The organism is Curtobacterium sp. MCPF17_011, from assembly GCF_003234145.1.
Lineage (GTDB): Bacteria > Actinomycetota > Actinomycetes > Actinomycetales > Microbacteriaceae > Curtobacterium.
Genome location: NZ_QKSK01000003.1, coordinates 111,291 through 168,961, shown reverse-complemented (window position 1 = coordinate 168,961; position 57,671 = coordinate 111,291). Strand labels below are relative to the sequence as shown.

Sequence of the window (57,671 nt, the reverse complement as noted above, 5' to 3'; positions counted from 1 at the left end):
CACGCGCCGTCGGCGCGATGCCCGCGGCTTCGAGGACCTCGGACGCGTGCGCACTGCCGCCCAGGACACCGGAGAGCGCCTGACGGAGCATCTTCCGGCGCTGCTGGAACGCCGCGTCGACCAGGGTGAACACGCGCGAGCGGAGCTGTTCGTCGCCCGGCGGCTCGTGTCGGTCGAACCCGACCAGGACGCTGTCGACGTTCGGTACCGGCCAGAAGACCTGCCGACTGACCTGCCCGGCGATCCGCCACGACCCGTACCAGGCGGCCTTGACGCTCGGTGAGCCGTAGACCTTGCTGCCCGGGCCGGCGGCCAGGCGGTAGCCGACCTCGGCCTGCACCATCACGAGCGAGCGGACGAGGGACGGGAAGGTCGCGAGCAGGTGCAGCAGCACCGGTACGGACACGTTGTACGGCAGGTTCGCGACGAGGTGCGTCGGCAGGACGGGCAGGTCCTCGGCCGAGACCTGCATGGCGTCCTGGTGGACCACCGTCAGGCGGGCGTCGGGCTGCATCGCGGCGACGGTCGTCGGCAGGTGCGCTGCGAGCCGGGCGTCGATCTCGACGGCGGTGACGGGAGCACCGGTCTCGGTGAGGCCGAGCGTCAACGACCCGAGCCCCGGTCCGACCTCGAGCACCTTCGACTGCGGCGTGACACCGGCGATCGACACGATGCGTCGGACCGTGTTGGCGTCGTGCACGAAGTTCTGGCCGAGCTTCTTGGTGGGGGTGACGTCGAGCGTCGCCGCGAGTTCCCGGATCTCCGCCGGACCGAGGAGCGCACCCACTGCTACTGCACCACCGTGACGGGCTCGGCGTCCCAGGATCCGTAGACGAGTTCGGTGTTCGAGGTGATCTGCGCGGCGAGCATCGACACGTCGGTCCCCAGCGTCTCGGCCATCGACCGGAGCGTGTGCGGGATCAGGTACGGCGCGTTCGGCCGGCCGCGGAACGGCGTCGGGGTGAGGAACGGCGCGTCCGTCTCGATCATGATCAGGTGGCGCGGGGCGACGTGCAGTGCGTCCCGCAGGTTCTGCGCGTTCTTGAACGTCACGGTGCCGGCGAACGACATGTACCAGCCGCGCTCAGCGCACAGGCGCGCGAGCTCCGGGCCGCCCGAGAAACAGTGGAAGACGGTGCGCTCGGGTGCGCCGACGCGCTCGAGGACCTCGACCACGGCGTCGTGGGCGTCACGGTCGTGGATCGTCAGCGCGAGGTCGTGGTCCTTCGCGATGCGGATGTGCTCTTCGAAGGAGCGGATCTGTGCCGCCCGGCCGTCGTCAGCGGTGCGGAAGAAGTCGAGCCCGGTCTCCCCGATCGCGCGGACCCGCGGCAGGGCCGCGAGCTCGGCGATGCCGGCGAGGTGCTCGTCGAGCAACCCCTGCTCGTCGAGGACCGGGGCTTCGTTCGGGTGCAGGGCCACCGCTGCGAGGACCCGGGGCTCCCGTGCTGCGATCGAAGCCGACCACCGCGAAGTGTCCAGATCCGTGCCGACCTGCACGACACCGCGGATGCCGACGCTCGACGCGCGGTCGAGGTGCTCCCGGTAGTCGAGCGGACCGTCGCCGCCGTCCCCGACACCGTCGGCGATCTCCATGTGGGTGTGGTTGTCGTACACCGGCACCGTGAGGGCCTGGGGCAGCGGCGGGTACGTCAGGTCCCGCTTCTGCCCACCACCGTCGCCGCCGCGTGCACGGACGTGCGCGTCGGTCACGCGGCGCCCTGCTCCGGCTGCTCGATGCGCGGGAAGAGCCCGGCGGCGAGCGGCGTCACCGTCTCGGACCCCTGCCACTCCCAGGCGCGGTCGATGCGCTGCTCACCGATCGACCCACCGGCGCCGATCGAGGCCCAGAGCTTCTCGGTCGCCTTCGGCATCACCGGGGACACGAGCACGGCCACGGTCCCGAGGCCCCGCAGTGCGGTGACGAGCACGGTCGCGAGGCGCTCACGCTGCGCGTCGTCCTTCGCGAGGGCCCAGGGCTCCTGCTCGGTGATGTAGCCGTTCAGGGCGTCCACGAGCTCCCAGACGGTGCTGATCGCGTCGTGCGGTGCGAACGCGGCGATCGCGGCGTCGGCCCGTTCGGTGACCGCCTGCGCGAGGGCGTCGATCGCTGTGTCGGACTCGGTCAGCTCGCCCCGCTCGGGGACGGCGCCGTCGAAGTAGCGGTTGAGCATCGCGACGATGCGGGAGGCCAGGTTCCCGAACCCGTTGGCGAGCTCCGCCTGGTACCGCGCCGAGATGTCCTCCCAGCTGAAGTTGCCGTCCTGCCCGAAGGTGATCGCCCGGAGGAAGTAGTACCGGAAGGCGTCGGAGCCGAACGTGTCGGTGATCTCGCTCGGGGCGATGCCGGTCAGCTTCGACTTCGACATCTTCTCGCCGCCGACGAGCAGCCAGCCGTGGCCGAAGACACGCTCGGGGACCGGGAGCCCGGCCGCCATCAGCATCGCCGGCCAGATGACGGCGTGGAAGCGGGCGATGTCCTTGCCGACGATGTGCACGCTCGGCCAGAGGCGCTGGAAGGCCTCGTCGTCCTCGGTGCCGTACCCAAGAGCGGTGATGTAGTTCAGCAGCGCGTCGAACCAGACGTACAGGACGTGGTCGGAGTCCCACGGGATCTGGATGCCCCAGTCGAAGCTCGACCGCGAGATCGACAGGTCGCGCAATCCCTGCTTGACGAAGGAGACGATCTCGTTGCGGACGCTCTCCGGCTGGATGAACTGCGGGTTCGACTCGTAGAGGTCGAGCAGACGCTGCTCGAAGTCGGACATGCGGAAGAAGTAGTTGCGTTCGGCCAGGACCTCCACCGGGATGGAGTGGATCGCGCAGACCTGCTGACCCTCGTACGGGCCGGTGCCGGGGACCAGGTCGCTCGGCTGCTTGTACTCCTCGCAGCCGACGCAGTAGAAGCCCTCGAACTCGCCGGCGTAGATGAAGCCGTCGTCGTACAGCTTCTGCAGGAACGCCGTGACGCCACGCTCGTGCCGCTCGTCGGTGGTCCGGATGAAGTCGTCGTTGGCCACGTCCACCGTGTCGAGCAGCGGCTTCCAGGCGTCGGTGACCAGGCGGTCGGCCCACTCCTTCGGCGTGACGTCGTTCGCCGAGGCGGTGCGGAGGATCTTCTGCCCGTGCTCGTCGGTGCCGGTGAGCAGCCAGGTGTCGTCCCCGCGCTGGCGGTGCCAGCGCGCGAGGACGTCCGCGGCGACCTCCGTGTACGCGTGCCCGATGTGGGGCACGTCGTTGACGTAGAAGATCGGCGTGGTGATCGAGAACGAGCTGCCGTCGGCCATGCGGACCATCCTAGAGGCGCGCCCGAGCACCGTGACGCGCTGCCGGCGGCCTGTGGAGAACCGGACGGGAGGCCCGTGGCGGCGTCCCCACGTGCCTCCCGTCCGACAGGTGTCGCGTCCGGTCAGCGTGCGGCGAGCGCCCCTTCGTAGAGGTCGCGCTTGGAGAGTCCGGTCGCGTCGGCGACCGCTGCGGCGGCCTCCTTCATGCGTGCGCCGGCGGCCACGCGTTCGAGGACCAGGCGGACGCCGTCCTCGATCGTGGCGTCGTCACCCGATCCGGTGGACCCCGCGACGACGACGCAGATCTCGCCGCGGACGCCGTCAGCCGCCCACTCGGTCAGCTCCGCGAGGGTGCCCCGACGGATCTCCTCGTGCATCTTGGTGAGCTCGCGGCAGACCGCGGCACGCCGGTCGCTGCCGAACCCGGCGGCCATGTCGCCGAGCGTGTCGGCGATCCGGTGCGGCGACTCGAAGAAGACCATGGTCCGCTGCTCCCCCGCCAGTGCGGCGAACACCCGTCGCCGTTCCCCGGCCTTGCGGGTCGGGAAGCCCTCGAACGTGAAGCGGTCGGTCGGCAGCCCGGAGAGCGCGAGCGCGGTGAGGACGGCGCTCGGGCCGGGGACCGCGGTCACGGTGACGCCCGCGGCGGCGGCGGCCTCGACGAGCGGGAACCCGGGGTCGCTGATGGCGGGCATGCCGGCGTCGGTGAGCACGACGACGTCGTCCTCCCGGGCGAGTTCGACGACCTCGGCCGCGCGCTCCCGCTCGTTGTGCTCGTGCAGCGCGATGAGCCGCGGACGGTTCTCGATGCCCAGTGCACGCATCAGGTGGATCGCGGTCCTGGTGTCCTCGGCGGCCACCACGGAGGCGTTCGACAGCGTCTCCACGAGTCGACGGGAGGCATCACCGAGGTTGCCGATGGGGGTTGCTGCGAGGACGATCACGACCCCATTGTCGTCGCAGGACCCGCGACCTGTGGACGACGCAGCCGACACCTGCGCCGCGTCCGTAGGATGCTGCGGGTGACCACGGACCTGGCCGACCTGCAGAAGACCGTGCCGGACGTCCCGCGTGGCTCGCGGCTCGACGACTGGTGGGGCCGCGTGCTCTCCGCCGGATGGCGGGTCGCCGCCTGGCGATGGGGTGGCCCGATCGCGGTCACCGTGCTCGCTGCCCTGCTCCGGCTGGTCGACCTCGGCCGGCCGCACTCGCTCGTGTTCGACGAGACCTACTACGTCAAGGACAGCTGGTCCCTCGTCCACCTCGGGTACGAGGGCACGTGGCCGGCGAACCCGACGGGCGACGGTGCACCGACGACCGACGACCGGTTCGCCGACGGGCAGACCGACCTCTACTCGCGAGCTGCGGAGTTCATCGCGCATCCGCCGCTCGGGAAGTACCTGATCGGTCTCGGCATGCTGTTGATCGGGCCGGACAACGCCTTCGGCTGGCGGTTCACCGTCGCGGTCCTCGGCATCGCCACCGTGTTCCTCACGGCGGTGATCGCTCGTTCCCTGTTCCGGTCCACGTTCCTCGGCACGCTCGCGGGCGGGTTCCTGGCGGTGGACGGACAGGCGATCGTGATGTCACGGGTGTCGCTGCTCGACGGCATCGTCACGTTCTTCGTCGTGCTCGGCTTCGGCGCACTGCTGCTCGACCGACGGTGGTCCGCCCGGCAACTCGACCGGTGGGTCGACCATCGTGCCGCCGCCGGCCGACCGACGCTCTGGGGTCCGGTCCTCTGGTGGCGCCCCTGGCTCGTCGCGATGGGCCTCGCGCTCGGGCTCGCGACCGCGACGAAGTGGACCGGGCTGTACTTCCTGGCGTTCTTCGCCGTGTACTCCGTGGTCAGCGACATGCTGCTGCGGCGTCGCGCCGGGGTGGCCTTCTGGTCCTCGAGCGCCGCGCTGCAGCAGGCACCGGTGACCTTCTTGCTGACCGTGCCGATCGCCGCCGCGACCTACCTGGCGTCGTGGGCCGGCTGGTTCCTGACCCGGGGCGGCTGGGACCGCGACTGGATCGGGACCGGCGGTCAGCGCTGGACCGGGGTGCTCGCCTGGGTGCCGGACAGCCTGCAGAACTGGTGGCATTACCAGAGCGAGATCTACGCCTTCAACATCGGCCTGCACACGCCGCACTCGTACCAGGCGAACCCGCTGCTCTGGCTCCTCATGCAACGGCCGACGTCGATGTACTACGTCGGCACGAACGTGGGCCAGGACGGCTGCGCGGCCGACCGCTGTGGGGCGGCGATCACCGGGATCGCGAACCCGTTCATCTGGTACGCCTCGGTCATCGCGGCCGTGGTGCTGCTCGTGCTGCTCATCACACGGCCGCGGTGGGAGTACGGCATCGTCCTGATGGGCATCGCCGCGGGCTACCTGCCGTGGCTGATGTACCTGGACCGGACGGTCTTCCAGTTCTACACGATCGCCTTCGAGCCCTTCCTCGTGATGGCGCTGTCGGCCGTGATCGGGCACCTGATCGGCTCGCGGGACGACCCGCGGCCACGGCGGACCCGGGCGCTGGTCTGGCTCGGCGTGTACCTGGTCGTCGTGGTGCTCGCGTCGGCGTACTGGTACCCGCTGTGGTCGGCGATGCAGGCGCCGTGGGACTTCATCCGGTCCCACTACTGGCTGCCCAGCTGGCTGTAGCGGCGGCTCCGGTCAGTTCTGCGTCTGCATCGCGCGCTCGAGGGCGTCGCGGTCCAGTGGCTCTCCGGTCAGCTGGTCCGGCTGGGCCTGCGGGAGCACGCCGTCGACCAACACCTGCGCGTACCGCTTCCAGGCGTCGGGATCGTAATCGCGGGTGGCGTCGGCCACGGCACCGATCATCGTCGTCAGCATCGGCAGGTCGCGGTAGTCGAAGCCGGGACGGATCACGCCGGCGTCCTTCGCACGGCCGATGATGCGGGACACCTGCTGCTCCAGGCGGTCGCGCTCCTGCACGATCGACGGGCGGGCCTTGCCGGCGCGGACGATGACGTCGGCCAGGGCGCGGTCCCGCGCTCGGAAGGCGAACACGCCCATCAGGTAGAGACGGAGGGACTCGCGCGGGTCGATCTCGTCGGCAGCGCGGGCGGCGGCGGCGTTCATCGCCTCGAACTTCGTCGCGAGGAGGGCCTCGATCAGCGAGTCCTTGTCCGCGAAGCGCCGGTAGACGGTGCCGACGCCCACTCCGGCCTCGTGCGCGATGTCGTTGAGGGTGACCGAGATGCCGCGTTCCGCGAAGCACTTCCGTGCCGTCTGCAGGATCAGTTCGCGGTTCCGTGCCGCGTCGGCGCGCAGGGGGCGATCGAGATCGGCGGCGGGTCCGGTGGTGCTCACAGAACGAACATAATCGGACTTTCTGGGAACAAGCGGATGCGGTGACTCCGTTTTGGGCTACAGTTACCGCAAGCGGATGCAGCGCATCCGCTTCACTCTTCTCCGGGACGCCCGACGGCGCGCGCCCCTCCTCTTCCATCCTTCGAGAAGGAGGCTGTCGTGACGGCAGAACAGACCGCGCCCGCTCCCACAGGAGCAACGCCGACGACCGCGGGCCCCACCCCGGCCCGGACCGACCACCGATGGATCGCACTCGCGGTCATCGCCCTCGCCCAGCTCATGGTCGTCCTGGACGCCACCATCGTGAACATCGCGCTGCCCTCGGCGCAGCAGGACCTCGGGTTCGCCACCGACCAGCGTCAGTGGATCGTCACGGCGTACTCTCTGGCCTTCGGCTCACTCCTGCTCCTGGGCGGGCGCCTCGGTGACCTCTTCGGCCGCAAGAACACCTTCATCATCGGCCTGGTCGGCTTCGCCGTCGCGTCCGTGCTCGGCGGCCTCGCCGACTCGTTCGGGCTCCTGGTCGCCGCTCGCGCCCTGCAGGGCGTCTTCGGCGCGCTGCTCGCCCCGTCCGCCCTGGGCATGCTCACCACGACCTTCCGTGACCCCAAGGAGCGCGGTCGTGCGTTCGGCATCTTCGGCTCCATCGCCGGCTCCGGTGCCGCGATCGGTCTGCTGCTCGGTGGCGTGCTCACCGAGTACGCCTCGTGGCGCTGGTGCCTCTACGTGAACGTCGTGTTCGCGATCCTCGGCGTCATCGGCGCGATCGTCTTCATGGCGAAGCCGCCGAAGGTCGAGCGTCCGCGCATCGACATCGCCGGGGTCATCACGATCACCGCCGGCCTGGTCGGTGTGGTCTACGGCTTCTCGAACGCCGAGACCAACGGTTGGGACGCCCCGCTCACGATCGGCATGCTCGCCGGCGGTGTGCTGCTGATCGCGGCCTTCGTCGTGATCGAGACCCGGGTCGCGCACCCGCTGCTCCCCTTGCGCGTCATCCTCGACCGTGACCGCGGTGGTTCGTTCGTCGCCATCGGCCTGGTCGCGATCGGCATGTTCGGCATCTTCCTGTTCCTGACCTACTACCTCGAGCAGACCCTCGGCTTCTCGGCGCTGCAGACCGGCCTGGCGTTCCTGCCGATGCCGCTGTCGATCATGCTGTCAGCCACCCAGATCGGCGGACGCCTGCTGCCCCGCGTCGGCCCGAAGGTCCTGATCTTCGCCGGAGCCCTCGTCGCCGCCATCGGGCTCCTGCTCCTCCTGCGCACCGACCTCGACAGCTCCTACGCGGGCACCGTCCTGCCGGCGCTCATCGTGATCGGTCTCGGCATGGGCACGATCTTCTCGTCGGCGATGAACACCGCGACGACCGGGGTCGCCCGTTCGGACGCCGGTGTGGCATCGGCGACGGTGAACACCATGCAGCAGATCGGTGGCTCGATCGGCACCGCGCTGCTGTCGACGATCTTCGCGAACGTCGTCGAGAACAGCCTCTCCGGCCTGTCCGCGGCGCCGACGAAGCTCCAGCAGGCGCAGGCCGTGCTCGACGGCTACCACGCTGCGTTCGCGATCTCGGCCGGGGTCCTGTTGATCGTGGCGATCGCGAGCGGCCTGCTCATCAACCGGCAGTCGGTCCGTCTCGATCGTCTCGCCCGTGCCGGGTCCGGCGTGACGGGCAGCGTCCCGACCGCCGCGCACTGACCAGCACCAGACGACACGACCACGCCGAACGCCGGACGGCACCGCAGGTCACTGCGGCGCCGTCCGGCGTCCGGCTGTTGCAAGCCACATCACGCTGTGCTCCGACCGATCGTTCCACGGCCTGTGTCGGACTGTTGCTCACCCTCTGTCGTGAGTCAGAGGCGTCGATTACCGTGTGCCACATGGCCCCCGTCCTGACCTCGCCACTCGTGTCCACGCAGTGGCTCGCCGACCACCTCGGCGCGGACGACCTCCTCGTCCTCGACGCCTCGGTGCACACGGACGGCATCGGTTTCGGCATGTCGTGGCACTCGGCGCGGGACGCCCACGAGCGTCGCGGACACGTCCCGGGTGCCGTCTACGCCGACCTCATCGACGAGTTCTCGGCGTCCGGGACGGACCTGCCCTTCACCCGGCCCGGAGTCGACCGCTTCGAGTCCGCGGCCCGCGCGCTGGGCGTGAGCCGCGCCTCCACCGTGGTGGTCTACGACGACGGCATCGGCGAGTGGAGCGCCCGTCTGTGGTGGATCTTCCGGTCCTTCGGCTTCGACGCCGTCGCCGTGCTCGACGGCGGCTTCCCGAAGTGGCGCGACGAAGGACGGCCGGTCCGTGTCGGGGCCCTGTCCCGCGCACCGGAGCCGTCCCGCGACGGCGACGCGTTCGTCGCGGGCGAGGAACGTCCGCTCTGGGCCGACCGGGCACGGGTCCTCCGTGCGGTCGACGGTTCCCAGCCGGCGGCGCTCGTCATGGCTGCCGACCCGGCGGCCCTCGGCGACGACCACCCGCCGATCGTCCCCGGGAGCACCACCATCGGCGTCCGTGAGTTGCTCGACCGATCGAACGCCCTGCTCCGCCAGCCGGAACTCGAGCGCGCACTCGCACCGGTGCTCTCCGCGGACGAGGTCGTCACCTACTGCGGTGTCGGGAGCGCCTCCTGCGTCGACGCGCTGGCCTTGACCGTGCTCGGACACCAGAAGGTCCGCGTGTACGACGGGTCCCTCGCCGAGTGGTGGCGGGAACCGATCGCGTCCTGACCGGGTGGCGCTGCCCGTTGCCCGCGGCGGGCTAGCGTTGCCCGCATGAGCAGCAGACGCGCAGTCGTCCTCGGTGGGACCGGCGGCATCGGAGCCCAGGTCGTCCGCGAACTCCTCGACGTGTCCGGCCGGGGCGGCGACGACTGGGAGGTCGAGGTCGTCTCGCGCTCCGGAGGCCCGGTCGCTGATGAACTCCTCGCCCGTGGCGCCGTCGGCCGACCGGGAGACCGTCGCGACACGACGTTCCTGCGCGAGCTGCTGCGCCCCGGCGCGGACCTGCTCGTCGACACCGTCGGCGTGACCCGCGACGACGCCCTGCAGCTCGCCCCCTTCCTCGACGACGTCGGGTCGACCGTCTTCGTGTCCTCGAAGGCGGTCTACGCCGACGAGCAGGGTCGCCACGCGAACTCGCTCGACAAACCGGTGTTCGGCGGCGCCGTCACCGAGCTGCAGCCGACGGTCACCCCCGCTGACGCCGACCCGGCGAGTCGCGACGGCTACGGCGCCGCGAAGGTCGCCGCCGAACAGGTCCTGCTCGACCACGGGGCGCCCGTCACCGTCCTGCGCCCCTCGAAGGTGTACGGCGTCGGCATCGGCCGACCCCGCGAGTGGTTCGTCGTACGCCGGGTGCTCGACGGCCGCGAGCGCGTCCTGCTCGCCGACGAGGGGCGCGGCGTCGACCACACCACGGCGGCGTCGGGCATCGCGTCCCTGGTCCGGATCGTCGCCGACGCACCCGACCGCCGCATCCTCAACGTCGCGGACGAGACGGCGCCGACGGCGCTGGAGATCGTCCGGATCGTCGCGAGGCACCTCGGTCACACGTTCGACGAGGTCCTGCTCGGCGAGGACGCCCCCGCGTTCGTCGGACTCACGCCCTGGTCGGTGCCGTCGCCGTCCGTGCTCGACACCACCGCTGCGCGTTCGCTCGGGTGGGTGCCGCCGCGGTTCGCGGAGGCGGTCGTGCCGGAGGTCGACTGGTTGGTCGAGACGGCGCACCGCACGCCGGTCGACGGGGACGTGCCGTGGGCGGCCGATCCGTTCTGGGACCGGATGTTCGACTACGGGCCGGAGGACGCGGCGCTGGTGCTGCTGTCGCTCGGGCTGGGCTGACAGGTCGGCTGGGTTGACCCCGCCGGGCTGTGGACAGCGGCAGCTCCTCCACAGATCCGACTGGAGGCCCGCCCACACAGGGCGCGCGGGGCACGCTGGGTGCATGAACGACAACCGGCTCGGGACCGCCGTCAGCCCCTACCTCCGCCAGCACGCCGACAACCCGGTGGACTGGCGCGAGTGGGGCGCCGACGCCTTCACCGAGGCACGGGAGCGTGACGTGCCCGTCCTCGTGTCGATCGGCTACGCCACGTGCCACTGGTGCCACGTGATGGCGCGTGAGAGCTTCTCCGACCCCGAGATCGGTGCGATGCTCCGGCAGGACTTCGTCGCCGTGAAGGTCGACCGCGAAGAGCGCCCGGACGTCGACTCGAGCGCGATGGCCGCGGCGAGCGCCTTCACCGAGAACCTCGGATGGCCGTTGACGGTGTTCATGACGCCTGCCGCGCAGGTGTTCTACGCGGGGACCTACTACCCGCCGCAGCCGGTCGGCGAGCACCCGTCGTTCCGGCAGGTCACGGCCGCGGTGCTCGATGCGTGGCGGGACCGTCGGCACGAGGTCGATGCGAACGCCGCTGCGATCGTGGGGGCGATCCGGCAGGGCGCCGAGGCGGACGCGGCCGCCGCGCAGGCCGGGCAGCCTGACGGGGGTGGGGCGGGCCTCCCGTCCGTCGAGGCGATCCACGGGGTCGTGTCCGACCTCGAGCGTGCCGAGGACGCCACGTACGGCGGGTTCGGAGGGGCGCCGAAGTTCCCGAACGCTCCGCTGTTGGAGTTCCTCGGCGACGTGGCTGCGGACGGCGACGGCGCAGCCGGCGCGCTGCTCACCCGTGCGCTCGACGCCATCGCCGGGTCCGAACTGACCGACGTCGACGGTGGTGTGTTCCGGTACGCGACCCAGCGCGACTGGTCCGTCCCCCACTACGAGCGGATGCTCTACGACAATGCGGGCCTGCTCGCGGTGGCCGAACCGGGGCGAGCCCGCGGCATCGCGGACTTCCTCCGCGACACCCTCCGACGGGCGGACGGTGCCTTCGTCGCGGCGCAGGACAGCGAGTCGACCATCGACGGCCGGCGTGTGGAAGGCGAGTGGTACCGCGTACCGCTCGAAGAGCGGGGCCGGCTCGAGGCGCCGCCGCTCGACGACCAGGTCCTGACCGGGTGGAACGGCCTGGCGATCCGCGGGCTGGTCATCGCGGGCAGTCGCGCCGGGGACGACGAGATGATCAACCTCGCGCGAGCGGCGGCCGACGCCGTCATCGCCGCACACCTCCGGGACGGACACGTCATGGTCCGGTCGAGCACCCCGCGCGGTGGGTCGACCGCAGCGCCGACGATCGAGGACCTCGGCCTGTTCGCGGAGGGGTTGCTCGAGCTCGCCCTCGCGACCGGCGAGCTCGGGTACGCCGTGATCGGGCGCACGCTCGTGGACGACGGACTGTCGGGTGCGCTGGAGGTCGATCCGGTCCTCGCCGCTGCCGGGACCGCGACCGGTGAGCAGCCGCAGACAGCACTCCGATCCGGAACGGTGGCGATGGCCGGGGCTGCCGCGCTCCTCGCTGCCCTCACCGGTGACGACGGCCGGCACTCGGCGGCCGAGCGCCTCATCGCCGAGCGCGCCCGGACCGGGGTGGACCGACCACTCGGGCACGCAGATGCCCTCGGGCTCGCGCTCGCCCTCCAGCGGCCCTCACGAGAGGTCGTGCTCGTCGCTGACGACCGATCGGGCTCCGAGGTGGTCGGCATGCTGACCGCAGTCCGGGCCGCACGACGTCCGGGGACGATCGTCGCCGTGCTCACCCGAGCGCAGGCGGCAGAGTGGGCGGCGGCTGGCTTCTCGCTGTTCGAGGGCAGGGACGCGCTGGACGGCGTGACGTACGTCTGCCACGACCGGGTCTGCGCGTTGCCGGCACGGACCGTCGGCGAGCTCGCCACCCAGCTCGGCTGACTGCGGCACGCCCGGACGGTATCCTGGAATGCTCATGTCGAATCCCCCCGTCATCACGTACCCGCCCGAGCTGCCCGTCTCGCAGCGGCGGGACGACATCGCCGCTGCGATCCGCGACAATCAGGTCGTGATCGTGGCGGGTGCCACCGGGTCGGGCAAGACGACGCAGCTACCGAAGATCTGCCTGGAGCTCGGTCGCGAGAGCATCGGCCACACCCAGCCCCGACGGATCGCCGCGCGCACGATCGCGGAGCGCGTGTCAGAAGAACTCGGCGGCGAGCTCGGCGACCTCGTCGGGTACCAGGTGCGCTTCACCGACAAGGTCAGCGCGGCCACCCGGATCAAGCTGATGACGGACGGCATCCTGCTGAACGAGATCCACTTCGACCGGGACCTCAAGCGGTACGACACGATCATCATCGACGAGGCGCACGAGCGCTCCCTGACGATCGACTTCCTGCTCGGGTACCTGAAGCGACTGCTCCCTCGGCGCCCGGACCTCAAGGTCATCATCACGAGTGCCACGATCGACCCGCAGTCGTTCTCCGAGCACTTCGGTGACGCGCCCATCGTCGAGGTCTCCGGACGGACCTACCCGGTGGAGGTCCGGTACCGACCGCTCGTCGCGGACGAGGACGCCACGGGCGACGAGGACGACGACGAGGACGAGGGCGGCCCGGACAACGGCAGCAGGGACGACCACAGCAGCACCGACGACCGCGACTACCTGCAGGGCATCACGGACGCGCTGGACGAGCTCGCGCGGGAGGACCCGGGCGACGTCCTGGTGTTCCTGTCCGGCGAGAACGAGATCCGCGACGCGCAGGACGCCATCGAGGGCAAGCACTACCCGGGGACCGAGGTCCTGCCGCTCTACGGTCGATTGTCCGCCGCGGACCAGCACCGCGTGTTCCAGCGATCGAACACCCCGGGCCTCCGACGACGTGTCGTGCTCGCGACCAACGTGGCCGAGACCTCGCTGACCGTCCCCGGCATCAAGTACGTCGTCGACACCGGCACCGCCCGCATCTCCCGGTACTCGCCGCGGGCGAAGGTGCAGCGGCTGCCCATCGAGGCGATCTCGCAGGCGTCCGCGAACCAGCGTTCCGGCCGTGCCGGTCGGACGAGTGCGGGCATCGCGATCCGCCTCTACTCCGAGGACGACTTCGACCGCCGTCCCGAGTACACCGACCCGGAGATCCTCCGGACGAACCTGGCCGCCGTCATCCTGCAGATGATCTCGCTCGGGTTCGGCGACATCGAGTCGTTCCCGTTCCTGCAACCGCCGGACTCCCGGGGCGTGAAGGACGGCCTGGACCTCCTCCGCGAACTCCGCGCCGTCGACACCGACGGTGCGATCACGAAGACCGGCAAGCAGCTCACCCGACTGCCCATCGACCCGCGCCTCGGCCGGATGGTCCTCGAGGCGAGCCGCCAGGGCGTGGGCCGTGAGGTCATCGCGATCGTCTCGGCGCTGAGCATCCAGGACCCGCGCGAGCGTCCGCTGGAGAAGCGGGCGCAGGCCGACCAGCAGCACGCGCGCTTCGCCGACCCCACGAGCGACTTCCTCACCCTGCTCGGCCTCTGGAACTACCTGGAGGACAAGCAAGAGGAGCTGTCCTCCAGCGCGTTCCGCCGGATGTGCAAGGCGGAGCTCCTCAACCACCTGCGCATCCGCGAGTGGCAGGACCTGTACCGGCAGCTCTCCCGGGCGGCGAAGCAGGTCGGCATCCACGTCGGCAAGGAGCGCAAGGACGACCCGGACTCGGTGCACCGCGCGCTCCTCGCCGGCCTCCTCAGCCAGATCGGTCTCCGCGACCGCGAGAAGCGGGACTACCTCGGCTCGCGGAACACCCGGTTCGTGGTGTTCCCGGGCAGTGTGCTCGCGAAGAAGCAGCCGGACGCGGTGATGGCCGCCGAACTCGTCGAGACGAGTCGGTTGTTCGCCCGGACGGTCGGCCGCATCGACACCGCGTGGGTGGAGCCGCTGGCCGGCGACCTGCTCAAGCGCACCTACGGCGAACCGCACTGGGAGAAGAAGCAGGGCTCGGTCGTCGCCTACGAGCGGGTGACGCTGTTCGGCGTGCCGATCGTGCAGCGTCGACGGGTGCAGTACAACCGGATCGACCCCGTGCACTCGCGGGAGCTCTTCATCCGGCACGCCCTGGTCGAGGGCGAGTGGGAGTCGCAGCAGGCGTTCGACCGGGCGAACCGGAAGCTCCGCCGCGAACTCGAACAGCTCGAGGAGCGCACCCGGCGCCGCGACATCCTGCTCGACGACGAGACGGTCGTCGAGTTCTACGACGCCCGCATCCCCGCCGAGATCGCGACGACGCGCGACTTCGAGGGGTGGTGGCGCCGGACTCGTCGTGACCAGCCGGACCTGCTCACGATGCGCCGCGAGGACCTGCTCGACGAGTCTGCCGCATCCGCCGCGGAGGACGACGCCGAGTACCCGACCCAGTGGCGGAGCGGCGACCAGCGCCTCGCCGTCCGCTACCGCTTCGAGCCCGGTGCCGAGGACGACGGGGTCAGCGTCCAGGTGCCGCTCGCCGTCCTGCCGCGCATGCGGGAAGAGGGCTTCGACTGGCAGGTCCGCGGGCTCCGGAAGGAACTCGTCACCGCGCTCATCAAGGCGCTGCCGAAGCAGATCCGCAAGAACGTCGTACCGGCCGCCGACTGGGCCGAGAAGATCGTCGCCGAACTCCCCGACGACGCTCCGACGACCCCGACCGAGAGCTTCCGCGCGACACTCGCCAAGACGATCCAGCGCCTCGTGCACGTGCCGGTGTCGGAGTCCGACTTCGACATGTCTCGGGTGCCGTCGCACCTGCTGCCGACCTACGCGGTCGTCGACGAGCGCGGCCGCCGGGTCGAGGCCGGCAAGGACCTCTCGGCCCTGCAGACCAAGCTCAAGGACCGGACCCAGCAGAGCGTCGCTGCGGCGACACAACGCTCCGGAGGCTCGTCCCGCGTCGCCGACGCCGGCTCCGGCCGCCGCATCGAACGGTCCGGCCTCACCACCTGGCCCGACCAGGACCTGCCCGAGGTCCTCGACACGAAGCAGGCCGGCGGCGTCATCCGCGCGTACCCGGCCCTGGTCGAGGAGGGCTCCGGCCCGAAGGCGACCGTCGGCGTCCAGCTCCTCGCGACGCCAGACGACCGGACCGTGCAGATGCCTGCGGGGGTCCGCCGCCTCGTGATGCTCGCCGTTCCGTCCCCCGTGTCGTACATCCAGCAGCACCTCACCGCGCAGGAGAAGCTCGCGCTCGCCGCGAGCCCCTACCCGTCGACCAACGCCCTCTTCGACGACGTCCTGGCCGCCGTGGTCGATGCCGGGATCCGCCGGACCCACCCCGACGGGCTGGTCTTCACCCGGGCCGCGTTCGATCAGGTGCGCGACACCGTCTCGGCGACGGTCGTCGACACGATGTTCACCGCCGTGTCCGAGGTGGCCGCCGTCCTCACCGCCCAGCGGAACGCCGAGCGTGCGATGAAGCAGGCGACGAACATGGCGCTGCTGCCGGCGCTGTCGGACATGCGGCAGCAGATGGAACGGCTGGTGTTCCCCGGGTTCGTCTCGGTGGCCGGGCTCGACCGCCTCCGACGCATCCGGGTGTACCTGCAGGGCATCGACGCCCGCGTGACGAAGCTGCTCCAGAACCCGGGCCGCGATGCGAGCTGGATGCGCGAGGTCACCGGTGCGACCGACCGGTACGTCGAGGCCGGTGGGACGTTCCCGCCGGCGGTCGGCTCGCACCCGGAGCTCGTGCACGCACGCTGGATGCTCGAGGAGTTCCGCCTCAGCCTCTTCGCGCAGGAACTGGGTACAGCGGAGACCGTGTCACTGCAGCGGATCACGAAGGCGCTGACGGCAGCCTCGCGCTGAGCCGCGGGCCGGCCGAGCCGACCAGGACTACGGTGACCGCCATGATCGGCACACTCGACGTCGTCGTCCTGGACTGCCCGGACACGCGCGCCCTCGCCCGCTTCTCCGCCGAAGTCCTCGGCGGGGAGATCGTCGCCTTCGACGAGGACTGGGCCGAGGTGGTCCTGCCCTTCGCCGGACACCGACCGCTGCTCGCCTGCCAGCGGGTCGACGACTACCGTGCGCCGGACTGGCCGGGGCAGAGCGTCCCCTAACAGGTCCACCTCGACGTGAAGGTGGACGACCTCGACGCGGGTGAGCAGGCGGTGGTCGCGATCGGTGCGGCGACGACCGGGCAGGGCACCGACACCTTCCGGGTCTACCTCGACCCGGCCGGGCACCCGTTCTGCCTGGTCGTGCCGCAGGACTGAGTCCGCTCGGTCAAGCGGGCTGGTCGGCCTCCGACGAGGAATCGACCTGTGCCGAATCGACAGCGCCCGCATCAGCGGGGTCGACCGCCAGCCCCTCGACGACCTCGACACGTGGCAGTTCGCCGAGCACGGCACCCGGCAGGAACAGCTTCGCCCCGCGGACACCCGCACCGATGACGACCTCGGGCACCGCGAGCACCCGGGAGTCGACGTACACGGCCCAGTCGGCCGGCAGACCGATCGGGGTGATGCCGCCGTACTCCATCCGGGTGCGCTCGACGGCGTCGTCCATCGGCGCGAAGCTCACCTTCCGTGCCCCGAGCAGGCCCTTCACGGTGCGGTTCACGTCGAGCTTGGTCGAGGCCAGCACCACACAGGCGGCGTAGGTGACGGTGTCGCCGCGCTTCCCCGCGACGACGATGCAGTTCGCGCCGCCGGACACCGGGAAGCCGTAGGCCTCCGAGAACGCAGCCGTGTCCGCCAGGTCCGGGTCGATCGGCGATGCCTCGATCCGCTGGAGCACGGCCGACGGCAGGGCGACCAGGGCCTCGGCGACGGGGATGGCGATGGAGCCGGTGGCGAGCAGGACGGGCATGCGGTTCAAAGTCGGCATCGCTCCAGCCTAGGGATCGACACCGCGCCCGGGTGCCAGCCAGCTCGATCCCGGCGAGCACCAACACCAACACCAGCACCAGCACCAGCACCAGCACCAGCGCCAACACCGATGTCAGCACCGACGCCCACGCGTCGCCGCTCAGCGCGAGCCGACCCCGCGCCTCCCCTCCGCTGCCGACGCCCAGAGCTGCGCTGCCAACCCCACCGCGATGAACCCCGTCATCAGTGCCCCCATCGCGATCGCCGTCCCGCCGAGCGCCCCGGCGAGCGGGGTCGCCATCCCGCCGAGCCCGAACGTCAGCCCACCGGCGAGCGCCGATGCCGTTCCCGGGTGTCGGTGCCCGAGCGCCTGCGTCAACGTGATCGAGCCGGGGATCACCCATCCCCACGCCGCGGTGACGAGTGCGAGCGCCGGCCAGACGAGTGCGGCGCCGAGCCCGCTGACCGCTCCGAGCAGCACGAGTGCGGAGCCGACGGTCCCGACGACGAGCCCGATGGTGAACAGCCGGTCCTCGGAGAACCGTCCGACGAGGTGCCGGAACAGCAGCGTCGACAGGATCGAACAGCCCGCGTTCGTGGCGAAGACGAGCGAGTACCGGCCCTCGCTGAACCCGTACTGCTCCTGGAACACGAACGACGACGTGGCAATGTACGAGAAGAACCCGATGGTCGCCGCGCATCCGGTGACCAGGTACCACCGGAACCGCGGGATGCGCAGGAGCTCCGCCATCCGACCGGCCACGGCGCGGGGTGACGAGCCGCCGGGGCTCGGGGCGACGAGGGTCTCGGGCAGCTGCCGGAGCGCGGCGACGGTGAGCACGATGCCGAAGACCGCGAGCACGACGAACGTCCCCCGCCAGGACGTGACCGTGAGCACGACGCCGCCGACCAGCGGCGCGACGACCGGTCCGACCGAGTTCACGACCGCGAGCGTCGAGAAGAGCTTGCTGCGGCGGAGGCCCGTCGCCGCGTCTCCGACCATCGCGCGTCCGGCGACCGCCGCGGCGGCTCCGCCCACCCCCTCGACGACGCGCGCGAGGACGAGCGTGACGATGTCCGGGGCGATCGCGCACACCACGGTCGAGACGGTGAACAGGGCCATGCCGCCGATCAGGATCCGGCGACGTCCGACCCCGTCGCTGATCGGTCCGACGACGAGCTGCCCGACGGCGAAGGCAACGAGGAACGCGGTGAGGCTGAGCTGCACGGCGGCGGTCGACACGTCGAGGTCGCGGGCGATGGCGGGCAGGCCCGGGATGTACATGTCGGTCGCGAAGGGCGAGATCCCGACGATGAGCGCGAGGCTGAGAAGTGGGCCCGGGCGTCCCGTCCAGTCCGTGCGGGGATCCCGGGCGTCGTCGCTCATCGGCGTCAGCCTAGACCGCGGGCCCGGACCGTGGGCCCGGACAGCACCGACGGTTCGCGCTCAGCGACAGGACTCGCGTCCGCCTCCCCGAGGACTGTCGCTCAGCACGAAACACAGCCGCGCACGCCCATGTCCGCGCCCGCCCCGCGCCCGCGCCCGCCCCGCGGCCAGCCCGGCCACACGACGGACGGGAGGCCCGTGACCAGCTGGTCACGGGCCTCCCGTCCGTCGGCGCTGCGCTCCCCCGCGGCGGCCGTCATCGGCCGGTTCCCCGTCAGCCGACGACCTCCCACGTGACGAGTCGCGCGTCCCGTGTGGTGACCTCGTGCACGGGTCCCTCGACCGCGAGGACCGCGCGCGGCGTCGCGGTACCCGGCAGGACCCGGACCGCGGTGGCGCGCTCGTTGACGATCACGCCGCCGGTCGCGGTGTCGGCGTCCGCGACCGAGGCCGAGGCGGCCGCGTGCGAGCCGACCCAGACCTCCACGTCGCCGGGTTCCACGATCCGGACCATCCGCCGGTCGCTGAAGGCCAGGCGGGTGGTGGGGACGGTGAAGGCGAGCCGCACGGACTCCCCTGCGTCGAGTTCGACGCGGGCGTACCCGAGCAACTGCACGACGGGTCGGGTGACCGATCCGGCGACGTCGTGCCCGAACAGCTGCACCACGTGGGCGCCGGCGACCGTCCCGGTGTTCGTGACGGTGACGCCCGCGGTGAAGGCCGAACCGGCCTGCACGGAGTCGTCGACGACCAGGTCCGAGTACCCGAACGACGCGTACGACAGACCGAACCCGAACGGCCGGACCGGGGTGGAGTCGGTGGCCGTGACGTCCGAGGGGCCCCCGAGCGCCGGGTGCAGGTACGAGTACGGCTGCGCGCCCGCGGACCGCGGCAGTGACACGGGCAGCCGACCCGAGGGGTTCACTGCACCGGTGACGACGTCGGCGATCGCGAGTCCGCCGCCCTCGCCCGGGAAGAACGCCTGCAGGACGGCAGCCGGCCGCGGGCCTTCGCCGTCGAGCGCCCAGCTGATGGCGTACGGACGGCCGGTGAGGAGCACCAGGACGACGGGTGTGCCGGTGGCGACCACGGCCTCCACCAGTTCGCGCTGCACGCCGGGCAGGTCGAGCGACTCGGAGTCGTTGCCCTCGCCGACGGTGCCGCGGCCGAACAGGCCGGCCTGGTCCCCGACGACGACGACGGCGAGCTCGGCGTCGGTGGCGGCGGAGACGGCAGCGGCGATGCCGGTCCGGTCTTCCCCCTCGACCGCGCAGCCCTCGACGACCTGGACCGATGCTCCGGCGAACGCGTCGGTCAGTGCCTCGGCGACCGTCGGGATCGAGAACCCGAGCGGCAGCCCGGGGTGAGCGGCCAGGACGTGGTTCGCGAACGAGTAGCAGCCCTGCAGCGCCTCGGCGCGGTCCGCGTTCGGGCCGATGACCGCGACGGTGCCGGGGGTCTGTCGGACCGGCAGGACGCCGTCGTTGCCGAGCAGCACGATCGACTCCTCCGCGAGGCGACGGGCGAGCGCCTGGTGTCGGGGCGAGTCGAGGTCGACGCCGGTGGGCGGTTCGTCCTCGTACGCGTCGGGGTCGAGCAGACCCAGGGCCTCCTTCTGCGCGAGCGCCCGGAGGACGGCCCGGTCGACGTACGCCTCGTCCAGCTGCCCCGAGCGCACCCGCTCCACCAGGGGGCGCAGGTACGCGTCACCGGTGGGCAGTTCGACGTCGATGCCGGCCTCGAGCGCGAGTGCAGCGGCCTCGCCGCGGTCGGCGGCGACGGCGTGCATCACCTCGAGGAACGCGATCGCGAAGTAGTCGGCCACGACGACGCCGTCGAACCCGAGCTGCTCGCGGAGCACCCCGGTCAGGTACTCGGGGCTGGCGGCCATCGGGACGCCGTCGGTCTCGGTGTAGGAGTTCATGACCGAGCGGGCGTTGCCGTCGAGCAGCGCCATCTCGAACGGCGGCAGGAACACGTCGCGGATCTCGCGCGGCCCGGCGGAGACGGGCGCGTGGTTGCGTCCGGCGCGGGAGGCCGAGTAGCCGAGGAAGTGCTTCAGCGTGGCGTGCACGCCGGCGTCCTGCAGACCCCGCACGTAGGCGGTGCCGACGGTGCCGACCAGGTACGGGTCCTCACCGATGCACTCGTCGACCCGGCCCCAACGGGGGTCGCGGACGACGTCGAGCACCGGCGCGAGCCCCTGGTGGATCCCGAGCTCACGCATCGAGTCGCCGATCGCGCGGCCGACCTGTTCGACGAGCTCCGGGTCGAACGAGGCGCCCCACGCGAGCGGGGTCGGGAAGGTCGCGGCCTTCCAGGCGGCCAGTCCGGTGAGGCACTCCTCGTGCACGAGCGCGGGGATGCCCAGTCGGGTCTCCCGCTTGAGGCGACGCTGCTCCTGCCAGAGCCAGGCGGCCCGCTCCTCGGCGTTGACCGGGCGGGTGCCGTAGACGCGGGTGTAGTGCCCGATGCCGTCGCGGGTCACCTCCGGCAGGGTCGCCTGGGCGTCCTGCCCGGCTGCCATCTCGCCCTGCATGGGTGCCACGACGCCGTTCTGGTCGAGCCAGTAGCCGACGATCTGCGCCGCCTTCTCCTCGAGCGTCATCCGGGCGAGCAGGTCGCGGACGCGGTCGCTCACCTCGGGGACGGCCGGGAGGTTCGGGGCCGGGTCCGACAGGTCGGTGCGGACGGTGTCCACTGCCTGCCTCGGTTCGTTGGTGATCGTCATCCCTTGACCGCCCCGGTGAGGCCGCCGACGATCCGGCGCTGGAAGATCGTGAAGAAGATCAGCGCGGGGATCATCGACATCGACGTGAAGGCGAGCACCTTGGCGGTGTCGACGGAGTACTGCGACGAGAACGCCTGCACGCCGAGCGGCAGCGTGTAGCTGCCCTCGTTGTTGAGGATGAACAGCGGCAGGATGTAGCTGTTCCAGCTGGCGATGAACGCCAGGATCCCGACGGTGACGACGCCCGGCAGGGACAGCGGCACGATCATCCGGAAGAAGAACCCGAGGCGGCTGGCACCGTCGATGGACGCTGCCTCCTCGAGCTCGTCGGGGATGGCCCGGAGGAACGGCACCAGGATGATGACCGTCGTGGGCAGGGCGAAGGCGATCTGCGGCAGGATCACGCCGGCCAGGCTGTTCGTCAGACCGAGGTCCTTGATGAGCAGGTACAGCGGCGTGATCGCGACGGTGATCGGGAACATCAGGCCTGCGGCGAACAGGGCGTACAGGGCGCCGCGGCCGGCGAACCGGTAGCGGGCCAGGATGTAGCTGACCATCAGGCCGAGCACGACGACACCGACGGTCGTCGCGATCGCACTGATCGCCGAGTTGCCGAGCTCCTGCCAGAAGATCGAACTGCCGAGGACCGAGCCGTAGTTGCCGAGCTCGAACGGGGCCGGCAGGCCGGCGGGGCTCGTGGTGATCTGCGAGTTCGTCCGGAAGCCGCCCAGCACGATGTACAGCACCGGGGCGAGGTTCGCGGCGACGAACAGGATCGCCACGACGTAGGTGAGCGGGTTGGCGCGACCGATGGCCGCGCTCGACCGGCGCTCCCGTGTCGCACGACGCCCGGGGGCGACGATGCTCGTGGTGGCCATCACTTCTTCCCTTCGGTGATCGCGCCCGCGGTGTCCCGGCGGAGCACGAATCGTTGGTAGATGAGCGCGACGGCCAGGGAGATGACGAACATCACGACGGCGACGGCGCTGCCGAAGCCGTAGTTCCCGGAGTTGCGGCCGTTGCCCACCATGTAGGTCGCCATGGTCGAGGTACCTGCGGTGGAGGCGATGTACTGCCCCCAGATGATGTAGACGAGGTCGAACAGCTGCAGCGACCCGATGATCGACAGGAACGCCCAGATGCGGATGGTCGGGCCGAGCAGCGGCAGCGTGATGCGCCGCTGGATCTGCCAGTAGCCGGCACCGTCGATCGCGGCGGCCTCGAAGAGCTCCTCGGGGATGCTCTGCAGGCCGGCGAGGAACAGGATCACCGCGAAGCCGATGTACTTCCACGAGATGATCAGCAGCAGCGTCCAGATCGCGATGTCCGGGTTGGACAGCCAGTCGGCACGCAGACCGCCGAGTCCGATGGACTGGAGCATGTCGTTGACAGCGCCGTTCGACTGCAGCAGCAGGCTCCACCCGGTGCCGACGATGACCTCGGAGATCACGTACGGCACGAAGACCAGGACGCGGATGAGTCCGCGGCCGTGCATCTTCTGGTTGAGGAGCAGCGCGAGGACGATCGCGATCGGGCCCTGCAGCACCAGCGACAGGACGACGATGAAGCCGTTGTGCATGAGGACCGACCGGAAGGCCTGGTCCTGGAAGATGATGACGTAGTTCTGCAGCCCGACGAAGTCGGTGGGCGGGCCGTAGCCCTGCCACTTGAAGAACCCGTAGTACGCGGCCATGCCGACGGGCAGGATCACGAACGTGACGAAGACGATGACGGCGGGTCCGGCGAGGACGGCGATCTCGGCGCGCTTCCGCCAGTCCGCGAGCCGCTTGGCGGGCCGACGCCCGGCGGGGCGCGGTGCGCTGGACGCACCGCTCCCCGCCGTCGTTGACCCCGAGGCGCGGTCCGACCCGGTGGTCGGGTTCGTGCCGAGCGAGGTGTCGAGGGTCATGGTCAGCCCTTGGCCGCAGCCTGGTTGGTGGTGGTGACGATGTCCTTGGCGGTGCCCTTGTCGGCGAGGACGTCGACGACGCTGGTGTTCAGCGCGTTGCCGACGTTCTGGCCGTAGAGGGTGTCGAGGTACTGCGACACGAACGGGGCGTCCTTGTACGCGGCGAGAGCGGACTTCAGGTACGACTCCGACACGACGGACTGGGCGTCCTGGTTGACGGGGATCGCCTGGAAGGCCTTGTAGTAGCCCTCCTGGTTGTCCTTCTCCACGATGAAGTTGAGGAAGTCGGTGCACGCCTTCTTCGGGGCCTGCGCGGTGCAGGAGTAGCCGTCGACGCCGCCCATCATCGACTTCGGGTCACCCTTGCCACCCTCGACCGCGGGGAACGGGAACCAGCCGAGGTCCGGCAGCGGCTTGGCGTCCGGGGTCAGCGAGGAGATCACACCCGGGTCCCACGCGCCCATGAGTTCCATGGCCGCCTTGTGGTTGGCGAGGAGACCGGCGGAGCTGCCGGCGCCCTGCTGTGCGGCGGTGGTGAGGAAGCCCTTGTTGAACGGCTTGGTGTCGTTGAAGGCCTCGAGGTCCTTGCCGGCCTTGGTCCAGCAGGCGTTGTCGAACTCCAGCGACTCCGCAGCGCCGGTCAGGGTCTTCTCGCTGCAGGCGCGGAGGGCGAAGTTGTAGTACCAGTGCGCGGCCGGCCAGGCGTCCTTCGCGCCGACGGCGACCGGGTCGACCCCGGAGTCCTTGAGCTTGGCGATGTCGTCGTTCAGCTCGTCCATCGTGGTGGGCGTGCCGTCGATGCCGGCCTTCTCGAACAGGTCCTTCGAGTACCAGATGCCCTCGGGCAGCACGGCGACGGGCATGGCGTAGGTGCCGTCCTTCGCGTCGTAGCCCGAGAAGGTGCCGGCGCTGATGGACTTCTTGGCGTCCGCGCTGATCGAGTCCTTGATGTCGAGCAGCTGCCCGGCGTTGATCATCGCGTTGAGCTTGCCGCCACCGCGCTGCAGGAACACGTCGGGGCCGTCGCCGGAGTTGAGCGCGGTCTGGAGCTTGCCGTCCAGGTCCTCGTTCTGGATGGCCTGGATCTTGATCGTGACGTTCGGGTTCTTCGCCTCGAACGCCTTGACGGTGTCCGCCCAGTAGGCCTTGCCCGGCCCGGTGGTGGAGTTGTGCCAGAAGGTCATCGTGACCTTGCCGTTGCCGTTGCCGTCGTCTGCGGCTCCGCCGCTCGAGCAGCCCGTGGCGAGCAGTGCGGTGCCGGCTGCGATGGCGATGGCCGCCGCGAACCTGTTCTTCCTCGTCATTGTGGAGTCCCTCGGTAGTCGTCGTTGACATGCGACCGCGAGGCCGCACGGAGAGCATGCCCGGGGCTCGATCGGCTTGTCAATCGATTTCGATAACGATTTCTGTCGGGTGCGCCACGCGGCACGAAGTTGGTTCACCGGGACGGAACGGGGCCCGGGGACGAGTACGGTGTCGTCGTGGATGCCATCGCCCGTCCTGCTCCCCTCCCGGGGCGGACCACCATCAGCGATGTCGCGCGAGCCGCCGGTGTCTCCGTCCCGACCGTGTCGAAGGTGATCAACGGACGCGATGGTGTCGCCGCCGCCACGTCGCAGCGGGTGATGGCCGTGATCGAGTCCCTCGGGTACGAGAGTTCCCTGGTCGCACGCAGCCTGCGCCGCAGCCGTACCGACGTGATCGGCATCCTGGTCACCGAGTTCGAGCCGTTCTCCACCGAGTTGCTCAAGGGCATCTCGTCCGCTGCCGACGGCACCGGGTACGAGCTCCTCGCCTACGCCGGACTCGTCAGCGGAGAGGCCCGACCCGGCTGGGAGCGCCGGTCCCTGTCCCGCCTGGCCGGCACACTGATCGACGGTGCGATCGTCGTCACCCCCACGACCCTGATGGCGAGCACCCCCATCCCCGTCGTCTCGATCGACCCGCACACCGGGCCCGAGGGCCACGCCGCGATCGACTCGGACAACGTCGGCGGCGCCCGGGCCGCCACGGAGCACCTCATCGCGTTGGGTCACCGCCGGATCGCCCACATCCGCGGGCGTGCCGACCTGGCGTCGGCCGAACTCCGCGAGATCGGGTACCGCCAGTCGCTCGAGGCCGCGGGCATCCCCTTCGACCCCGACCTGGTGCGGGTCGGCGACTACCAGACCGCTGCCACCGCCGAGGTCGCCCGCGGACTGCTCGCACGCCACGACCGGCCGACCGCGGTCTTCGCGGCGAACGACAGCTCGGCCATCGGGGTGCTGCAGGTCGCCGGGGAACTCGGGCTCCGGGTGCCGCAGGACCTGTCCGTCGTGGGCTTCGACGACGTCCCCCAGGCTGCGAACGCCACTCCCCCGCTGACCACGGTCGCGCAGCCGCTGCACGACCTCGGCGCCGAGGCGCTCCGGATGCTGCTCGAGCTCCTCGGCGGCCGCGACGTCCCGGCGCACGTGCAGCTGCCGGCGTCGCTCGTGGTCCGGGCGAGCACGGCTGCGCCCCCACCCGGTTCCTGAGGCGCGAGGCGCTGCCGTCTCCGCGAGACGCCGCGACTCGTTCGAGACGCCGCCGAACTCCGCGGCGTCTCGGCAACTCGGCGGCGTCTCGAGGACTCGGAGGCGTCGGACGGGAGGCACAGTGCCAGCCCGCCCCGCGCCTCCCGTCCGCCCCGCGCGACTCCGGCGTCTGCGCGAGACGCCGCCAACCGTCGGAGACGCCGCCGAACTCCGCGGCGTCTCGCGCACTCGGCGGCGTCTCGCGCAGACGGGGGCGTCTCGCGCACTCGGCCACCCGGTCTCGCGTACCCGGCCACGCAGCCACCCTCGCGCGCGGCTGGCGGACCTGATAAGTTCCCGCTCACAACAAATACGGGAGGCCGTCGATGGCGACGCACCAGGACACAGCACACCGGACCGGCGAGGCCCTCGTCACCGTGCTCGACGCAGACGGCACACCCCGGACGGGAACCGAGGTCGTCGTGGAACAGCAGCGGCACGCGTTCGGGTTCGGCAACATCGGGTTCGACTTCGTCGGCCTCGCGAACGGTGACGCGCCCGACGAACACGACCCGGACGACGACCCCGGTACGCCCGAGCTCGCCGACCTCTGGCTCGACGTGTTCAACACCGCGACGCTGCCCTTCTACTGGGGCCGCTTCGAGCCGGAGCGCGGCCGCCCCGACACCGAGCGACTGCAGCGGACCGCCGCTTGGTTCCGAGACCGCGGTGTCGCGACGAAGGGACACCCGCTGGTCTGGCACACCGTGCAGCCGGACTGGTTGCTCGGGTTGGACACGGACGAGGTCGAGCGCCTCCAGCGGGAGCGGATCCGCCGCGAGGTGCGCGACTTCACCGGCCTGGTCGACACCTGGGACGCGATCAACGAGGTCGTGATCATGCCGCACTTCGCGAACGGCGACAACGGCATCACACCCCTCGCCCTGGCCCGTGGCCGGCTCGCGATGATCCGGATGGCCGTCGACGAGGCCCGCGCCACCAACCCCACCGTCACCCTGCTGCTCAACGACTTCGACCTGTCGGACGCGTACGAGTGCCTGATCGAGGGCGTCCTCGAGGCCGGCATCCGCATCGACGCCATCGGGCTGCAGACCCACATGCACCAGGGGTACTGGGGCGAGGACACCATGCTCGCGATGGTCGACCGCTTCGCCCGGTACGGTCTGCCGCTGCACCTGACCGAGACCTCGCTCGTGTCCGGCGACCTGATGCCCGCGCACATCGTCGACCTCAACGACCACCGCGTGGACTCGTGGCCGTCGACGCCCGAGGGGGAAGCACGCCAGGCCGACGAACTCGAACGGCACTACCGCAGTCTGGTCGGGCACCCCGCCGTCGAGGCGATCACCTACTGGGGCATCACCGACCAGGGCGCCTGGCTCAACGCGCCGATCGGGCTCGTGCGGGCGGACGGCACGCCGAAGCCCGCCTACGACGCACTCCGTCGGCTGGTGAAGGACGAGTGGTGGACCGACCCGACGACCCTCCGCACCGACGACTCCGGACGGGCGACGTTCCGCGGGTTCCGCGGCGACTACGCGGTCCGTGCCGGCAGCGCGGAGTCGACGCTGACGATCGGTCGGGACACGCCGACGGAGCTCCGGCTGACGAGGGGTTGACCGTCCCGCCGTGCGGGCGCGACCGCCGTCGACGGGAGGCGCGTGAACGGTCGGGACGCGCCTCCCGTCCGGCAGATGGCCGGGTCTGACGCGCGACGACCCGCCGACTGCATGCGCCCCGCGCGCTACGGTGCTGTCATGCGCGCCACCGTGCGGGACGTGGCCGCCCTCGCCGGGGTGTCCCCCAAGACCGTCTCCAACGTCGTCAACGGCGGTGTCGTCGTGCGCCCGGAGACCCGCGCCCGGGTCGAAGCCGCGGTCGTCGAACTCAGCTACGTGCCGAACCTGTCCGCCCGGGGCCTGCGGAACGGCCGGACCGGGGCGATCGCTGTGACGCTGCCGGAGCTCGCGAGTGCCTACTCGGCGGACCTCGCGCGGTGGTTCGTGGTCCTGGCGCACGACCGCGGCCTGGTCGTGCAGCTCGAACAGACCGCGACCGACCCGGAACGGGAACGCGACCTGGTCTCGCGGGCGCGGGCGCACCTGGTCGACGGTCTCGTCCTCAACCCGGTGTCGCTCGACGCCAGCACCCTCGCGAACACCGACGGCCTGCCGCCGACCGTCGTGATCGGCGAGGTCGAACCGGAGCACGTCGACCAGGTGCACGTCGACAGCCGGGCGGCTGCGCGCGAGGTCACGACGATGCTCCTCGACCGTGGGCACCGGCGGATCGCGATCGTCGGCGCCGAGCGTGGCGACGTCGTCACCGCCACCGCACGAACGCGGCAGCTCGGGCACGAGGACGCGCTGGCGGCACGGCGTGTCCCAGTCGACCCGGCGCTCCGGGTCCCGCTGCCGGAGTGGACGACGCCGGCCGCGGCACGGACGTTCGGCGAGTGGCTGGACCGGAACCCGCTGCCCGACGCGGTGTTCGCGTTCACGGACTCGATCGCGTTCGGGGTGCTGCACGTCCTGGCCAGCCGGGGCGTCCGGGTGCCGGAGCAGGTGAGCGTCGTCGGGTTCGACGACGTCGACCAGGCCGCGTTCGCGGTCCCCGCGCTGACGACGGTGTCGTTCGACAGGCGGGCGTTCGCGGGCGCCGCGCTCGACCTGCTCGAACGACGGATCGAGGACCGGGAGGCACCGGTCCGGACCGTCGTCGTGCCACACCGGATCGTCGAGCGCGCGAGCGTCGCGACGCGGTGAAGGCGCGGTCGGGGCCGCAGGTCCGAGACCCGGCCGCTAGCGTCGTCGACGTGACCGATGAGCCCGGACTTCCCGCCCCCCTCGACCCGCTCGACCCGCTCGACGCCGTCGCGGTCGGAGCGGTGACGATCGTCCCGGACACGAACAGGCCGGTGGCCGCCGTGGTGCGGGGTGACGAGTTCCGACGGTGGCTGACCTGGCCGACGGCACCCCTGCCGGTGGTCGCCGTCGAACGGACCGACATCTGGGCGATCCCGTCCGGCGTGTGGGTCGTCTACGAGGCGGAGAACCTGGAGCAGTCGTCCCGGACGGCCGTGTTCCTGTCACCCGAGCAGCCGCCGCGGTCCGTGGAACTCGGCGACCGGCGACCGATCGGGGTCGACGCCGAGGGGCTGTGGGTCGGCGATCCCCGCGACGCCTCGTTCTGGACGTCGGGGACGGGCGGCACGGACGAGGACGACGACATGTCCCGGATCGACCCGGAGACGCTCGAGTGGGCCGAGGTGGCACCGTTCTGGCCCGACCGTGACGCGTGGACCGAGCCGGACGACGAAGACGAAGACCGTGCCGGGACCGACGACGGTGACGGTGACGACGACGACCAGACGATGGTCGGCACTGCCAGCCAGTGGACGGTCCGGTTCGGCCACCCGCTGGGCGGCGACGACGACCAGGACGACGACGCGGACGGCGACGGTCCGGTCAGCACTCCCCTGCCGACCCCACCGACCGAGATCGTCCGCGTCACCCCGGCTGACGAACGCACCACGGTGCAGGTCGACCACCTGGTCGACGCCGTCTCGATCGAGGACGGCCGGATGACCCTGCGCTTCCACCCCGCCGGTCCCCGACAGGTCGAGGTGCCGTTCGGCGAACGCGGGCCCTGGCGCAGCTGGGACACCGTGTACGACGCGCGCGAGGTGGTCATCGACGTCGCAGCGGGCATCCCGTCGGTCGTCGTCACCGAGGACCACGCCTCCGAGCCGGCTGCGGACGAGGACGCCGGAGCGGACCTCGAGGAACTCGAGGCCGTGTGGTCGGCTGAGGACGCCGCGCTCCAGGCCCGACGCGCGCCCTGGATCGGGCGACTCGACCTGACGGGGGTGAGCGGAGCCTCCTGGCAGACGCCGGAACCGGACCCGGAGACGGTCGAGCGCAGTGTCGCGGCGGTCCGCGAGCAGCTCGCGGGGCTCAGCGAACCGAGCATCATGTGGTCGGCCGACACCGACACCGTCACCCGGGTGCGGAGCGACTACCGCTCGGTGCAGGTGGGCGTCGAGAGGTCGTGGCCGGACACCGAGGTGGTCGTGTCGTTCGAACACACGGCGGTGCCGTTCCTGCGGCTCCGCAGGCGTCACCGGATCTTCGACGACGCCGGGTACCCGATCGACCGGCAGTACGTCACGGTCCACCTGGAGGAGGACATCGCGACCGGCCACATCGCGTCCCGGCGCGCGGCGGTCGACGGCGTCCTCGACATCTGAGCACGCTCCGGCTGGCGCCTACGTCCGCGCCTCGGTCCGCCGCGGCTTCAACCGCTCGGGAGCGTCCGTTGCGGCACCCACTCGCAGGTGAACGACCCGCGGTACCCGAAGAGGAACCCGAACAGCCGGTTGTGCACCTCGAGGTCGATGTGGAAGGACCGGTCCTCGTCCGACCACCACTCGTGCAGGGTCGCCCGGCCGCTGAACAGCATCGGGAACCGGAACGAGAACGGCCCCTCGTGGAACCGTTGCGCATCGGAGGTCAGGACCAGCCCACCACGCTCGTCGACGGCCAGGTCGAGGTCCACCGCCAGGTGCTGGTGCGACCCCAGGTAGTCGAGCACCCGGCCGTCGACGAGCACCATCGTCGCGTCGAACCGTGCGGTGCGCCCGGACCGCACGGTGTAGGTCCGGACGAACGTGACGGTCTCACGGCCGAGGACGTCGCGGTAGGGGGGAGTTCTCGATGGTGAACGGGACGTCGTTCCCGACGTCGGGCACCAGGATGTTCCGGAGCCGGCCGATCTGCAGGAACGGCAGCGTCCACCACGGACCTCGGCGGATCGACTGCATCACGCCGCGATCGACGCACGCCTCAGCAGCGTCGAGTCCGACACCGAACCGTCGCTGCATCATCGGGTGGAGCCGGTCGAAGTCGGCTCCGAGCGCTTCCTGGAACACCGAGGTCATGACGTTCCTCCGGGTCGGGCCAGCGTCACCAGGGTCTCCGGGGCGTCCCGCAGGGGGTCGGCTCGACGGGTCCCGCCGACCGGTGTGCGGCGCGTCCGGGAGGCCCGTGGCCGGTCCCTGCGCCACATCTGGAGGACGCTGGTGAGCGGCCGGGCCTCCGGTTCGGCCCGCCCTCGAGCCAGACGCGGAGCCGGTCGGAACTCCACGCGGTCGCCCACCCGAGGAGCGGTCGGACGACGAGGTCGAGCTGTCCCCACCCGGAGTCGTGGTCGTACCCGGTGATGAACCGCGTCCGGCCGTCGTCGGTCGGCACGTACCGCCAGTAGCCCCGCCCGGTGCGGATCGGGGAGAGTCGGTCGCCGGTGGCGAAGCGGAGCGCCGAGGTGCCCGTGCCGTCGTCACGCAGTCGCTCGCCGATGGAGATGCCCGTGCCGTGCACGTCGTGGAGGGCCGAGCGTCGAACGTAGGTGAAGCGAGCGGCTCCGTCCGTGTCGGCCGGCTCTGGCACGATCTCGGAGAACCGGACGTCCCAGCGGACGTGCTGCCGGGGGTCCTGCGTGGCGGCCCAGACTGCCTCGACGTCGGCGTCGATCAGCGTCTCGACGGAGATGCGCCGGCTGGCCACGGGGCTGAGCGTAGTGCCGGCCCGAGCGCGACCACCAGCGGCAGCGACGCCGTCAGTCGCCGTCCGCCGCACGCAGCACGGCGGCCGCGGTGCGCCGGTCGGCGAGGATCCGGAAGTGGCCGCCGAGGTCCAGCCGCACGTTCTCCGCCCCTGCGAGCTCACTGCCGCCGGGGATGAGCGTGTCGAAGACCGCGTAGACCGAGGTGATCCGGGCGTTCGCGTCGAGCTCCCGCGCCAGGCCCGCGAGCACCGGGTCGGCGGCGCGGAACACCCGGAGGTGTCGGACAGGTGCCAGGACGGCGTACTTCGACCCGGCGAACGGCGTCGACACCGCCACCATCCGGTCGATGCGGCCGTGCGGGTCCAGTCGGGTCATGGCGTACTTGCCGATCAGGCCGCCCTTGCTGTGCGCGAGGACGAGCACCCGGTGCAGGTCGTGCTCGTCGAGGTAGGCCATCACCTCCTCCGCCGAGACGGGGACCGGCTTGAGGTTGTGCCGGAGGACGGTGAGCACGTGCACCGGGTGGCCGCGGTCGTGGAGCACGTCCATCAGGGGGCGCATGAAGTGCCACGTCTCGTAGACGCCGGGGATCACGACGACGGCCTGCCGGTCGCCGGAGCGGTAGTCGTCGGCGGTGGTGGGCCCGAGACTCCTGACCTGCCACACCGCGGCGTACGCCCAGTCGAGGAGCGCCCATCGCGCACGACGCACCAGTCCGACCCGGGCCGGGCTGGTCCCGGCGGTCGCGCCGGTCACAGCGGGACGCCGTCCCGGGTAGCTTCCAGGGTCTGGACGCGACGGAACTCGTCGACGAGACGGGCCACGGCGACGGGCTGGTGTTCCTGCACGTGGTGCGGCCCGGGGAGCTCGACGAGCGCGCCCGCGTCCGCGGCGGCCACGAGCCGCTCCACCCAGTCGTGCTTGGCGATGGGGTCCTGCTCGCCGCGGATCACGAGCACCGGCACGGTCAGGGCCCGGACGCTGTCGAGCATCCGGAAGTCGCGCATGGGCAGGAGTTCCCGGGCGTACTGCGGGATGCTCCGGACGTAGTCACCGAAGACGATGACGTTCATCCTGAGGCCCTCGATCGCGCAGTCGAGCAGGAGCTGCGCACCCAGACGCGGCAGCGAGCGCCGCCGGTCGTCGACGACCGGCCCGACCAGGACCACGGAGTTGACGACGTCGGGGTGGCGGAGCGCGGCGGCGACGGCGATCTGCGTGCCCATCGACTGTCCCATCACGACCAGGTCGCTGATGCCACGAGCGGTGACGGCCCGGACGACGAGGTCGGCGTACTCGTTCACCTGGAACCTGCGCCCGGCACGGGACAGTCCACCGAACCCGGGCAGGTCGACCGAGACGGTCCGGTGCGTCTGCGAGAGCAGTGCCTGCACCCGGAGGAACGACCGGTGGGACATGCCGATGCCGTGCACCATGACGATGGTCGGAGCGAGGGCGTCCCGGACACGTCCTGCCGGGGCGAGGGTGCGCAGACGCACGGGGTGTCCGTCGATCCGGACGGTCTCGACGAGAGCGTGCATCCCCTGAGACTAGGCGGCTCACCACCCGCTGCCTGTGAACGATCCGCAGCGGGGAGTCAGCACCGTCTTCGACTCCTGCAAGGTCGACGCGGTGCACTGCTCCCATGACCGACACGAACCCCTCCGGACGGCGCACCGACGACTGGTCGGCTGCCCCGGCACCCGCCCCCACCGGCACTTCCGCGGGCACCGCCACCGCCGCCCCGCAGTCCGGCCCCGGCAGCGCTCGTCCCGCTCCCGCCGGGACGGAGCCCGCTCCCCCGGCCTGGTCCGGCACCCCCGCTCCGGTGCCGACCGGACGGACCGCACCGCGACCGCCGTGGTTCTGGCCGATCATGGCGGTGGCCGTCGGTCTCGCAGCACTGCTCGTCGGCGGCGGCGTCGGCTTCGCGGTCGGCCACGCGGTCGGCGGAGCGCACGGCGGCGCATCGTTCTCCGGCCCCGGCTTCGGCCCCCGCGGCCAGGACGGCCGCAACAGCCAGGACGACGGCGGCAGCCAGAGCAACGGCAGCGGCCAAAGCAACGGCAGCGGCCAGACCAACGGCGACGACAGTGGGACGGACGGCAGCGGCAACTGACTCGGGCGCGGGCGCAGGCCCTGGTGCTCCGACTCCGGCCAGCGCGACGCTCGCGCCCATGCGCCTGCAGCTGATGACCCACCCGGCCGTGGCCGGCCATGGTCGGAGGCTGTTCGAGCCGACCGCCCCGCCCACGCGCCTCCGGCTGGTCGCGAACTCCGTGACGAGCAAGGGCAACGTCCTGAGCACCGACGGGCGGTACGCCGAGTCGGCGGACCGAGCCGCGCCTCCCGGCCGTCAGCCGCAGGGGTGGACGGCAGGTGCGCGCGATCGGCGTACCCTTCTGGGTGGCCCAGACCGCACGAAACCGGAGCTCACCATGCCGCAGGACACCCGCCCGCACGTCGTCATCGTCGGCGGTGGATTCGCCGGGATCGCCGCCATGCGTGAGCTGAAGGACGCTCCGGTCCGGGTCACGCTCGTCGACCGCCACGTCTACAACATGTTCCAGCCACTCATGTACCAGGTGGCGACCGGCGGCCTGAACGCGGGCGACGTGACGTACTTCCTCCGCAGCCTGCGTGCCCGGCAGTCGAACGCCGACTTCCGCCACGGCCTGCTCACCGGGATCCGGCACGACGAGCGCATCGCCGAGATGTCCGACGGCGAGCACCTGCACTACGACTACCTGATCCTGGCCAACGGCGTGAACACGAGCTACTTCGGGACGCCCGGCGCCTACGAGTACGCGTACTCGATGTACTCCCGCTCGCAGGCACTCCGCATCCGCGACGAGCTGTTCACGCGCCTGGAGCAGGCCGCAGCGAAGCAGGGTCCGGACGAGATCCGCGTCGTCATCGTCGGGGGCGGTGCGACCGGTGTCGAGATGGCGGGGGCACTCGCGGAACTCCGCGACCAGGCGCTGGTCGGTGCGTACCCGGAGATCGAGCGCGGCAACATCTCGATCACGCTCGTGCACCGCAGTGGCGAGCTCCTCAAGCCGTTCGCCCCGCGACTGCGTCGGTACGCGGCGAAGATCCTGCTGAAGCGCGGCGTCGTCCTGCGGCTGAACTCCGGCGTCGAGGAGGTCATGCCCGACGGCGTCCGCCTGGCCGGCGGCGAGGTCATCCCCGCCTCGCAGGTGATCTGGGCGACGGGTGTGTCGGCACACAAGGAGGTCGGCAACTGGGGGCTGCCGCAGACCCACGGCGGCCGCATCCAGGTGAACGACGACCTCAGCGTCAAGGGCGTGGACCGTGTCTTCTCTGCCGGCGACATCGCCGCGCAGGACGACGCGCTCGCGCAGCTCGCGCAGCCGGCGCTGCAGGGCGGCAAGCACGTCGCCGAGCAGATCAAGCGCCGCCTGGCCGGCAAGCCGACCGAACGGTTCAAGTACTTCGACAAGGGCACGATGGCGACGATCGGCACGAACGCCGCGGTCGCCCAGCTGCGTGGCGGCATCACGATGGTCGGGCCCGTCGCCTGGGCGGCGTGGGTGTTCGTCCACATCACCAGCCTGCTCGGCAACGGCAACCGCATGTCGACGCTGACCCACTTCTTCGTCCGCTACGTGTGGTTCATGCGGAAGCGCTCGATCCCGATCGTCGGCGACGTCCGCCCGGTCCGGCCGAACGGCGACCGCGAGCCGGAGCCCTGGCAACTGCAGAAGGCCGAGTAGCCGCCACGAGGTGACAGACGTCACCACTGACAGACGGGAGGCTCCCCACCGGTCCGGTGGGGAGCCTCCCGTCTGTCGCGTGGTCCGGACGAGCCGCCTGACCCGTCAGGCCCCCGCTGCCGTGTACGCGCCCGCGGCGATGTCCTCGAGCAGCGTCGGCCCGGTCGGCTGCCAGCCGAGACGCTCCCGCGTGACGGCCGACGTCGCGGCCAGCTGCATGCCCAAGAAGGTGCCGACGAAGCCGAGACGGGCCGCTGCCTCGTCGGGAAGGATCGAGGTCACCGGCACGCCGAGGACGTCCCCGATGGCCTGCGCGATGTCGCGTGTCGGCACGGCATCCTCCGCGGTCACGTGCATCCGGGTGCCGGCGGGCGCGCTCTCCAGACCCAGCCGGACCAAGCGGGCCGCGTCGGTCCGGTGCACCGCCGCCCAGCCGTTCGAGCCGTCGCCGACCATGGCGGCGACACCGTGTCGGCGGGCCGCCTCGGCGAGCATCGCGATGAACCCGCGATCGCCGTCGCCGTGCACGGTCGGGGCGAAGCGGGCGATGACGGTGCGGACGCCCTGGTCGACGAAGTCGAGGGCGCGGTTCTCGCTGCCACCGCGCATCGACTTCGGACCGACGGCTGGGTTGGGGTCGGCCTCGGTCGCGGCCCGGTCACCGGCGAGTCGAGCGACGCCGGATGCGACGACGAGGGGCCGGTCGCTACCCACGAGGGCTCCGCCGAGGGTCTCGACAGCGGCTCGCTCCGCCGCGTCGGTCTCTTCGGGGTGCGCCCAGTCGTGCTTGTTGGCGAGGTGGACGACCCCGTCGGCGGCCTCGGCTCCGCGCCGGAGGGCCGCGAGGTCGTCGAGGTCGCCGCGCAGGACCTCGGCGCCCTTCGCCGCGACGGATGCGGCAGCAGCGTCGGACCGGACGAGCCCGGTGACGCGGTGACCGGCGGTGAGGAGCTCGTCGACGGTGGCGGAGCCGATCCATCCGGAGGCTCCAGTGACGAACACGTGCATGGTGATGCCCTTCTTGTTGATGTCAGTTGCTGACATCGGAAACGGTACACCCGATGTCAGCGGCTGTCATCACCGTCATTGCTCGGTAGACTCCCGGCATGGCGAGATGGCAACCGGGGACGCGGGAGCGACTGCAGGCGACGGCGTTGCAGCTGTTCCTCGATCGCGGCTTCGAGACCACCACGGTCGCCGACATCGCCCGTGCCGCCGCGGTCACCGAGCGCACCTTCTTCCGGCACTTCGCCGACAAGCGCGAGGTCCTGTTCGCCGGACAGGACGACTTCCTGCAGATGTTCGTCGGCCCGATCCAGGAGGCCTCGGCCGACACTCCCCTGCTCGAACTCGTGGCGCGGGCGCTGGCGGGTGCCGGAGCGTTCTTCCCCGAGGACCGCCGCGAGTGGTCCCGCACACGCCAGCGGGTGATCGACGCCGAACCAGCGCTCGGCGAACGGGAGCTCGCGAAGCTGTCCGGCCTCGGCACCCGGCTCGCCGAGCTCCTCCGCGACCGCGGCGTCCCGGAGCCCGCCGCGACCCTCGTGGCCCAGTCCGGCGTGACCGTGTTCCACCTGGCGTTCGCGCAGTGGATCTCCCCGGACGAGACGCGGACGATGCCCGATCTGGCGACCGAACGGCTCGAGGCCCTGGCGAGCGCGTTGGGTCGACAGCACGCCTGAGCGCTGGGTGACCGGAGCGCACTGAGCCCGTTCTTGGACTCCCGGAGGACACTGGCGGGATGACCCGGACCGCAGCCCCGGCTCCGACCCAGACGACCGTCACCGAGGCGGGGACCCCGGCCGTCCCGACCCGGACGGCCCCACCCGCGCCGGTCGCCCACCGCGCCCTGGCCCTCGACGGCCTGCGCACGGTCGCGATCGTCATCGTGGTCCTCTACCACCTGCACGTGCCGCAGTTCGAGGGCGGGTGGATCGGCGTGACCGTCTTCTTCGTGCTCTCCGGCTACCTGATCACCACGCTGCTCCTCCGTGAACGTCGGAAGACCGGCACGGTGCGGCTCGGTGTGTTCTGGTGGAAGCGGCTGCTCCGGCTCTACCCGGCGCTCCTCGCACTCGTGGTCGCCGGGCTGCTGCTCTGGAACTGGGTCGGGGACTACAAGGGTGCTTCGTTCTCGGCGGGCGAGGCCGCGTTCATCGCCCTGACCTACACCGGCAACCTCTACCGGTCGTTCTGGGACACCACGCAGGGCGTCTTCGCGCACACGTGGAGCCTGTCGATGGAGGAGCAGTTCTACCTGGTCTGGCCGCCGGTGCTCGTGCTCCTGCTCGCCCTGGGACGACGCCGGCGCACGCTGCTCACCGGGCTGTCCGCCGTGGTCGTCGGCGCCTCGGCAGCGGCCTGGCTGAGCTACCGCACGCCCTCCGGTGGGTCCACCCCGGACGTGTACTTCTCGCCCGTGCTCGGCGTCGTCCCGCTCGCCACGGGGTGCCTGCTCGCACTGCTGCTCGACGACGAGCGCTTCCGTTCGTTCGCCTCGGGCCTCGCCGGACACGTCGGCACCTGGGCCGGTGCGACCATGGTCCTCGGCGTGCAGTTCTGGATCGACGACGACTGGACCGAGCACGCCTGGACCTTCGGGCTGCTCATGCCGGTCACCGGGCTCTTCGCCGCGGTGCTCATCGGCGGACTGGTCTCGGTCCGCACCCCGGTGTCCGCGGTGCTCTCCTGGACCCCGGTCGCCTGGTTCGGCCGCCGGGTCTCGTACTCCGCGTACCTCTGGCACCCGCTCGTCATCGCGCTGCTCGGCACCTTCGCGATCGGCTGGTTCGGCGACGTCTGGCTCTTCGCCGCGGCGGTCGTGGTGTCGATCGGCGCGGCCTACGCGGTCGAGGTCCCGGTCGAGAAGCTCCGCGCCCGCACCCGGGAGGCCCGACGCCTGGTCACCGAGGACCGGGCCGCGCGGAGCGCCACCACGAGCTAACGCCGGCGACCGGCCTGGCGTCGGGTGTGGTCGTGCTCGATCGCCCGACGGACGAGCGCCTGCAACGCCGGGACGTCGACGGCGTCACCGGCGAAGTACTTGATCGCGCGGCGCTGGTTGCCGCCGAGCTCGTCGTTGAAGAGACCATCCGGGTCGTCCAGGGACGCGCCGTACATGAAGCCGAGCTTCACGGCCTCCTTGAAGACGTTGCCGACGACGAGGATGCCGTCGAGCTCCCACACCGGGGCACCGCGCCACTTCCACGTCTCCTTGATCGCCGGGTCGACGGCCAGCACCGCGGCACGGGCGTCGGCGAGGACCGCGCCGCGCCAGTCCGGGTGCGCCGCGATCATCGCGTCGATGTGCTGCGCGGGCGTCGAGCCGCCCGCGGGCGGCTCATCGGTCTGGGGCTCATCCGTGTCGGCCATGCGCACACGGTAGTGCCCCGGACGGATCGGTGACCGCGTCGTGCGTCCCGGTGGAACCACGGACGGGAGGCTCCCCACCGGACACGGCCGTCCCGCCGGGGACGCGGCGGGACGAACCGCCCCGCCGGGGACGCGGCGGGACGGCACTGCCCGGAGGGGGCCCAGGTGCCGACCGGCACCGGGCCTCCCGTCCGGTCGTGGTCCGGACCACAGCGGTCCGGACGGTTCAGCGGCGGGTGTCGCCGTCCTGGTCGAGCTCGATCTCCTCGTGCGCGACGTCCTCGGACACCTGCTGCTGCTCGGTGACCGTCTCGGTGCCGAGGCGGACGCGCTCGACCGGGACGGTCTCCTTGTCGACGACGACGCGCTCCTCGCTGAGCGTCACCTCGTGCTCCTCCTCGGACAGGTCCGGGCCGTCGGTCGCAGCACCGACGTTGCCGTCGGTGATCGGCTCGGTCTCGACGCGCAGTTCCTCGTGCTGCACCGGCACGGTGACGTTCTGCTGCTCCGTCACGATGTGCTTGCGGAGACGGGCGCGGCCGGTCTGGACGCGCTGCGTGCCGACGTCGAGGCGCTGCTCCGAGCGGGTCATCGCGTCGTCCGTGTCCGGCCCCGACGTGTCGTGCCCCGCGGACGCGGTCGTGTCGTGTCCGGCGGACGCGGTCGTGTCGTTTCCGGCGGACGCGGTCGTGTCGGTCACGCCACGGTCGGTGTCCACGGTGTCGCGGCCGGTGACCGTGTCGCTGTCGGCGACGCCCGCCGCGTCCGCGGTGGTGTCGTACCCGGCCGCTCCGGCCACACGGTCATCGGTGGCGGGGAGGTCGCGACCGGCGGTGTCACCGGTGTGGTGCCCGCCAGCTGCGGCCGGGTCGGTCGGGGTCAGATCGGGGTCGACGCCGATCGTGCCGTCGTCCGCGCCGGTGCCGGTGCCGGTGCCGGTCGTGCCCGCGGCACCGCTGCCGAGGCCGTAGTGGTCGAAGATCCGGTCCTGCTCGCCGTCGCTCAGGTCGCCGTCGGCGTCGATGCGCGGGGCGTCCTTGATGCGGTCCTTGTCGTAGGCGACACGGAGTTCGTCGCCGGTCAGGTCGGCGCCCTCGAGGGGGACGAAGGACTCGGACGTGCCGAACAGCCCCGTCGAGACGCTGGCGAAGAGCGGGTGCCCGTCCTCGTTGTCGACGTAGACCTGCTTGACAGTGCCGACCTTCTGGCCGTCCGGGTCGATGACCTTGGCGCCGAAGACGCTGTTGATGGTGTTCGTGTCGATCATGGTCGTTCCTTCCGTTCGTGCTGTGGGGTTGCGGGCGTGTGAGTTCGTGGGGTGGTCGGAGCCGGACGTCAGCGACCGAGGCCGACGCGGTCCACCTTGCGGTGGTACCGCATGCCGGCCAGGCCACCGAGGACGGCGCCGACCAGGCTGATCACCGCGACCAGGACGACCGTGATGATGCCCGTGACGGTCAGGGTGCCCTCGTCGACGGGGATGCGCGGGAAGCTGTTGAGGTTCCCGAGCACGTTGAACTGGCTGCCGGCGACGGCGGTGACGATCGCCACCACGATCGCGATGACGACCGCCCAGATCCACACCGCGACACCCTGCTTGGCGCCGGAGAACCGTGCCATCCGGCCGGCGACGTATCCGCCTGCGACGTAGGCGACGAAGAGGATCACGGCGAGGGCGATGGCGGCGACGATGCCGACGACGTCGCCGTTCTTCGTGACGTCCTTCGCGGCACTGTCGACGTCACCGGCGTTCTGGCCGAGGCCGACGCCGGCGCCGACCGCGGTGAGGACCGCCGTGAGGATGACGGCGGTACCGGTGGCGGTGAGCCAGCCGAAGAACGCCGAGCCCCACTTGAAGCCGGCGAACTCGTCCTTCTCGCGCTCCAGGACGCTCTCTCGCTGGGTCGGTCCGCGGTCGGCGCGGGCGGCGCCGCCGACGGCCGTCGCCGCTGCCCCGTCGCGGGTCCCGTGGTTCCGGGCCCCGTCCGGTCCGTCCTGGTCGTGTGCCGGGACGGCGTGCGAGGCCTCGCCATCGCGGTGCGCTCCCTCCGGGCCGGTGCCGTCGCTCGCTCCGGCGTGACGGACGGGCCGGGTGTCGTCGTCGGGTGTGCTCATGGCTGCCTCCTGGCGTGGTGCTCGTGCTGGTGTTCGATCCGCCCGGTACGGAACACCGGTGCGGGTGGGAGCGCGGGCAGACGACGACGGCCGTGCGGTTCGCGGACAGTCCCGCGGATCAGGCCGGAGGAGCCTCCTGGACCGTGACGCCGCGGACGCTCGGGGTGACGGCCGCGACCACGGTGGCGACGACGATGAGCACCGCGCAGCCGAGCAGGGTCGGTGTGGTCCCGACGGTGTGCGCGACTGGTCCGACGAGCGCCTCGCCGAACGGCACGGCGACGACCGACCCGACGGCGTCGTACGAGTAGACCCGGGCCAGGACGTCCCGCGGCACGTTCGTCTGCAGGGACTGGTCCCAGGCGATCGAGAAGACCTCGATGGCGGCCCCGGCGACGGCGAACGACACGATCAACGCCGGGACGGAGGGGCGGAGCGCCAGGGCGAGGACCGGTACCGCCGCGACGACCATCAGCGCCACACCGATGCCGAGCGCGTGTCGGGGGTGCCACCGGAGGGCGATCACCGCGCCGACCGCCAGTCCGACCGACAGCGCGGCGACGACGAGCCCCCAGGCCGCCCGGCCGAACGAGGCGTCCGCGACGACGGGTCCGAGCACCGCGGTCGCCCCGACGAAGGCGGCGTTGAGCACGGCGAACTGCAGGACGACGATCCAGACCCAGCGGCGGCCGACGAACTCACGCCATCCTTCGCGGAGGTCCGCGACGACCGAGGTGCGCTCGGGCCGGTCGGCCACGGCACGCTCGCGCGGCAGTCGCATGCGCGCGAAGAGGACCCCGGCGACGGCGAAGCCCGCTGCGTCGACGGCGAGCCCCCACCCCGGTCCGACCACCGCGACGAGTCCGGCACCGGCCGAAGCTCCGAGGATGCTCCCGCCGTTGAGCCCGAGCCGGAGCAGGGCGTTCGCCGGCCGGAGCTGCGCTTCGGGCACCGTGTCCGGCACGAGCGCGCCCGCGGCGGGCAGGCTGACGGCCGCGACCGCCCCGTTCAGGACGCTCAGCACCACGAGCGACGGGATGCTCGCCGACCCGGTGATGACGAGCACGGCCACCGCGGCCTGCGTGACGGCGGCCGCGGACGACGTTCCGACCAGGACCATTTCGCGGGGCAACCGGTCCGCGATCACCCCGCCGAAGAGCAGGACCGCGACGTTCGCGACCGACCGCGCCGCCACGACGAGGCCCAGGTCCGCGGCGGACCCGGTGAGGTCGAGCACCGCGAACGCCAGGGCGATCGGGGCGACCGCGTTGCCGAGGATGCTCGTCGTCCGCGCTGCCAGGAGCCACCGGAAGGGCGCGGAACGCAGCGGACCGAACTTGTCGACCGTGGTGCTCACGAGCGGCGGAGGGGGAACAGGGCGGCCGTGACCGACACCGGACGCGTGCCGGGTGTCCGCGGCGGACGGGCAGCGGCGTGCAGGATCGCGGACGCCTGGCCGATGTGCTGCACCACACGACGCCAGGTCTCCGGGTCGACCCACAGTTCGGCGTCGGTCGAGACGCCGGGACCGTCGACCTGGTCGCGGGCGCGTCGGCGGAGCTCCTCGGCCACGGCGTCGAGGTACACCAGCCGGTCCTCGGCCGCCTCGGGGTCGAGCGGATGCACCTCGTGGGCGTCGAACGGCACCGAGGAGGCCTCGTGTCGGTAGCGCTTCGCCTCGCCACCCCGCAGTCGGACGACCTCGACGACCCGGGCGAGCCCGGCCCGCTCCAGGACCCGGAGGTGGTAGCTCGCGGTCGCCTGGGACAGCCCGAGCTCCCGTCCGGCCTCGGCGGCGCTCATCGCGACGCCCGTCAGCAGGGACAGCAGTCGCAGGCGGATGGGGTGCGCGGTCGCGCGGAGTTCGTCGATCGTGGACACGGAGGCATCGTGGCAGTCGGGGGTCGGCACCGTCAAAGGGCCCTTTGGGGGTCGGGATCCGCACTCCTGCCGGCGGCGGTCACGGTCGTGCGTAGGCTCACCCCGTGACCACGGACACCACGGACGTCCTCGTCGTCGGCGGCGGACCGGTCGGCCTGTTCCTCGGCGCGCTCCTCGCAGCACGCGGCACCGCGGTCCAGGTCTGGGAACGCCGGACCACCGACCCCGTCGGCTCCCGCGCCATCGGGATCCACCCGCCGTCCCTCGACACGTTCGCCGCGGTCGGCCTGGCCGGCCCCGTGCTCGAGGAGGCCGTCCTCGTCCGCACCGGTGTCGCCCGCAGTCGCGGTCGGGTCCTCGGCGCGCTGCCGTTCGCCCGCGTCTCGGACACGCACCCCTACGTGGCGACGCTCGACCAGCACCGCACCGAGACCCTGCTGCGCGGACGTCTCGACGCCAGCGCACCCGAGGCCCTCCGCACCGGCACCACGCTCGTCGACCTCGCCCGGCACGCCGACCACGTGGACGCGACCGGGACCGACCAGGACGGCCGCACCGTCACCGTCCGGGCCTCGTTCGTGGTCGGTGCCGACGGCGCCCGGAGCGTCGTCCGCGACCTGCTCGGCATCGGCACGACCGGTCGGGACTACCCGGATCGGTACGTGATGGGCGACTTCGCCGACCCCGAGGACCCGGACGCCCGCGCCACGGCGCTCGTCGACGTCGGGCCGGCCGGGGTCGTCGAGTCCTTCCCCCTGCCCCACGGTCGCCGGCGCTACGTCGCCCTGCTGCACGCCGACGACCCGCTCGTCGACCCGGCCGCCCGGGCAGCCGCAGCGGACGCACCGGAGGCGGGACAGGCCTCCCGGCTGGCGGCGATCGTCCGCGAACGGACCGGCGTCGCACCGGACCCGACCACCTGCTCGATGCTCAGCGCGTTCCGTGTGCGGCGCCGTACCGCGGAGCGTGTCGGCGTCGGCCGAGTGGTCCTGGTCGGCGACGCGGCCCACGAGATCAGCCCGATCGGCGGGCAGGGCATGAACCTCGGCTGGCTGGACGCCGCGGAACTCGCACCGTTGCTCGCCGACGCGGTGCGGACCGGCGAGGCCGGCCCGTGGCCGTCATACGCGCGCCGCCGCCAGGCCGCCGCCCGTCGAGCGGGTCGGCAGGCCGAGGCGAACATGGCCCTCGGACGTGCCGTCCCGGACGCGATCGGCATCGGCCGGGAGGCGCTGCTCCGGTCCGTCCTGGCCCTCCCGACCTCCGGTGCTCTCGCCCGGTTGTACGCGATGGCGTGGGCGTAGCCGGTCGGGTCGCCCGTGCCGTCGCTCAGCGGGCGGTGCGGTGCCGTCCGTACCGCTGGAACAGGGCCGCCCACCGAGGCAGGGCGCGCTGCTGGCCGGACACCACTGCCACCGCGGTGGGAGAGGGCGCGAACGCGAACCAGGGGCACACGGGGCACACGTGCAGCCACTCGTGGACGGCGAGACCGACGCCGTAGTACTGGTTCCGCGCGACGCGCAGCGGGCGGGAACACCGGGGACAGGACAGCTGCGCGCCGTCCCGTCCGAGCGCGGGGGTGGTCGTTCGTGTCACGTCGACAACTGGCATGGCCGGTCCTCTTCGATGTCCCGTCACGCACCGTTGCGTGACCGTGCGGTGAGCATACGACCGGACCCGCGGCGGTGCACGCCGGGGCGCGGTCCTGTCCGCAGAACGCGAGCGCCGGGCGCGCGCCGAGTCGGCCGCCCGGTCCGACCAGGGACGGACCGGGCTGGGCGCGACCGGGGTCAGGCGGTCACGGCGTGCGGGTACTCGGCCGCACGACCCTGGAACGCCAGGATCGCGTCGTTGCGGACCCGCCCGTCCTCGATCTCCACTGCACGACGGATGGTGTCGGACTCCGCCCAGGCCGACGGACCGGACATCACGGTCCGGAGGAACGGCATCAGCGCCTCGCTGATCTCCCACGTCGACGAGTTCCAGAGCAGCGACGGGCTGTGGTCCACGGCGTAGTAGTTCGTCGAGTCACCCACCGTGATCATCGGCTCGGCGAAGGAAGTGGAGCGAGCCCAGCTGAAGCCCATGCCCTCGTCGATCGACACGTCGACGATGAGACTCCCCGGCCGGAAGGCGTCGAGGTCCTCGGTGCGCAGGTACGTGAGCGGGGCGTTGGGGTCCTGGAGCGTGCAGTTCACGACGATGTCGTTCTCCGCCAGGTACGGCGCCAGCGGCACCGGGCCGTCGGGCGTCCGCACCGTGCTCGCGAAGGGCGTGTGGTCGTCGTGCTCGAACTGCAGGATGTCGACCGACGGGATCGGCGACCCGACCGCCGCGATGTCCCGGTTGGTCAGGACGCGGACGTCGTGGACGCCGTGCGCGTTCAGCGCGGTGACGGCTCCCCGCGCGGTGGCCCCGAACCCGATCACGACGGCGGTGAGACGTCGGCCGTAGTCCCCCGTGGAGCCGCAGAGCTGCAGGGCGTGGAGCACCGAGCAGTACCCGGCGAGCTCGTTGTTCTTGTGGAAGACGTGCAGGCCGAAGCCGCCGTCCTCCCGCCAGTGGTTCATCGCCTCCCAGGCGATCAGGGTCAGACGCTTGTCGATCGCGAGCTGCGTCAGGGCCTGGTCCTGCACACAGTGCGGCCAGCCCCAGAGCACCTGGCCGTCGCGGAGGTCGGCGAGGTCGGCGGCCAGGGGCTTCGGCAGGAGCACCACGTCGGACGTGGCGATGATCTCGTCACGGGTGGCCATCCCGGCGACGAGTGGCTCGAGGTCACGGTCGGGGACGCCGAACCGGTCCCCGTACCCCCGCTCCAGCACCATCCGTGCGCGCAGGTCCGGGTCGATGCGGCCGAGGTGGGCAGGGTGGATCGGCAGGCGACGTTCGTCGGCCTTCCGGGAGACAGCCAGCACCCCGAGCCGGAGCAGGTGGGGGGTCGGCGTGGTTTCGGTCATGGTGCACTGTACGGCGCGCCCGGCCTGCGACTCACGCGACGAGTGCGGCGCCCGCGATCCCGAGTTCGACCACGAGCACGAGTGACGACGCGATGACGAGCCGGAACAGGGCGCGGGTCGGCGGACCGGTGAGCACGAGCCGCACCCCGACCGCCGCGAGCACGACCACGACGACGGCACCGATGACCGCGAGCAACGCACCGGCTCCGCGGACCGGGTCGTCCCCGCCGAGCTGCCCGAGCAGCACCAGGACGGCAGCGACGACGAGCGAACCGAACGCCACGATCCCGGACGCGTGCAGCCCCAGGCGGTGCGGGAACCCGCGGACACCGGTGGCCGCGTCGTCGACCAGGTCGGGCAGGACGTTCGTGCAGTGGATCGCGACGCCGAACACCGCCCCGGTGGCGATCGCCCACGTCGCCGGCCACCCACCGTCGGGTCCGGCAGCGACCGCGACGACCGGCAGCAGCCCGAACGCGACGACGAACGGCGCGACCGAGGCCGCCGTCCGCTTCAGCCCCGCGTCGTAGGCCCACCCGGCCGCGACGAGGACCACGTGAGCGACGGCGGCGACCGGACCGAGGAACAGCGAGAGCACGACGGCGACACCGGCGGTCGCGAACGCGGCGGTCCGGACCGTGGTGACGGCGACGAGCCCGCGGGCGACGGGTTTGTCGCTCCGCCCGACGGCCCGGTCGCGGTCGGCGTCGATCCAGTCGTTGGCGAGCCCGATCGACAGCTGCCCGGCGACCACGGCGAGCGCCACCAGGACGACGACCCGGAACGGGTGCCCGACCGCGGTGGCGATGACCGCCGCCAGGACGGTGACGGTGACGGTGGGACCCGGGTGCGAGGACGCGAACAGCAGGCGGATGGTGGAGGGCCTGCGCGGAGAGGTCACCCGGCCAGCGTACGGAAGCGGTGGACGGCCGGTCCCGCTCCGTGGACATCCTGGATGGTGTCCGGCCCGACGCGGCCTAGGTTCCGAGCAGCGTCGACCCCGGCGCGGGAGGAACGACCATGACCACCACCACGAACACCCCGCCCGGCCGCACGGGCTTCCTGCGTCGGATGACGTTCGCCTGCGCCTGGGGTGAGGGCCTGGACGGCTTCGACCTGGGTGTCATCAGCGTCGCGCTCCCCGCGATCACCGTCGCGCTCGGGCTGGACCCCGTGCTCGCCGGGCTGATCGGGGCCAGTTCGCTGATCGGGATCTTCATCGGGGCGCCCCTCGCCGGGTGGCTGACCGACCGGTTCGGGCGGAGGCGGGTCTTCACGATCGACGTGCTCGCGTTCATCGTGCTCGGACTCGCGCAGGCGTTCGTCGCCGACGGGTGGCAACTGTTCGTCGTCCGGGTGCTGCTCGGGGTCGCGATCGGTGCCGAGTACGCGATCGGGGCCGCGATGCTCGCCGAGTTCGCGCCGGCGGCGGACCGCGGGCGACGTCTCTCCGGGCTGCTCGTCTGCTGGTACGGCGGGTACCTGATCGCCGTCGTCACCGCGTACGTGATGATCGACGCGTTCGACCTCAGCTGGCGGTGGGTGCTCGTCACGAGCGCCCTGCCCGCGGTGGTCACCGCGATCGCCCGGATCGGGTTCCCGGAGTCGCCGCGGTGGCTGCTGTCCCGCGGCCGGGTGGACGAGGCACGCGCGATCGTCACGGCGCACCTGGGCGGTGAGGCGTACTTCCGCGAGGAGCAGTACGCGGCCGAGGAGCAGCGCGCGGGCGGCTACCGGGTGCTGTTCTCGAAGGACAACCGGCAGCGGCTGGCGTTCATCTCGCTGTTCTGGGCGTGCAACGTCGCCCCGTACTTCGCGATCTTCACGTTCGCGCCGACGGTGCTCGACGCCCTGCGCCTGCAGAACGAGGCCGCGGGCACCATCACGGTCAACGCGATGGCTGCGGTCGGTGCGTTCGTCGGCATGCTCACGATCGAACGGCTCGGCCGTCGTCGCCAGCTCATCCCGCCGTTCTGGATCATGGCGGTCGCCCTGGCCGTGGTCGGGGTCTGGGGGTCGGCACCGGCCGTCGTGGTGGTGCTCTGCTTCGCGGTGTTCTCCTTCATGAACGCCGCCCAGGGCAACCTGACGGCGGTCTACCCGATCGAGGTGCTGCCGACCGAGGTCCGCTCCACCGGGGTCGGTTTCGCCGCCGCCTGCAGTCGGATCGGTGCTGCTGCCGGCACGTTCCTGCTGCCGGTCGGGATCTCGTCGATCGGCATCGGCGCGTGCATGCTCATCGCGGCGGCGGTGTGCGTCGCCGGCGGGATCCTGTCGCAGCTCATGGCACCGGAGACGACGGGTCGCGGTCTGCACGAGACGAGTACGCAGCCGCTGCGCCAGCAGGTGCCGACGGGTCGGTGACGGTCGGCTCGGTGACGGACGGCTCGGCGGCCGCGACCGGGGCTGCGACCGCCCCGGTGCGGCGGCGACGCCGTGCCCCGAGCAGACCGGAGGCCAGCGCGATCCCGGCGAGCACGACGAGCCCGCCGACCGGTTCGTTCCACCGCAGCGGCTCGCCGAGCACCAGGACGCCGAGCGCGACGCCGACGACCGGTGTCAGGTAGGTCACGGTGGAGGCGCGCCCCGCGCCCCATGCGCCGACCAACCGGGTGTTCCATGCGTAGGCCAGCCCGGTGCCGACGGCACCGAGCGCGACCATGGCGCCCACGACCCTCCAGTCCAGTTGCACCGGACCCGTGGCGACGACGGGCGCGACGACGAGCATCAGCCCGGCGGCCAGGGTGAGCTGCACCGTCGCGACAGTGGTCGGGTCGTACCCGCCGCCGACGCCGAAGCGGCGGAGCCACGCCAGGCCGACGCCGTAGGAGGCGGTCATGCCGAGCAACGCGACCTGCCCGGGGACACTCGCCAGCACCTGCGGATCGCCGAGGACGTCCCACGGTCCGACCAGGACCAGCACCCCGACGATGCCCAGGAGGATCCCGCCGACCTGCCGGCGGGTGAGCCGCTCGGTGGGGACCAGCACGGCCAACGCCAGCAGCGTCATGATCGGCGTCGTCGCGTTGTAGATGCTCGCGAGTCCCGATGGCACGGTCTGCTCCGCCCACGCCATCAGCGACGACGGCACCGCGTTGAGGAACACCGCGACGACGAGCAGGTGCCCCCAGACGCGCTTCTCGCGCGGCCAACGACGGCGTGTGACCAGGAGCACCACGACGAGCGTCAACGCACCGAGCACGGTGCGGACGGTGGCCACCTGTTGCGGTGCCAGACCGTCGAGCCCGATCTTCGCGAAGAAGAAGCTCGAGCCCCAGGTCAGGGCGACGAGCACGTAGAGGAGGGCGTTCATGTGGACTAGTCTCGGCACAGCACGCACATGCGGCAAACGCATGGACCTCATGTCGACATGAAGGACACGCATGACCGTCTCGCTCTCGCAGCTCCGCGCCTTCGTCGCCACCGTGGACGCCGGCTCGTTCACCACGGCGGCCGTGGTGCTCGGGGTCGGCCAGTCCGCCGTCTCCCACGCCGTGGCCGGGTTGGAACGCGAGGTCGGCGGTCCCGTGGTCCGCCGCGGCACGGCCGCCGTCCCGACCCCGCTGGGCGACCGTCTGCTGGCCCACGCCCGCAGCGTGCTCGCCTCCGTCGACGCCCTGGAGGCAGTGGTCCGGCCCGCCACGGCCCGCGGCACCGTGCGCCTGGCCGCCGTGCCGACCGTGTGCCAGGGACTGCTCCCCCGCCTGCGCGAACTCTGGTCGGTGACGCTGCCGGACGTCGACGTGCAGGTCTACGAGGGCGACGACGACGAGATGCCGGAGTGGCTCGAGGCCGGCACCGTCGACGCTGCCGTGCTCGTCGACCCGGTCACCGTCCCCGATGGCGGGGTCGTCGTGGCGACGGACGAGATGGCCGCCGTGGTCCGGCGCGACCACCCGCTCGCCGGAGCCGAGGCGCTGACGCTCGACGACCTCCACGACGACGGCCTGGTCGCCGGCGGCGGGGGTTGCGAGCACCAGATCCAGCGGATGCACGAGATCGCCGGGCAGCCTTTCCGGTACGCCCACCGCGTCCGGGAGATGAGCACCATGTTCGGGATGATCGAGCGCGGCGAAGGGGTGTCGATCGTGCCGACGCTCGGCCGCGTGATGCTGCCCGCCGGGCTCGTGATGCTGCCGGTGGCACCGCGGTACGAGCGGACCCTGGTGCTGTCCGGACCGTCGTCCCGGCCGTGGCACCCCTTGGCGCGGGCGCTCGTCGACGCGGTGTGAGCGGCATCCACGTCGACCCCGTCACCAGGCGCGCTCGGCAGGATGGGGTGATGTCGGAGACCTACGTCAAGACCTTCACCAGCCCGGACGAGGCCGCTGCCGAGGCGGCCGGACTGGAGTGGCTCGCCGAGGCGGAGGACGCCGGCGGCACCCGCGTCGCCCGGGTCCTGGCTCGTCCGCGCCCGACGGTGCTCGAACTCGAGTTCGTCTCCGACACGGCACCGTCGACCGCCCAGGCGGAGCGCTTCGGCCGCTCACTCGCCCACACCCACGCTGCCGGCGCGTCACACTGGGGAGCACCGTCACCCGGGTTCCCGGCGAACGGGCCGCTGCGGATGGGCCGCTCGCGGACACCGTTCGTCCCCGCGTCCGAGGCACCGGAGCGCTGGGGCGAGTTCTTCGCCGAGTACCGGATCCGTGACTACGTGCAGCGCATCGTCGACGCGGGCGGCTACGACCGGTCCGAGGCCGCGGTGTTCGAGCGCGTGTGCGACCGCCTGGAGGACGGCACGCTCGGCTCGCCGCAGCCCGCGCTGGTCGGGGACGGGCCCGCCCGGCTGCACGGTGACCTGTGGGCCGGGAACGTGCTGTGGCCGCGGGATGCGTCCGAGCCGACGGGCGCGGTGCTCATCGACGCGAACCCGCACGGCGGGCACGCCGAGACGGACCTGGCGTTGCTCGCACTGTTCGGGTTGCCCCGGCTGCAGACCGTCCTGGCCGCGTACGACGCCGAGTCGCGCCTGGCGCCCGGGTGGCAGGAGCGCGTCGAGCTGCACCAGCTCGCACCCCTGCTGTTGCACGTCCTGCTGTTCGGCGGCTCCTACACGGACGCGGCGCTCCGGGCAGCTCGCCGCTACGCCTGACACCGCGGTCGTCGGGCTCGCCGTCGTCGGGCTCGCCGTCGATCTCGCCTACGCTGGTCGGCGGTACCTCGCTGCAGGAGTCCTCGCGGCGACCGAACGGCCCCCTCGCGCTCACCAGCGACGCGAACGGCGGAGCCGCCCATGACCCGCGTGTTCCGCTGCGCGACCGAGCCACACCGATGAAAGGCACATCGCCGCCATGCCCGCTCCCCAGCACGCCCTCGACCTCAAGCAACCCGCACCGCTCAAGCGCGGAGCCCTGCGCGTCACTCCGCTCGGCGGACTCGGTGACGTCGGTCGGAACATGACGCTCTTCGAACACCGCGGCAAGTTGCTCGTCGTGGACTGCGGTGTGCTGTTCCCGGAAGAGACGCAGCCGGGCATCGACGTGATCCTCCCGGACTTCACCGCCGTGCGGGACCGCCTCGACCAGGTGGACGGCATCGTCCTCACGCACGGGCACGAGGACCACATCGGTGGGGTGCCGTACCTGCTGAAGGAACGCCCGGACATCCCGGTGATCGGCTCCAAGCTCACCCTCGCGTTCATCACCGCGAAGCTGCAGGAGCACGGCATCACCCCGGTGACGCACGAGGTCGCGGCGGGCGACCGGCACGCCGCCGGACCGTTCGACCTGGAGTTCGTCGCCGTCAACCACTCCATCCCGGACGGCCTGGCGGTCGCCATCCGCACCAGTGCCGGCACGGTGCTGCACACGGGTGACTTCAAGATGGACCAGTTCCCGCTGGACCACCGTCTGACCGACCTCAACGCCTTCGCCCGCCTCGGGGACGAAGGGGTCGACCTGTTCATGACGGACTCGACCAACGCCGAGGTCCCCGGCTTCACGACGGCCGAGCAGGAGATCGGTCCGGCGATCGACCGCGTGTTCCGCGAAGCACCGAAGCGCATCGTCGTGTCGAGCTTCGCCAGCCACGTGCACCGGATCCAGCAGGTCCTCGACGCCGCGAAGCGCCACGGCCGGAAGGTCGCCTTCGTCGGCCGGTCCATGGTCCGGAACATGGGCATCGCCGCCGACCTCGGCTACCTGCACATCCCGGACGGCCTGGTGGTCGACCTCAAGCAGCTCGGGAAGCTCCCCGACCACAAGAGCGTCCTGATCTGCACCGGTTCCCAGGGCGAGCCGATGGCCGCGCTGTCGCGGATGGCACGTCGCGAGCACATCATCAAGGTCGGCGAGGGCGACACGATCCTGCTGGCGAGCTCCCTGATCCCGGGCAACGAGAACGCGATCTACGGCGTCATCAACGGCCTCATCCGCTGGGGTGCCACGGTCGTGCACAAGGGCAACGCGAAGGTGCACGTGTCCGGTCACGCCAGCGCCGGCGAGCTGGTGTACTGCTACAACCTCGTCAAGCCGAAGAACGTCCTGCCCGTGCACGGCGAGTGGCGTCACCTCGTGGCGAACGCCGAGCTGGCGGTGCGGACCGGTGTCCCGGAGGACCGTGTCCTCGTCGTCGAGGACGGCGTCGTGGTCGACCTCGATCGTGGCAAGGCCCGCATCGCGGGGCGCATCCCGGCCCCGTACGTCTTCGTCGACGGATCGACCATCGGCGTGGCGACCGAGGCGGCGCTGAAGGACCGCCTGTCGCTCGCGGAAGAGGGCCACATCACGGTGCTCGGCATCTTCGACGAGGGCACGCAGCGGCTCGTCGACCCGGTCGAGTTCCTGCCGAAGGGCTTCGTCGAGGAAGCCGGCTGGATGACCCACGCCGAGCAGGTCGCGTCGAAGGCGATCGCCGAAGCCACCAGGCGGGGACACATCGACGGCGCCGCGGCGGAACACGCCATCGCCGAGGGGCTCGAGCGGTGGTTCCTCCGTCGACACCGCCGCACTCCGGTCATCACGGCGGTCGTCGTCGACGCCGACTGAGGTCGCTGGCCGGACGGCCCACGGCTGACAACACCGGACCCCGTCGAGCGGTTGCGCCGCCGGGGTCCGGTGCCGACCCGACTCCGCTCACCGGGGCTCTCACCGGTGGCGGGTCGGGTCGTTGACTTTCGGTTTACAGCGCTGTAAACATGGGCTGGCGCAATGGAGCGCGAGAGGGAGTGACCATGGTCATGAGCAGCACAACGGCACGGACGGCGCTGAGCCGCCGCGGGTTCCTGGCGGGCGCGGTCGGCGGACTCGGCCTCGGGACACTGGCGCTCGCCGGGTGTTCGGCCCCTTCCGCCGCCGGCACCGCTGCGGGTGGGACGACCCTGCGCTTCTACGAGCAGAAGCAGGAGGTCATCGCCTACTTCGACGACCTGCTCCGCCGCTTCGAGCGGGAGAACTCCGGCGTGCGCGTCGTGCACGACAGCACCGGCGCCATCGCCCCACAGTTCGTCCGCGGGGAGCCGGCAGACGTCGGATGCTTCAACGACAACCTCGAACTCGCGCGCTACATCGAGCGTGGCGTGCTCCGTGACCTGAGCGACCTGCCGTCGGCGGGCCGGGTCCGGGAGAGCATCGACGGCCTGACGAACCAGTACGCGAAGTACGAGGACCGCACGAGCGTGCTGCCGTTCTCGCTCGCGGCGGCCGGGGTCATCTACAACAAGCGGATCTTCGCCGAGCAGGGCCTGCCCGTGCCGACCACCTGGGACGAGTTCGTGGACGTCTGCACGGCGCTGCAGAAGGCCGACATCACCCCGGTGTACGCGACCGACCGGGACACCTGGACCCTCTGGCAGGGCCTGTTCGACTACTCGGTCGGGAGCCTCGTCGACACCGGCTCGTTCTTCCGGAAGATGAAGGCTCTCGGGACCGACGTCGGGCCGGATGCCGAGGTGTCGTTCGAGAAGGACTTCGCCCTGCCCATGGAGCGCGCGAAGACGATCTCGTCGTTCTTCAACCCCGACCACGCCACCCGCTCCTACGCGGACGGCAACCTCGCCTTCGGGCAGGGCAAGGCCGCGATGTACCTGCAGGGACCGTGGGCCCTCGGTCAGATCGCCCTGGTGGACGAGGAACTGCCGGTCGGCACGTTCGCCCTGCCCGTCTCGAACGACCCGGGCGACCGCAAGGCCCGGGTCAACATCGACCTCGGATTGTGGATCCCCACCACGACCCCGCACCTCGACCAGGCGCAGGAGCTCGTCGAGTTCCTCATGCAGCCGGACGTCATCAACGCCTACAACCGCGACAACCTGGCGTTCTCGACCACCGAGAACGCTCCCCCGCAGACCGACGAGCGACTCGAGGGGCTCCAGCAGTACGTCGACGACGGCGCCTTCTACCAGGGTGCCGGCACCTTCATCCCCACCTCCATCCCGCTCGGCAACTACCTGCAGACGGCCATCCGCGGCGGGGACTTCGACTCGATGCTGCGGCGGCTCGACACCGACTGGCGACGCCTCGCCGGACGCTCGGCGACGGTCTGACCGGCGCGACCAGCACCCGTCGGACCGAACCCGGAACCCAGGAGCGATCATGACCATGCAGACCCCACTGACCCCCGAGACGCAGGACCCGCGTCCCGGTCCCGCCACGGCAGCGACCCGGGTGCACCGACGCGTCGGCTCGCTGCACCGCACCGAGGGCATGTACTACCTGTTCCTCGTCCCCGCGCTCGTGCTGTTCACGGCGTTCGTCGTCGCCCCGGCGTGCGTGGGCATCTTCTACAGCTTCACCGACTACCTCGGGTTCGGGCAGTGGCACTTCCTGGGTCTGGCGAACTACCGCGCACTCGTGTCCGACCCGGCGATCCTCGGGTCCTACGGGTTCACGCTCGGCTTCGCGGTCGTGACGGTCATCGTCACCCAGGTGATCGCACTGACGCTCGCCGTCGCCCTGTCGAAGCGCGTCCGCTTCGCCGCCGGCCTGCGGTCGGTGTTCGTCATCCCGATGGTGGTGTCCGGGATCGTCGTCGCCTACGTCTTCAACTACATGTTCTCGAACACGCTGCCGGCGTTCGCCACCTCCGTCGGCTTCGGCCCGCTCGAGCAGAGCATCCTCGGTGACCCGAACCTGGCGTGGCTCGCCATCGTCGTGGTCTCCGCCTGGCAGACGATCCCCGGCGCCCTGCTCATCTACACGGCGGGACTGACCTCGATCCCGTCGGACGTCTACGAGGCCAGCTCGCTCGACGGCGCCGGCACGTGGACGCAGCTGCGGTCGATCACCCTGCCGCTCATCAGCGGGTTCATCGTGATCAACACGGTGCTCGGCGTGAAGGGCTACCTCGGCGCCTACGACGTCATCGTCGGCCTGACCAACGGCGGACCCGGTTCCGCGACGAGCAGTGTCGCGATGACGATCTTCACCGGCTTCACCAGCGGCGACTACGCCTACCAGATGGCCAACGCGACCGTCTTCTTCATCATCACCGTCCTCATCTCGGTCCTGCAGCTCGCAGTGACGCGCGGAAGGAACCTCCGACTCGCATGAGCGCCATCGACACCCGGTCCCCCGCGACCGCAGCCGCCCGCACCACCCCCGGTCAACCGCGTCGCCGCCGGCTCGACCGGGTGAACTGGCCGCTGACGGTCATCCTGGCGATCGCCTCGCTGAGCGTCCTCATCCCGCTGTACGTCACCGTCGCGATGGCGTTCAAGACGAGCGCGCAGGCCGTGGACGGGAACGCCCTGTCCCTGCCGCTGCCGTTCAACCCGGCGAGCTTCGCCGAGGCGTGGCAGCTCACGCGCTTCCCGATCTCGTTCTCGGTGTCGCTCGGCGTCGCCGCGCTCACCGTCGTCGCGACCCTGCTGCTCAGCTCGTTCGCGTCGTACGCGATCGTGCGGAACTGGCACCGCCGGTTCTTCCGCTGGTCGTTCGTCTACCTGCTCGCCGCGATGTTCCTGCCGTTCCCGGTGGTCGCCCTGCCGCAGATCAAGCTCACCGCGATGATCTCGCTGGACAACCCCGTCGGCGTCGCGATCCTGCACGCCATGTTCCAACTGTCGTTCAGTGTGCTGCTGTACTCGGCGTTCCTCCGGTCCATCCCCGTCGAGCTGGAGGAGAGCGCCCGCATCGACGGCGCCTCCACGTGGCAGATCTTCTGGCGCGTCATCCTGCCGCTGCTCGGGCCGATGAACGCCACCGTCGGCATCTTCGCGTTCCTCGCCAGCTGGAACGACTTCATGATGCCGTCGCTCATCACCGCCGACCCCGGACTGCAGACGTTGCCCGTCGTGCAGAACATCTTCCAGAGCCAGTTCGGCACGAACTACAACGTCGCCTTCGCCTCGTACCTGATGGCGATGGCACCGACGATCGTCGTCTACCTGTTCGCGCAGCGCTGGGTGATCAGCGGCGTGACGCAGGGCGCCATCAAGAGCTGAGCCGAGCCTCCAGACCGACCCCGGCCCGACCGGCCGAGACAGGACCACCACCCGTGACCACGTCGCCACTGCCCACCATCCGCCCGTTCCCCGGTTCCGACCCGGTCGCGTCCCCGGACGCGACCGTCACCGGCGACCACTGGCGGGTCACCGTCCTCCGCGACGGGCTGTTCCGGGTCGAGTGGAGCGAGGACGGCGGGTTCGAGGACCGCGCCTCGACCTTCGCGATCCGGCGACGGCTGGACGTCCCCGAGTACACCGTCATCCGCCGCGGCGAGGGGGTCGAGGTGACGACCGACCGCGCCACCCTGCGCTACGACGGTCGGCCCTTCTCCTCGGCCGGCCTGGTCGTCGAGACCTCCGGCCCCGACGCCAACCGGTGGCGGTACGGACAGGAGGCCCGTGACCTGGGTGGCACCGGACGCACCCTCGACGACGTGGACGGGCGGATGCCGCTCGAGTCCGGCATCCTGGCGCGCGACGGCATCGTCATGCTCGACGACAGCGAGTCGTTCCTGTTCGAGGACGACGGCTGGGTCGGCAGCCGGATCCCCGGCCGCCGGGACGTCAGCGTGTTCGCGTACGGGCGCGACTACGGCGAGGCACTGCGTGCCTTCCACGCCGTCTCCGGTGCGCCGACGCTGATGCCACGCTGGGCGCTCGGCAACTGGTGGAGCCGGTACCACCCGTACTCGGACAGCTCCTACCTGGCGCTGCTCGACCGGTTCGACGAGGAACGCCTGCCGTTCTCCGTCGCGGTCATCGACATGGACTGGCACCGGGTCGACTCCGTGCCGGCGCGCTTCGGCAACGGCTGGACCGGGTACTCGTGGGAGCCGTCGCTGTTCCCCGATCCGCAGGGCTTCCTCGCCGAACTCCACCGGCGTGGGATGCGCACCACGCTGAACCTGCACCCCGCCGACGGGGTCCGGGCCTTCGAGGACGCCTACCCCGCGATGGCCGAGGCGCTCGGCGTCGACCCCGACACCGAGCAGACGATCGGCTTCGACCCCACCGACCCGGACTTCCTCCGGGCGTACTTCGAGGTCCTGCACCGTCCGCTCGAGGAGCAGGGCGTCGACTTCTGGTGGATCGACTGGCAGCAGGGCCGGACGTCCTCCGTCCCGGGGGTGGACCCGCTCTGGGTGCTCAACCACTTCCACCTGTTGGACTCGGCCCGCGACGGTGGCGTCGGCATGACGTTCTCCCGCTACGCCGGACCGGGCAGCCACCGGTACGCCGTCGGCTTCTCCGGGGACGCCGTCGTCTCGTGGGCGTCGCTGGCGTTCCAACCGGAGTTCACCGCGACCGCCGCGAACATCGGGTACCCCTGGTGGAGCCACGACATCGGCGGCCACACCCGCGGGGTCCGGGACGACGAGCTCGCCACCCGGTGGGTGCAGTTCGGGGTGTTCTCCCCCGTCATGCGGCTGCACTCGGCGAACAACCCGTTCATCCGCAAGGAGCCCTGGGTGTTCCCCGCCGAGCCGCGGGCCGCGATGGGCGACGCGCTGCGTTTCCGGCACCGCCTCGTGCCGTACCTGCACACGATGAACCACCTCGCCGCTGCCGGCACACCGCTGGTCCGACCGATGTACCACCTGGAACCGCACCGGGACGAGGCCTACCGCGTCCCGAACGAGTACGCCTTCGGCACCGAGCTCGTCGTCGCGCCGATCGTCGAACCGCGCGACCCCGTGACCCTGCGCGGTCACGCCCGGGCCTGGCTGCCGGCGGGGACCTGGACGGACGTCTTCACGGGCACCACCTACGCCGGCGACCGGTTCGTGGACCTGCACCGGAGCCTCGAGACCA

Annotated in this window: 49 protein-coding genes and 1 pseudogene (2 of these 50 cut by a window edge); 24 read left to right on the top strand and 26 right to left on the bottom strand. The window is 71.5% G+C overall.

Annotated elements, in window-relative coordinates; all coding sequences use genetic code 11:
- The 4 genes from rsmA to rsmI all read right to left on the bottom strand — a co-directional run.
- Positions 1-787 carry the 5' portion of a 16S rRNA (adenine(1518)-N(6)/adenine(1519)-N(6))-dimethyltransferase RsmA gene (gene rsmA / locus DEJ25_RS05235; protein ID WP_111043995.1) on the bottom strand. Its footprint begins 89 nt before the window's first position, so the window shows 787 of its 876 coding nt (coding positions 1-787); it begins with the start codon at positions 785-787; the stop codon falls past the left edge of the window.
- 2 nt (positions 788-789) lie between these two features.
- Complete coding sequence (locus tag DEJ25_RS05230) at positions 790-1,713, bottom strand: TatD family hydrolase (protein WP_111043994.1); 924 nt, start codon at positions 1,711-1,713, stop codon at positions 790-792.
- Positions 1,710-3,287 (bottom strand): methionine--tRNA ligase, encoded by a 1,578-nt coding sequence (metG, locus tag DEJ25_RS05225; protein ID WP_111043993.1) that lies wholly within the window; start codon positions 3,285-3,287, stop codon positions 1,710-1,712. The genes DEJ25_RS05230 and metG overlap by 4 nt, the downstream gene beginning before the upstream one ends.
- A 122-nt stretch (positions 3,288-3,409) precedes the next feature.
- Positions 3,410-4,231: a 16S rRNA (cytidine(1402)-2'-O)-methyltransferase gene (gene rsmI / locus DEJ25_RS05220; RefSeq protein ID WP_110904665.1), complete on the bottom strand. Its 822-nt coding sequence runs from the start codon at positions 4,229-4,231 to the stop codon at positions 3,410-3,412.
- Positions 4,232-4,309: 78 nt separating this feature from the next.
- On the opposite strand from rsmI, the gene DEJ25_RS05215 reads away from it, so the two are divergent.
- Positions 4,310-5,941 carry a dolichyl-phosphate-mannose--protein mannosyltransferase gene (locus DEJ25_RS05215; protein ID WP_181427350.1) on the top strand — a complete coding sequence of 544 codons (1,632 nt, stop codon included), beginning with the start codon at positions 4,310-4,312 and terminating at the stop codon, positions 5,939-5,941.
- A 12-nt stretch (positions 5,942-5,953) separates the two neighbouring features.
- Here the strand turns inward: DEJ25_RS05215 and DEJ25_RS05210 are convergent, their stop codons facing one another.
- On the bottom strand, positions 5,954-6,613 hold the full coding sequence (locus tag DEJ25_RS05210) for a TetR/AcrR family transcriptional regulator (RefSeq protein ID WP_110904667.1): 660 nt from the start codon (positions 6,611-6,613) through the stop codon (positions 5,954-5,956).
- Positions 6,614-6,772: 159 nt separating this feature from the next.
- Between DEJ25_RS05210 and DEJ25_RS05205 the strand changes: the two genes are divergently transcribed.
- From DEJ25_RS05205 to DEJ25_RS17205, 6 genes and pseudogenes are all read left to right on the top strand, one after another.
- Positions 6,773-8,314, top strand: coding sequence for an MFS transporter (locus tag DEJ25_RS05205; protein WP_110904668.1), 1,542 nt, complete (start codon positions 6,773-6,775; stop codon positions 8,312-8,314).
- Between the two features lie 182 nt (positions 8,315-8,496).
- Positions 8,497-9,348 carry a sulfurtransferase gene (locus DEJ25_RS05200; protein ID WP_110904669.1) on the top strand — a complete coding sequence of 284 codons (852 nt, stop codon included), beginning with the start codon at positions 8,497-8,499 and terminating at the stop codon, positions 9,346-9,348.
- A gap of 45 nt (positions 9,349-9,393) precedes the next feature.
- Positions 9,394-10,461, top strand: a complete 1,068-nt coding sequence (locus DEJ25_RS05195; RefSeq protein ID WP_111043991.1) for an NAD(P)-dependent oxidoreductase — start codon at positions 9,394-9,396, stop codon at positions 10,459-10,461.
- Positions 10,462-10,564: 103 nt separating this feature from the next.
- Complete coding sequence (locus DEJ25_RS05190; RefSeq protein WP_111043990.1) at positions 10,565-12,409, top strand: thioredoxin domain-containing protein; 1,845 nt, start codon at positions 10,565-10,567, stop codon at positions 12,407-12,409.
- A 34-nt stretch (positions 12,410-12,443) separates the two neighbouring features.
- Positions 12,444-16,298 carry an ATP-dependent RNA helicase HrpA gene (hrpA, locus tag DEJ25_RS05185; RefSeq protein WP_111044100.1) on the top strand — a complete coding sequence of 1,285 codons (3,855 nt, stop codon included), beginning with the start codon at positions 12,444-12,446 and terminating at the stop codon, positions 16,296-16,298.
- A 41-nt stretch (positions 16,299-16,339) separates the two neighbouring features.
- Positions 16,340-16,708, top strand: a pseudogene (locus tag DEJ25_RS17205) (VOC family protein).
- Positions 16,709-16,718: 10 nt separating this feature from the next.
- On the opposite strand, the gene DEJ25_RS05175 reads toward DEJ25_RS17205, so the two are convergent.
- From DEJ25_RS05175 to DEJ25_RS05150, 6 genes are all read right to left on the bottom strand, one after another.
- Positions 16,719-17,321, bottom strand: coding sequence for a YbaK/EbsC family protein (locus tag DEJ25_RS05175; protein ID WP_110904672.1), 603 nt, complete (start codon positions 17,319-17,321; stop codon positions 16,719-16,721).
- Positions 17,322-17,462: 141 nt separating this feature from the next.
- Positions 17,463-18,689, bottom strand: a complete 1,227-nt coding sequence (locus DEJ25_RS05170) for a multidrug effflux MFS transporter (protein WP_111043989.1) — start codon at positions 18,687-18,689, stop codon at positions 17,463-17,465.
- A 274-nt stretch (positions 18,690-18,963) separates the two neighbouring features.
- Positions 18,964-21,420: a glycoside hydrolase family 3 N-terminal domain-containing protein gene (locus tag DEJ25_RS05165; RefSeq protein ID WP_220033168.1), complete on the bottom strand. Its 2,457-nt coding sequence runs from the start codon at positions 21,418-21,420 to the stop codon at positions 18,964-18,966.
- Positions 21,417-22,298, bottom strand: a complete 882-nt coding sequence (locus DEJ25_RS05160) for a carbohydrate ABC transporter permease (RefSeq protein WP_110904899.1) — start codon at positions 22,296-22,298, stop codon at positions 21,417-21,419. Before DEJ25_RS05160 ends, DEJ25_RS05165 begins: the two co-directional genes overlap by 4 nt.
- A complete protein-coding gene (locus DEJ25_RS05155; RefSeq protein WP_111043988.1) occupies positions 22,298-23,329 on the bottom strand; it encodes a carbohydrate ABC transporter permease in 1,032 nt (343 codons plus the stop codon). Before DEJ25_RS05155 ends, DEJ25_RS05160 begins: the two co-directional genes overlap by 1 nt.
- Positions 23,330-23,331: 2 nt before the next feature.
- On the bottom strand, positions 23,332-24,633 hold the full coding sequence (locus DEJ25_RS05150) for an ABC transporter substrate-binding protein (protein WP_110904897.1): 1,302 nt from the start codon (positions 24,631-24,633) through the stop codon (positions 23,332-23,334).
- Between the two features lie 177 nt (positions 24,634-24,810).
- On the opposite strand from DEJ25_RS05150, the gene DEJ25_RS05145 reads away from it, so the two are divergent.
- The 4 genes from DEJ25_RS05145 to DEJ25_RS05130 all read left to right on the top strand — a co-directional run bounded on the left by DEJ25_RS05145 (position 24,811) and on the right by DEJ25_RS05130 (position 30,094).
- The gene (locus tag DEJ25_RS05145) at positions 24,811-25,845 is read left to right on the top strand and encodes a LacI family DNA-binding transcriptional regulator (RefSeq protein WP_258366355.1); all 1,035 of its coding nucleotides are present in this window, start codon (positions 24,811-24,813) and stop codon (positions 25,843-25,845) included.
- Between the two features lie 365 nt (positions 25,846-26,210).
- Positions 26,211-27,464, top strand: coding sequence for an endo-1,4-beta-xylanase (locus DEJ25_RS05140; RefSeq protein WP_111043987.1), 1,254 nt, complete (start codon positions 26,211-26,213; stop codon positions 27,462-27,464).
- 138 nt (positions 27,465-27,602) lie between these two features.
- Complete coding sequence (locus DEJ25_RS05135; RefSeq protein ID WP_111044098.1) at positions 27,603-28,610, top strand: LacI family DNA-binding transcriptional regulator; 1,008 nt, start codon at positions 27,603-27,605, stop codon at positions 28,608-28,610.
- A gap of 50 nt (positions 28,611-28,660) precedes the next feature.
- Entirely contained in the window at positions 28,661-30,094 is a 1,434-nt protein-coding gene (locus DEJ25_RS05130; protein WP_146240619.1) for a hypothetical protein, read from the top strand.
- A gap of 47 nt (positions 30,095-30,141) precedes the next feature.
- Here the strand turns inward: DEJ25_RS05130 and DEJ25_RS16965 are convergent, their stop codons facing one another.
- Genes DEJ25_RS16965 through DEJ25_RS05110 form a run of 5 tightly spaced genes read right to left on the bottom strand, consistent with a single transcriptional unit; the run spans position 30,142 to position 32,951 of the window.
- Positions 30,142-30,495: a DUF4166 domain-containing protein gene (locus DEJ25_RS16965; protein WP_258366424.1), complete on the bottom strand. Its 354-nt coding sequence runs from the start codon at positions 30,493-30,495 to the stop codon at positions 30,142-30,144.
- Between the two features lie 28 nt (positions 30,496-30,523).
- Positions 30,524-30,784, bottom strand: coding sequence for a DUF4166 domain-containing protein (locus tag DEJ25_RS16960; protein WP_258366423.1), 261 nt, complete (start codon positions 30,782-30,784; stop codon positions 30,524-30,526).
- A gap of 25 nt (positions 30,785-30,809) precedes the next feature.
- Positions 30,810-31,409, bottom strand: coding sequence for an SRPBCC family protein (locus DEJ25_RS05120; protein WP_111043985.1), 600 nt, complete (start codon positions 31,407-31,409; stop codon positions 30,810-30,812).
- A 52-nt stretch (positions 31,410-31,461) separates the two neighbouring features.
- A complete protein-coding gene (locus tag DEJ25_RS05115) occupies positions 31,462-32,166 on the bottom strand; it encodes a triacylglycerol lipase (protein ID WP_258366422.1) in 705 nt (234 codons plus the stop codon).
- Positions 32,163-32,951, bottom strand: a complete 789-nt coding sequence (locus DEJ25_RS05110; RefSeq protein WP_111043984.1) for an alpha/beta fold hydrolase — start codon at positions 32,949-32,951, stop codon at positions 32,163-32,165. Before DEJ25_RS05110 ends, DEJ25_RS05115 begins: the two co-directional genes overlap by 4 nt.
- 104 nt (positions 32,952-33,055) lie before the next feature.
- Between DEJ25_RS05110 and DEJ25_RS05105 the strand changes: the two genes are divergently transcribed.
- Positions 33,056-33,529 (top strand): hypothetical protein, encoded by a 474-nt coding sequence (locus tag DEJ25_RS05105; protein ID WP_111043983.1) that lies wholly within the window; start codon positions 33,056-33,058, stop codon positions 33,527-33,529.
- A gap of 58 nt (positions 33,530-33,587) precedes the next feature.
- The gene (locus DEJ25_RS05100) at positions 33,588-35,147 is read left to right on the top strand and encodes an NAD(P)/FAD-dependent oxidoreductase (RefSeq protein WP_258366421.1); all 1,560 of its coding nucleotides are present in this window, start codon (positions 33,588-33,590) and stop codon (positions 35,145-35,147) included.
- A gap of 105 nt (positions 35,148-35,252) precedes the next feature.
- Here DEJ25_RS05100 and DEJ25_RS05095 read toward each other — a convergent pair whose 3' ends face one another.
- A complete protein-coding gene (locus tag DEJ25_RS05095; protein WP_258366312.1) occupies positions 35,253-36,191 on the bottom strand; it encodes an SDR family oxidoreductase in 939 nt (312 codons plus the stop codon).
- A gap of 62 nt (positions 36,192-36,253) precedes the next feature.
- On the opposite strand from DEJ25_RS05095, the gene DEJ25_RS05090 reads away from it, so the two are divergent.
- Both DEJ25_RS05090 and DEJ25_RS05085 read left to right on the top strand, forming a co-directional pair.
- Entirely contained in the window at positions 36,254-36,829 is a 576-nt protein-coding gene (locus DEJ25_RS05090; RefSeq protein WP_110904892.1) for a TetR family transcriptional regulator, read from the top strand.
- 59 nt (positions 36,830-36,888) lie between these two features.
- Positions 36,889-38,091 carry an acyltransferase gene (locus tag DEJ25_RS05085; protein WP_111043982.1) on the top strand — a complete coding sequence of 401 codons (1,203 nt, stop codon included), beginning with the start codon at positions 36,889-36,891 and terminating at the stop codon, positions 38,089-38,091.
- On the opposite strand, the gene DEJ25_RS05080 is transcribed toward DEJ25_RS05085, so the two are convergent.
- The 5 genes from DEJ25_RS05080 to DEJ25_RS05060 all read right to left on the bottom strand — a co-directional run bounded on the left by DEJ25_RS05080 (position 38,088) and on the right by DEJ25_RS05060 (position 42,515).
- A complete protein-coding gene (locus tag DEJ25_RS05080) occupies positions 38,088-38,519 on the bottom strand; it encodes a DUF1801 domain-containing protein (RefSeq protein ID WP_111043981.1) in 432 nt (143 codons plus the stop codon). The two genes, DEJ25_RS05085 and DEJ25_RS05080, sit on opposite strands and share 4 nt — an antisense overlap.
- A 226-nt stretch (positions 38,520-38,745) precedes the next feature.
- Positions 38,746-39,786: a DUF2382 domain-containing protein gene (locus tag DEJ25_RS05075; RefSeq protein ID WP_111043980.1), complete on the bottom strand. Its 1,041-nt coding sequence runs from the start codon at positions 39,784-39,786 to the stop codon at positions 38,746-38,748.
- Between the two features lie 68 nt (positions 39,787-39,854).
- The gene (locus DEJ25_RS05070; protein WP_181427349.1) at positions 39,855-40,634 is read right to left on the bottom strand and encodes a hypothetical protein; all 780 of its coding nucleotides are present in this window, start codon (positions 40,632-40,634) and stop codon (positions 39,855-39,857) included.
- 118 nt (positions 40,635-40,752) lie between these two features.
- On the bottom strand, positions 40,753-41,991 hold the full coding sequence (locus tag DEJ25_RS05065; RefSeq protein ID WP_111043979.1) for an MFS transporter: 1,239 nt from the start codon (positions 41,989-41,991) through the stop codon (positions 40,753-40,755).
- Positions 41,988-42,515, bottom strand: coding sequence for a helix-turn-helix domain-containing protein (locus tag DEJ25_RS05060; protein ID WP_111043978.1), 528 nt, complete (start codon positions 42,513-42,515; stop codon positions 41,988-41,990). The genes DEJ25_RS05065 and DEJ25_RS05060 overlap by 4 nt, the downstream gene beginning before the upstream one ends.
- A 104-nt stretch (positions 42,516-42,619) precedes the next feature.
- Here DEJ25_RS05060 and DEJ25_RS05055 point away from each other — a divergent pair, with 104 nt between their 5' ends.
- The gene (locus DEJ25_RS05055) at positions 42,620-43,819 is read left to right on the top strand and encodes an NAD(P)/FAD-dependent oxidoreductase (protein WP_111043977.1); all 1,200 of its coding nucleotides are present in this window, start codon (positions 42,620-42,622) and stop codon (positions 43,817-43,819) included.
- Between the two features lie 25 nt (positions 43,820-43,844).
- On the opposite strand, the gene DEJ25_RS05050 is transcribed toward DEJ25_RS05055, so the two are convergent.
- The 3 genes from DEJ25_RS05050 to DEJ25_RS05040 form a co-directional block, all read right to left on the bottom strand.
- Positions 43,845-44,111 (bottom strand): hypothetical protein, encoded by a 267-nt coding sequence (locus DEJ25_RS05050; protein ID WP_181427348.1) that lies wholly within the window; start codon positions 44,109-44,111, stop codon positions 43,845-43,847.
- A 194-nt stretch (positions 44,112-44,305) separates the two neighbouring features.
- Positions 44,306-45,472 (bottom strand): N(5)-(carboxyethyl)ornithine synthase, encoded by a 1,167-nt coding sequence (locus DEJ25_RS05045; RefSeq protein WP_110904884.1) that lies wholly within the window; start codon positions 45,470-45,472, stop codon positions 44,306-44,308.
- A gap of 31 nt (positions 45,473-45,503) precedes the next feature.
- Complete coding sequence (locus tag DEJ25_RS05040; protein WP_111043975.1) at positions 45,504-46,373, bottom strand: UbiA family prenyltransferase; 870 nt, start codon at positions 46,371-46,373, stop codon at positions 45,504-45,506.
- Between the two features lie 119 nt (positions 46,374-46,492).
- Between DEJ25_RS05040 and DEJ25_RS05035 the strand changes: the two genes are divergently transcribed.
- Positions 46,493-47,836, top strand: coding sequence for an MFS transporter (locus DEJ25_RS05035; RefSeq protein WP_110904882.1), 1,344 nt, complete (start codon positions 46,493-46,495; stop codon positions 47,834-47,836).
- Here DEJ25_RS05035 and DEJ25_RS05030 read toward each other — a convergent pair.
- On the bottom strand, positions 47,754-48,785 hold the full coding sequence (locus DEJ25_RS05030) for a DMT family transporter (protein WP_110904881.1): 1,032 nt from the start codon (positions 48,783-48,785) through the stop codon (positions 47,754-47,756). The genes DEJ25_RS05035 and DEJ25_RS05030 overlap by 83 nt on opposite strands.
- Positions 48,786-48,855: 70 nt before the next feature.
- Between DEJ25_RS05030 and DEJ25_RS05025 the strand changes: the two genes are divergently transcribed.
- The 7 genes from DEJ25_RS05025 to DEJ25_RS04995 all read left to right on the top strand — a co-directional run.
- A complete protein-coding gene (locus DEJ25_RS05025) occupies positions 48,856-49,704 on the top strand; it encodes a LysR family transcriptional regulator (protein WP_111043974.1) in 849 nt (282 codons plus the stop codon).
- 50 nt (positions 49,705-49,754) lie between these two features.
- Positions 49,755-50,567 carry a fructosamine kinase family protein gene (locus DEJ25_RS05020; protein WP_110904879.1) on the top strand — a complete coding sequence of 271 codons (813 nt, stop codon included), beginning with the start codon at positions 49,755-49,757 and terminating at the stop codon, positions 50,565-50,567.
- 199 nt (positions 50,568-50,766) lie between these two features.
- Complete coding sequence (locus tag DEJ25_RS05015) at positions 50,767-52,461, top strand: ribonuclease J (RefSeq protein ID WP_110904878.1); 1,695 nt, start codon at positions 50,767-50,769, stop codon at positions 52,459-52,461.
- Between the two features lie 191 nt (positions 52,462-52,652).
- The gene (locus DEJ25_RS05010) at positions 52,653-53,957 is read left to right on the top strand and encodes an ABC transporter substrate-binding protein (RefSeq protein WP_258366313.1); all 1,305 of its coding nucleotides are present in this window, start codon (positions 52,653-52,655) and stop codon (positions 53,955-53,957) included.
- Between the two features lie 49 nt (positions 53,958-54,006).
- Positions 54,007-54,963, top strand: coding sequence for a carbohydrate ABC transporter permease (locus tag DEJ25_RS05005; protein ID WP_111043973.1), 957 nt, complete (start codon positions 54,007-54,009; stop codon positions 54,961-54,963).
- Positions 54,960-55,856: a carbohydrate ABC transporter permease gene (locus DEJ25_RS05000; protein WP_111043972.1), complete on the top strand. Its 897-nt coding sequence runs from the start codon at positions 54,960-54,962 to the stop codon at positions 55,854-55,856. The genes DEJ25_RS05005 and DEJ25_RS05000 overlap by 4 nt, the downstream gene beginning before the upstream one ends.
- 53 nt (positions 55,857-55,909) lie before the next feature.
- Positions 55,910-57,671: the 5' portion of a glycoside hydrolase family 31 protein gene (locus DEJ25_RS04995; protein WP_111043971.1), read on the top strand. 599 nt of this gene lie beyond the right edge of the window; only the first 1,762 of its 2,361 coding nucleotides appear in the window; its start codon is at positions 55,910-55,912; its stop codon lies beyond the right edge, outside the window.

Bases quoted from the DNA above. Each gene is read 5' to 3' on its own strand.
- metG (WP_111043993.1), bottom strand. From the start codon at position 3,287: ATGGCCGACGGCAGCTCGTTCTCGATCACCACGCCGATCTTCTACGTC.
- DEJ25_RS05200 (WP_110904669.1), top strand. From the start codon at position 8,497: ATGGCCCCCGTCCTGACCTCGCCACTCGTGTCCACGCAGTGGCTCGCC.
- DEJ25_RS05195 (WP_111043991.1), top strand. From the start codon at position 9,394: ATGAGCAGCAGACGCGCAGTCGTCCTCGGTGGGACCGGCGGCATCGGA.
- DEJ25_RS05190 (WP_111043990.1), top strand. From the start codon at position 10,565: ATGAACGACAACCGGCTCGGGACCGCCGTCAGCCCCTACCTCCGCCAG.
- hrpA (WP_111044100.1), top strand. From the start codon at position 12,444: ATGTCGAATCCCCCCGTCATCACGTACCCGCCCGAGCTGCCCGTCTCG.
- DEJ25_RS05175 (WP_110904672.1), bottom strand. From the start codon at position 17,321: ATGCCGACTTTGAACCGCATGCCCGTCCTGCTCGCCACCGGCTCCATC.
- DEJ25_RS05170 (WP_111043989.1), bottom strand. From the start codon at position 18,689: ATGAGCGACGACGCCCGGGATCCCCGCACGGACTGGACGGGACGCCCG.
- DEJ25_RS05165 (WP_220033168.1), bottom strand. From the start codon at position 21,420: ATGACGATCACCAACGAACCGAGGCAGGCAGTGGACACCGTCCGCACC.
- DEJ25_RS05160 (WP_110904899.1), bottom strand. From the start codon at position 22,298: ATGGCCACCACGAGCATCGTCGCCCCCGGGCGTCGTGCGACACGGGAG.
- DEJ25_RS05155 (WP_111043988.1), bottom strand. From the start codon at position 23,329: ATGACCCTCGACACCTCGCTCGGCACGAACCCGACCACCGGGTCGGAC.
- DEJ25_RS05150 (WP_110904897.1), bottom strand. From the start codon at position 24,633: ATGACGAGGAAGAACAGGTTCGCGGCGGCCATCGCCATCGCAGCCGGC.
- DEJ25_RS05140 (WP_111043987.1), top strand. From the start codon at position 26,211: ATGGCGACGCACCAGGACACAGCACACCGGACCGGCGAGGCCCTCGTC.
- DEJ25_RS05135 (WP_111044098.1), top strand. From the start codon at position 27,603: ATGCGCGCCACCGTGCGGGACGTGGCCGCCCTCGCCGGGGTGTCCCCC.
- DEJ25_RS16960 (WP_258366423.1), bottom strand. From the start codon at position 30,784: ATGACCTCGGTGTTCCAGGAAGCGCTCGGAGCCGACTTCGACCGGCTC.
- DEJ25_RS05110 (WP_111043984.1), bottom strand. From the start codon at position 32,951: ATGCACGCTCTCGTCGAGACCGTCCGGATCGACGGACACCCCGTGCGT.
- DEJ25_RS05105 (WP_111043983.1), top strand. From the start codon at position 33,056: ATGACCGACACGAACCCCTCCGGACGGCGCACCGACGACTGGTCGGCT.
- DEJ25_RS05100 (WP_258366421.1), top strand. From the start codon at position 33,588: ATGCGCCTGCAGCTGATGACCCACCCGGCCGTGGCCGGCCATGGTCGG.
- DEJ25_RS05095 (WP_258366312.1), bottom strand. From the start codon at position 36,191: ATGTCAGCAACTGACATCAACAAGAAGGGCATCACCATGCACGTGTTC.
- DEJ25_RS05090 (WP_110904892.1), top strand. From the start codon at position 36,254: ATGGCGAGATGGCAACCGGGGACGCGGGAGCGACTGCAGGCGACGGCG.
- DEJ25_RS05085 (WP_111043982.1), top strand. From the start codon at position 36,889: ATGACCCGGACCGCAGCCCCGGCTCCGACCCAGACGACCGTCACCGAG.
- DEJ25_RS05080 (WP_111043981.1), bottom strand. From the start codon at position 38,519: ATGGCCGACACGGATGAGCCCCAGACCGATGAGCCGCCCGCGGGCGGC.
- DEJ25_RS05075 (WP_111043980.1), bottom strand. From the start codon at position 39,786: ATGATCGACACGAACACCATCAACAGCGTCTTCGGCGCCAAGGTCATC.
- DEJ25_RS05070 (WP_181427349.1), bottom strand. From the start codon at position 40,634: ATGAGCACACCCGACGACGACACCCGGCCCGTCCGTCACGCCGGAGCG.
- DEJ25_RS05045 (WP_110904884.1), bottom strand. From the start codon at position 45,472: ATGACCGAAACCACGCCGACCCCCCACCTGCTCCGGCTCGGGGTGCTG.
- DEJ25_RS05035 (WP_110904882.1), top strand. From the start codon at position 46,493: ATGACCACCACCACGAACACCCCGCCCGGCCGCACGGGCTTCCTGCGT.
- DEJ25_RS05030 (WP_110904881.1), bottom strand. From the start codon at position 48,785: ATGAACGCCCTCCTCTACGTGCTCGTCGCCCTGACCTGGGGCTCGAGC.
- DEJ25_RS05025 (WP_111043974.1), top strand. From the start codon at position 48,856: ATGACCGTCTCGCTCTCGCAGCTCCGCGCCTTCGTCGCCACCGTGGAC.
- DEJ25_RS05020 (WP_110904879.1), top strand. From the start codon at position 49,755: ATGTCGGAGACCTACGTCAAGACCTTCACCAGCCCGGACGAGGCCGCT.
- DEJ25_RS05015 (WP_110904878.1), top strand. From the start codon at position 50,767: ATGCCCGCTCCCCAGCACGCCCTCGACCTCAAGCAACCCGCACCGCTC.
- DEJ25_RS05010 (WP_258366313.1), top strand. From the start codon at position 52,653: ATGAGCAGCACAACGGCACGGACGGCGCTGAGCCGCCGCGGGTTCCTG.
- DEJ25_RS05005 (WP_111043973.1), top strand. From the start codon at position 54,007: ATGACCATGCAGACCCCACTGACCCCCGAGACGCAGGACCCGCGTCCC.
- DEJ25_RS05000 (WP_111043972.1), top strand. From the start codon at position 54,960: ATGAGCGCCATCGACACCCGGTCCCCCGCGACCGCAGCCGCCCGCACC.